Annotated in this window: 62 protein-coding genes and 1 tRNA gene (1 of these 63 only partly in view); 35 read left to right on the top strand and 28 right to left on the bottom strand. The window is 67.0% G+C overall.

What is annotated here, in order from left to right; translation table 11 throughout:
- The 6 genes from QQK43_RS03960 to QQK43_RS03935 form a co-directional block, all read right to left on the bottom strand.
- A protein-coding gene (locus tag QQK43_RS03960) for a hypothetical protein (protein WP_284306772.1) crosses the window boundary here: on the bottom strand, positions 1 to 705 show its 5' portion. 213 nt of this gene lie to the left of the window's left edge; only the first 705 of its 918 coding nucleotides appear in the window; its start codon is at positions 703 to 705; its stop codon lies beyond the left edge, outside the window.
- Positions 696 to 1,643: a universal stress protein gene (locus QQK43_RS03955; protein ID WP_284306771.1), complete on the bottom strand. Its 948-nt coding sequence runs from the start codon at positions 1,641 to 1,643 to the stop codon at positions 696 to 698. The genes QQK43_RS03960 and QQK43_RS03955 overlap by 10 nt, the downstream gene beginning before the upstream one ends.
- Before the next feature lie 16 nt (positions 1,644 to 1,659).
- On the bottom strand, positions 1,660 to 2,049 hold the full coding sequence (locus QQK43_RS03950; protein ID WP_284306770.1) for a GreA/GreB family elongation factor: 390 nt from the start codon (positions 2,047 to 2,049) through the stop codon (positions 1,660 to 1,662).
- A 93-nt stretch (positions 2,050 to 2,142) separates the two neighbouring features.
- Entirely contained in the window at positions 2,143 to 2,277 is a 135-nt protein-coding gene (locus QQK43_RS03945; protein WP_267966469.1) for a hypothetical protein, read from the bottom strand.
- A gap of 60 nt (positions 2,278 to 2,337) precedes the next feature.
- Positions 2,338 to 2,883 (bottom strand): disulfide bond formation protein B, encoded by a 546-nt coding sequence (locus tag QQK43_RS03940; RefSeq protein WP_284306769.1) that lies wholly within the window; start codon positions 2,881 to 2,883, stop codon positions 2,338 to 2,340.
- 145 nt (positions 2,884 to 3,028) lie between these two features.
- Complete coding sequence (locus tag QQK43_RS03935) at positions 3,029 to 3,805, bottom strand: ferredoxin--NADP reductase (RefSeq protein ID WP_234265863.1); 777 nt, start codon at positions 3,803 to 3,805, stop codon at positions 3,029 to 3,031.
- Positions 3,806 to 4,148: 343 nt separating this feature from the next.
- Between QQK43_RS03935 and QQK43_RS03930 the strand changes: the two genes are divergently transcribed.
- Together QQK43_RS03930 and QQK43_RS03925 are read left to right on the top strand one after the other, a co-directional pair.
- A complete protein-coding gene (locus QQK43_RS03930) occupies positions 4,149 to 4,427 on the top strand; it encodes an oxidative damage protection protein (RefSeq protein WP_284306768.1) in 279 nt (92 codons plus the stop codon).
- 13 nt (positions 4,428 to 4,440) lie between these two features.
- Positions 4,441 to 5,628 (top strand): FAD-dependent oxidoreductase, encoded by a 1,188-nt coding sequence (locus tag QQK43_RS03925; RefSeq protein ID WP_284306767.1) that lies wholly within the window; start codon positions 4,441 to 4,443, stop codon positions 5,626 to 5,628.
- Positions 5,629 to 5,659: 31 nt separating this feature from the next.
- Here the strand turns inward: QQK43_RS03925 and QQK43_RS03920 are convergent, their stop codons facing one another.
- Positions 5,660 to 6,457, bottom strand: coding sequence for a hypothetical protein (locus tag QQK43_RS03920; RefSeq protein WP_284306766.1), 798 nt, complete (start codon positions 6,455 to 6,457; stop codon positions 5,660 to 5,662).
- A 144-nt stretch (positions 6,458 to 6,601) separates the two neighbouring features.
- Between QQK43_RS03920 and QQK43_RS03915 the strand changes: the two genes are divergently transcribed.
- The 8 genes from QQK43_RS03915 (at position 6,602) to QQK43_RS03880 (ending at position 14,206) form a co-directional block, all read left to right on the top strand.
- Entirely contained in the window at positions 6,602 to 7,393 is a 792-nt protein-coding gene (locus tag QQK43_RS03915) for a sulfite exporter TauE/SafE family protein (protein ID WP_284306765.1), read from the top strand.
- A gap of 50 nt (positions 7,394 to 7,443) precedes the next feature.
- On the top strand, positions 7,444 to 9,225 hold the full coding sequence (locus tag QQK43_RS03910; protein ID WP_284306764.1) for a nitrite/sulfite reductase: 1,782 nt from the start codon (positions 7,444 to 7,446) through the stop codon (positions 9,223 to 9,225).
- Positions 9,226 to 9,250: 25 nt separating this feature from the next.
- The gene (locus tag QQK43_RS03905; RefSeq protein WP_284306763.1) at positions 9,251 to 9,649 is read left to right on the top strand and encodes a DUF934 domain-containing protein; all 399 of its coding nucleotides are present in this window, start codon (positions 9,251 to 9,253) and stop codon (positions 9,647 to 9,649) included.
- A gap of 14 nt (positions 9,650 to 9,663) precedes the next feature.
- Positions 9,664 to 10,287, top strand: a complete 624-nt coding sequence (locus QQK43_RS03900; protein ID WP_284306762.1) for a phosphoadenosine phosphosulfate reductase domain-containing protein — start codon at positions 9,664 to 9,666, stop codon at positions 10,285 to 10,287.
- A gap of 20 nt (positions 10,288 to 10,307) precedes the next feature.
- Positions 10,308 to 11,252 carry a sulfate adenylyltransferase subunit CysD gene (cysD, locus tag QQK43_RS03895; RefSeq protein WP_284306761.1) on the top strand — a complete coding sequence of 315 codons (945 nt, stop codon included), beginning with the start codon at positions 10,308 to 10,310 and terminating at the stop codon, positions 11,250 to 11,252.
- A 125-nt stretch (positions 11,253 to 11,377) separates the two neighbouring features.
- Positions 11,378 to 12,685 carry a sulfate adenylyltransferase subunit 1 gene (locus tag QQK43_RS03890; protein ID WP_284306760.1) on the top strand — a complete coding sequence of 436 codons (1,308 nt, stop codon included), beginning with the start codon at positions 11,378 to 11,380 and terminating at the stop codon, positions 12,683 to 12,685.
- A gap of 107 nt (positions 12,686 to 12,792) precedes the next feature.
- The gene (gene fdxA, locus QQK43_RS03885) at positions 12,793 to 13,122 is read left to right on the top strand and encodes a ferredoxin FdxA (RefSeq protein WP_234265873.1); all 330 of its coding nucleotides are present in this window, start codon (positions 12,793 to 12,795) and stop codon (positions 13,120 to 13,122) included.
- A 16-nt stretch (positions 13,123 to 13,138) separates the two neighbouring features.
- A complete protein-coding gene (locus QQK43_RS03880; RefSeq protein ID WP_284306759.1) occupies positions 13,139 to 14,206 on the top strand; it encodes an NAD(P)/FAD-dependent oxidoreductase in 1,068 nt (355 codons plus the stop codon).
- A gap of 16 nt (positions 14,207 to 14,222) precedes the next feature.
- On the opposite strand, the gene QQK43_RS03875 is transcribed toward QQK43_RS03880, so the two are convergent.
- From QQK43_RS03875 to QQK43_RS03850, 6 genes are all read right to left on the bottom strand, one after another.
- The gene (locus QQK43_RS03875) at positions 14,223 to 14,618 is read right to left on the bottom strand and encodes a PaaI family thioesterase (protein WP_284306758.1); all 396 of its coding nucleotides are present in this window, start codon (positions 14,616 to 14,618) and stop codon (positions 14,223 to 14,225) included.
- A 236-nt stretch (positions 14,619 to 14,854) separates the two neighbouring features.
- Positions 14,855 to 14,930, bottom strand: a tRNA-Asn gene (locus tag QQK43_RS03870).
- An 11-nt stretch (positions 14,931 to 14,941) separates the two neighbouring features.
- A complete protein-coding gene (locus tag QQK43_RS03865; RefSeq protein ID WP_284306757.1) occupies positions 14,942 to 15,631 on the bottom strand; it encodes a DsbA family protein in 690 nt (229 codons plus the stop codon).
- Positions 15,628 to 16,044: a disulfide bond formation protein B gene (locus QQK43_RS03860; protein WP_284306756.1), complete on the bottom strand. Its 417-nt coding sequence runs from the start codon at positions 16,042 to 16,044 to the stop codon at positions 15,628 to 15,630. Before QQK43_RS03860 ends, QQK43_RS03865 begins: the two co-directional genes overlap by 4 nt.
- The gene (gene lspA, locus QQK43_RS03855; protein WP_284306755.1) at positions 16,041 to 16,592 is read right to left on the bottom strand and encodes a signal peptidase II; all 552 of its coding nucleotides are present in this window, start codon (positions 16,590 to 16,592) and stop codon (positions 16,041 to 16,043) included. The genes QQK43_RS03860 and lspA overlap by 4 nt, the downstream gene beginning before the upstream one ends.
- A 108-nt stretch (positions 16,593 to 16,700) precedes the next feature.
- Positions 16,701 to 17,042 carry a hypothetical protein gene (locus QQK43_RS03850; RefSeq protein WP_284306754.1) on the bottom strand — a complete coding sequence of 114 codons (342 nt, stop codon included), beginning with the start codon at positions 17,040 to 17,042 and terminating at the stop codon, positions 16,701 to 16,703.
- Between the two features lie 109 nt (positions 17,043 to 17,151).
- On the opposite strand from QQK43_RS03850, the gene QQK43_RS03845 reads away from it, so the two are divergent.
- The 5 genes from QQK43_RS03845 (at position 17,152) to QQK43_RS03825 (ending at position 20,364) form a co-directional block, all read left to right on the top strand.
- Positions 17,152 to 17,592 (top strand): Cd(II)/Pb(II)-responsive transcriptional regulator, encoded by a 441-nt coding sequence (locus tag QQK43_RS03845; RefSeq protein ID WP_284306753.1) that lies wholly within the window; start codon positions 17,152 to 17,154, stop codon positions 17,590 to 17,592.
- Positions 17,593 to 17,594: 2 nt separating this feature from the next.
- Entirely contained in the window at positions 17,595 to 17,969 is a 375-nt protein-coding gene (locus tag QQK43_RS03840; RefSeq protein ID WP_284306752.1) for a VanZ family protein, read from the top strand.
- Entirely contained in the window at positions 17,966 to 18,736 is a 771-nt protein-coding gene (gene aat, locus QQK43_RS03835) for a leucyl/phenylalanyl-tRNA--protein transferase (RefSeq protein WP_284306751.1), read from the top strand. Before QQK43_RS03840 ends, aat begins: the two co-directional genes overlap by 4 nt.
- Positions 18,733 to 19,467: an arginyltransferase gene (locus tag QQK43_RS03830; protein WP_284306750.1), complete on the top strand. Its 735-nt coding sequence runs from the start codon at positions 18,733 to 18,735 to the stop codon at positions 19,465 to 19,467. The genes aat and QQK43_RS03830 overlap by 4 nt, the downstream gene beginning before the upstream one ends.
- 96 nt (positions 19,468 to 19,563) lie before the next feature.
- A complete protein-coding gene (locus tag QQK43_RS03825; protein ID WP_234265884.1) occupies positions 19,564 to 20,364 on the top strand; it encodes an IclR family transcriptional regulator in 801 nt (266 codons plus the stop codon).
- Positions 20,365 to 20,462: 98 nt separating this feature from the next.
- On the opposite strand, the gene QQK43_RS03820 is transcribed toward QQK43_RS03825, so the two are convergent.
- The 7 genes from QQK43_RS03820 to QQK43_RS03790 all read right to left on the bottom strand — a co-directional run bounded on the left by QQK43_RS03820 (position 20,463) and on the right by QQK43_RS03790 (position 29,740).
- Entirely contained in the window at positions 20,463 to 21,608 is a 1,146-nt protein-coding gene (locus QQK43_RS03820) for a serine hydrolase (RefSeq protein ID WP_234265885.1), read from the bottom strand.
- Between the two features lie 176 nt (positions 21,609 to 21,784).
- On the bottom strand, positions 21,785 to 23,326 hold the full coding sequence (locus tag QQK43_RS03815) for a 2-isopropylmalate synthase (RefSeq protein ID WP_234265886.1): 1,542 nt from the start codon (positions 23,324 to 23,326) through the stop codon (positions 21,785 to 21,787).
- Positions 23,327 to 23,346: 20 nt separating this feature from the next.
- Entirely contained in the window at positions 23,347 to 25,056 is a 1,710-nt protein-coding gene (leuA, locus tag QQK43_RS03810; protein ID WP_284306749.1) for a 2-isopropylmalate synthase, read from the bottom strand.
- A gap of 205 nt (positions 25,057 to 25,261) precedes the next feature.
- The gene (pssA, locus tag QQK43_RS03805) at positions 25,262 to 26,074 is read right to left on the bottom strand and encodes a CDP-diacylglycerol--serine O-phosphatidyltransferase (RefSeq protein WP_284306748.1); all 813 of its coding nucleotides are present in this window, start codon (positions 26,072 to 26,074) and stop codon (positions 25,262 to 25,264) included.
- Positions 26,075 to 26,198: 124 nt separating this feature from the next.
- The gene (ilvC, locus tag QQK43_RS03800) at positions 26,199 to 27,215 is read right to left on the bottom strand and encodes a ketol-acid reductoisomerase (protein WP_234265889.1); all 1,017 of its coding nucleotides are present in this window, start codon (positions 27,213 to 27,215) and stop codon (positions 26,199 to 26,201) included.
- Between the two features lie 144 nt (positions 27,216 to 27,359).
- Positions 27,360 to 27,851: an acetolactate synthase small subunit gene (ilvN, locus tag QQK43_RS03795; protein WP_234265890.1), complete on the bottom strand. Its 492-nt coding sequence runs from the start codon at positions 27,849 to 27,851 to the stop codon at positions 27,360 to 27,362.
- Between the two features lie 116 nt (positions 27,852 to 27,967).
- Positions 27,968 to 29,740, bottom strand: a complete 1,773-nt coding sequence (locus QQK43_RS03790; protein ID WP_234265891.1) for an acetolactate synthase 3 catalytic subunit — start codon at positions 29,738 to 29,740, stop codon at positions 27,968 to 27,970.
- 255 nt (positions 29,741 to 29,995) lie between these two features.
- On the opposite strand from QQK43_RS03790, the gene QQK43_RS03785 reads away from it, so the two are divergent.
- From QQK43_RS03785 to QQK43_RS03775, 3 genes are read left to right on the top strand one after another with little or no spacing between them, the layout of a single operon-like run.
- Positions 29,996 to 30,541: an RDD family protein gene (locus tag QQK43_RS03785; protein ID WP_234265892.1), complete on the top strand. Its 546-nt coding sequence runs from the start codon at positions 29,996 to 29,998 to the stop codon at positions 30,539 to 30,541.
- A gap of 28 nt (positions 30,542 to 30,569) precedes the next feature.
- Positions 30,570 to 30,956: a diacylglycerol kinase gene (locus QQK43_RS03780; RefSeq protein ID WP_234265893.1), complete on the top strand. Its 387-nt coding sequence runs from the start codon at positions 30,570 to 30,572 to the stop codon at positions 30,954 to 30,956.
- Positions 30,957 to 30,976: 20 nt separating this feature from the next.
- Positions 30,977 to 31,570 (top strand): LOG family protein, encoded by a 594-nt coding sequence (locus QQK43_RS03775; protein WP_234265894.1) that lies wholly within the window; start codon positions 30,977 to 30,979, stop codon positions 31,568 to 31,570.
- A 6-nt stretch (positions 31,571 to 31,576) separates the two neighbouring features.
- Here the strand turns inward: QQK43_RS03775 and QQK43_RS03770 are convergent, their stop codons facing one another.
- Together QQK43_RS03770 and QQK43_RS03765 are read right to left on the bottom strand one after the other, a co-directional pair.
- Positions 31,577 to 31,915, bottom strand: coding sequence for a P-II family nitrogen regulator (locus QQK43_RS03770; RefSeq protein ID WP_234265895.1), 339 nt, complete (start codon positions 31,913 to 31,915; stop codon positions 31,577 to 31,579).
- A 77-nt stretch (positions 31,916 to 31,992) separates the two neighbouring features.
- Positions 31,993 to 32,604, bottom strand: coding sequence for a glutathione S-transferase family protein (locus QQK43_RS03765; protein ID WP_284306867.1), 612 nt, complete (start codon positions 32,602 to 32,604; stop codon positions 31,993 to 31,995).
- 160 nt (positions 32,605 to 32,764) lie between these two features.
- Between QQK43_RS03765 and QQK43_RS03760 the strand changes: the two genes are divergently transcribed.
- Positions 32,765 to 33,211, top strand: a complete 447-nt coding sequence (locus QQK43_RS03760; protein WP_234265896.1) for an Lrp/AsnC family transcriptional regulator — start codon at positions 32,765 to 32,767, stop codon at positions 33,209 to 33,211.
- A 20-nt stretch (positions 33,212 to 33,231) separates the two neighbouring features.
- Here the strand turns inward: QQK43_RS03760 and QQK43_RS03755 are convergent, their stop codons facing one another.
- Entirely contained in the window at positions 33,232 to 33,867 is a 636-nt protein-coding gene (locus QQK43_RS03755) for a flavin reductase family protein (RefSeq protein ID WP_234265897.1), read from the bottom strand.
- A gap of 33 nt (positions 33,868 to 33,900) precedes the next feature.
- Entirely contained in the window at positions 33,901 to 35,586 is a 1,686-nt protein-coding gene (locus QQK43_RS03750; RefSeq protein WP_284306747.1) for an NAD+ synthase, read from the bottom strand.
- A gap of 144 nt (positions 35,587 to 35,730) precedes the next feature.
- On the opposite strand from QQK43_RS03750, the gene QQK43_RS03745 reads away from it, so the two are divergent.
- The 7 genes from QQK43_RS03745 (at position 35,731) to QQK43_RS03715 (ending at position 41,268) form a co-directional block, all read left to right on the top strand.
- Positions 35,731 to 37,563 carry an SLC13 family permease gene (locus QQK43_RS03745; protein ID WP_370465213.1) on the top strand — a complete coding sequence of 611 codons (1,833 nt, stop codon included), beginning with the start codon at positions 35,731 to 35,733 and terminating at the stop codon, positions 37,561 to 37,563.
- 15 nt (positions 37,564 to 37,578) lie between these two features.
- A complete protein-coding gene (locus QQK43_RS03740) occupies positions 37,579 to 38,934 on the top strand; it encodes a GNAT family N-acetyltransferase (RefSeq protein WP_284306745.1) in 1,356 nt (451 codons plus the stop codon).
- A gap of 64 nt (positions 38,935 to 38,998) precedes the next feature.
- The gene (locus tag QQK43_RS03735; protein WP_284306744.1) at positions 38,999 to 39,316 is read left to right on the top strand and encodes a hypothetical protein; all 318 of its coding nucleotides are present in this window, start codon (positions 38,999 to 39,001) and stop codon (positions 39,314 to 39,316) included.
- Positions 39,307 to 39,774, top strand: coding sequence for a polymer-forming cytoskeletal protein (locus tag QQK43_RS03730; RefSeq protein WP_234265902.1), 468 nt, complete (start codon positions 39,307 to 39,309; stop codon positions 39,772 to 39,774). Before QQK43_RS03735 ends, QQK43_RS03730 begins: the two co-directional genes overlap by 10 nt.
- Before the next feature lie 59 nt (positions 39,775 to 39,833).
- Positions 39,834 to 40,349, top strand: a complete 516-nt coding sequence (locus QQK43_RS03725; RefSeq protein WP_284306743.1) for a bactofilin family protein — start codon at positions 39,834 to 39,836, stop codon at positions 40,347 to 40,349.
- A gap of 12 nt (positions 40,350 to 40,361) precedes the next feature.
- The gene (locus tag QQK43_RS03720) at positions 40,362 to 40,862 is read left to right on the top strand and encodes a hypothetical protein (protein ID WP_284306742.1); all 501 of its coding nucleotides are present in this window, start codon (positions 40,362 to 40,364) and stop codon (positions 40,860 to 40,862) included.
- A 4-nt stretch (positions 40,863 to 40,866) separates the two neighbouring features.
- On the top strand, positions 40,867 to 41,268 hold the full coding sequence (locus tag QQK43_RS03715; RefSeq protein ID WP_234265905.1) for a bactofilin family protein: 402 nt from the start codon (positions 40,867 to 40,869) through the stop codon (positions 41,266 to 41,268).
- A 139-nt stretch (positions 41,269 to 41,407) separates the two neighbouring features.
- On the opposite strand, the gene ppa is transcribed toward QQK43_RS03715, so the two are convergent.
- Positions 41,408 to 41,950, bottom strand: coding sequence for an inorganic diphosphatase (gene ppa, locus QQK43_RS03710; protein ID WP_234265906.1), 543 nt, complete (start codon positions 41,948 to 41,950; stop codon positions 41,408 to 41,410).
- A 314-nt stretch (positions 41,951 to 42,264) separates the two neighbouring features.
- On the opposite strand from ppa, the gene QQK43_RS03705 reads away from it, so the two are divergent.
- Positions 42,265 to 44,307: a sodium-translocating pyrophosphatase gene (locus QQK43_RS03705; RefSeq protein WP_234265907.1), complete on the top strand. Its 2,043-nt coding sequence runs from the start codon at positions 42,265 to 42,267 to the stop codon at positions 44,305 to 44,307.
- A 59-nt stretch (positions 44,308 to 44,366) separates the two neighbouring features.
- Here the strand turns inward: QQK43_RS03705 and QQK43_RS03700 are convergent, their stop codons facing one another.
- Positions 44,367 to 45,230, bottom strand: a complete 864-nt coding sequence (locus QQK43_RS03700) for a DMT family transporter (protein ID WP_234265908.1) — start codon at positions 45,228 to 45,230, stop codon at positions 44,367 to 44,369.
- Positions 45,231 to 45,355: 125 nt separating this feature from the next.
- Here QQK43_RS03700 and QQK43_RS03695 point away from each other — a divergent pair, with 125 nt between their 5' ends.
- Positions 45,356 to 46,732: an aminotransferase-like domain-containing protein gene (locus tag QQK43_RS03695; RefSeq protein WP_284306741.1), complete on the top strand. Its 1,377-nt coding sequence runs from the start codon at positions 45,356 to 45,358 to the stop codon at positions 46,730 to 46,732.
- Between the two features lie 26 nt (positions 46,733 to 46,758).
- Here the strand turns inward: QQK43_RS03695 and QQK43_RS03690 are convergent, their stop codons facing one another.
- Positions 46,759 to 48,054, bottom strand: coding sequence for a DUF445 domain-containing protein (locus QQK43_RS03690; protein WP_284306740.1), 1,296 nt, complete (start codon positions 48,052 to 48,054; stop codon positions 46,759 to 46,761).
- An 80-nt stretch (positions 48,055 to 48,134) separates the two neighbouring features.
- On the opposite strand from QQK43_RS03690, the gene QQK43_RS03685 reads away from it, so the two are divergent.
- Positions 48,135 to 48,743: a class I SAM-dependent methyltransferase gene (locus QQK43_RS03685; RefSeq protein WP_234265911.1), complete on the top strand. Its 609-nt coding sequence runs from the start codon at positions 48,135 to 48,137 to the stop codon at positions 48,741 to 48,743.
- Positions 48,744 to 48,764: 21 nt separating this feature from the next.
- On the opposite strand, the gene QQK43_RS03680 is transcribed toward QQK43_RS03685, so the two are convergent.
- On the bottom strand, positions 48,765 to 49,385 hold the full coding sequence (locus QQK43_RS03680; protein WP_284306739.1) for a TetR/AcrR family transcriptional regulator: 621 nt from the start codon (positions 49,383 to 49,385) through the stop codon (positions 48,765 to 48,767).
- Between the two features lie 174 nt (positions 49,386 to 49,559).
- Between QQK43_RS03680 and QQK43_RS03675 the strand changes: the two genes are divergently transcribed.
- The 6 genes from QQK43_RS03675 to QQK43_RS03650 form a co-directional block, all read left to right on the top strand.
- Positions 49,560 to 50,387: a metal-dependent hydrolase gene (locus QQK43_RS03675; RefSeq protein WP_284306738.1), complete on the top strand. Its 828-nt coding sequence runs from the start codon at positions 49,560 to 49,562 to the stop codon at positions 50,385 to 50,387.
- Positions 50,388 to 50,523: 136 nt separating this feature from the next.
- Complete coding sequence (locus QQK43_RS03670) at positions 50,524 to 51,303, top strand: FadR/GntR family transcriptional regulator (protein WP_284306737.1); 780 nt, start codon at positions 50,524 to 50,526, stop codon at positions 51,301 to 51,303.
- Positions 51,300 to 52,316, top strand: a complete 1,017-nt coding sequence (gene denD / locus QQK43_RS03665) for a D-erythronate dehydrogenase (protein ID WP_284306736.1) — start codon at positions 51,300 to 51,302, stop codon at positions 52,314 to 52,316. The genes QQK43_RS03670 and denD overlap by 4 nt, the downstream gene beginning before the upstream one ends.
- Positions 52,317 to 52,361: 45 nt before the next feature.
- The gene (locus QQK43_RS03660) at positions 52,362 to 53,330 is read left to right on the top strand and encodes a TRAP transporter substrate-binding protein (RefSeq protein WP_234265916.1); all 969 of its coding nucleotides are present in this window, start codon (positions 52,362 to 52,364) and stop codon (positions 53,328 to 53,330) included.
- A 113-nt stretch (positions 53,331 to 53,443) separates the two neighbouring features.
- Positions 53,444 to 53,935, top strand: a complete 492-nt coding sequence (locus QQK43_RS03655; RefSeq protein WP_234265917.1) for a TRAP transporter small permease — start codon at positions 53,444 to 53,446, stop codon at positions 53,933 to 53,935.
- Between the two features lie 16 nt (positions 53,936 to 53,951).
- Positions 53,952 to 54,165 (top strand): TRAP transporter large permease subunit (locus tag QQK43_RS03650; protein WP_284306735.1); only part of this gene is annotated, 214 nt, incomplete at its 3' end.

The raw sequence follows: 54,165 nt of genomic DNA, 5'->3' as shown, positions 1-54,165 counted from the left end.
CGCACGGATGGCGCCCCCGGCCTGCAGGGCACCTCGGGCGCGGATGCCCCACCCTGCGTCCAGATGACCGGCGCAGCGGATGTCGCTGTCGCCCAGCAGCCCCTGGGCCACGCGCACGCTGCCGTGTGCCTGCAAGAGGCCCTTGACGTGCAGCGAAGCATCGGCCCGAACGTCGGCGCCGGCCAGCAGATCGTCGCCCACGCGCGCTTCCCCGGCGATGGCGAGCGGGCCTCCGCATTGCAGGTGCCAGGCGCAACGCAGCGTGCCTTCGCAAGACAATGCGCCGCCCACTTCCAGAGCCGCCTGGGTGCGGATGTCGCCACCGGTTTGCAAACGCCCCTGGCAGCGGATGGCACCCCCGGCCTTGAGGTCTTCGCCCGCGATGAGGTCACCACCGACCCGGATGCCACCGGCCACCACGATGGAGCGACCCGCGCGCAGCACGCCGTCCACCTCGACGGAGCCATCCACCTGCACCGTGCCGGCAAACACCAGGGCATCGGCCGACAGCGAACGCAGCCGCAGCACCGCATCGGTGGACCCGAACTGGTCCAGCAGCCAGAGCGCGTCACCCACACGCCCGTCGCGCACCAGCGCATCGAGCAGGGGCTGGTAATCCCCGCCTTCGGCATGGGTGCGCAACAGCCAGCGAAACCCCGAAGCGCAGGGTTGTTTGGCCTTGATGAAATCGCGAGTCAGCTCCATGACGGCTCCTTGTTCAGGGTCGGCCAGAACCGGGTGAGCCAGGGTCTGCGCCACCAGGGCGCTTCTGCGCCCGACGCCAGCGGCACCACCAGCACGTCGCAGGTGCAATCCGCCAGCAGCGCCCACCCCAACCAGCGGTTCGGCGCGAACGGGCGCCGCGACGGAGGCCGGCGGCCGAGCACCAGCAACTGCGATGCTTCGATCTCCACCGCCCTGCGGATCTGCGCCTCGGCCTGGCCGAACGGCAGCGCGTAGCGCACGCCGCGCGCAGGTTGCCCATCGGGATACGCCGCCTTTTCCAAGGCCATGACGTTCTCGACGCGCAGGCGGTTCACGTGGAAGTCGCCCAGCGCCGGGTGCTCGCGTTCGGTGCGGAGGCTCCCATGCGGGTAGGTGACCGCGTGCAGGATCGTGACCGGCGCTTGCGGCACCCACTGTTCCGTACAAGCCACCAGGTGTCGGGCGCCCGCATCGGGTGCGGTCGCGACCAGCACACGCGACACCGTTCGCGTCGGCACCGGGCCCACCAGCCAAAGCGGCGCCGAGCTGCGCAGCAAAGCCTGCTTCAGCCACCGCAGGCGCCAATGCGACCAGTCGCGCAGCAGCCAGTACCGCGCGAGAAAGACCAGGTCATACCCCTGCGTGGCCGCCGCGAAAGAAGCTGCGTCACGGATCACGCCTTCGGCCACGGTCACCGCCTGCCCGCAGAGGCGCCCCAGCCGGCGCGCACGCTGTTGAAGCCGCGCCTGCAGGTCCATCGACCGCGCGGGCCGCTGCCATAGGCACAGCGCCACCGTCAACGTGGCGCCGCGCCGCTGCGCCTGGGCCGCAGCCTGTTCAAGCACGGCTTCGGCCTCCAGCGACAGGTCCGTCAGAACCAGCACACGGCGTGGCAATGCCCCATCGGCCCCCGCGGGGTCGTTGTTCGGAAAGTCCATGCGATGCCCTCCGCGCTCAGAGGGCGTAATCGCCGGTGGCTTCGGGCTGGAACAGGATGGAGCGAACCCACACCGTCCGCGCATCCCCGCCCGGCGTCAGCCAGTGCGCAGCCTGGCCAACCCGCAGCCCGAGCAGGCTGCTGCCGAAAGGCGAGCACACCGAAATGAAACCGCGCGGCGGCTCAGCGTCCTCGGGGTAACACAGGGTGAACTTCTGGAGCTGGCCTTGCGGCCCGTCGGCCACCAGGATCTGGCTGTACATGGTCACCACATCGTCCGGGATCGACGGGGGTTCGACCACCTGGGCGTCGGCCAGCAGGTCGGCCAGACCGTCGGAAGCGAGCTGGGACAGACGGATGTGGTCAGAGCGCGTGAGCAGGCGCTCCACAGTTTTGGAGGTGGACATGGCAAATTCCCAAAAGCGCCAGCGGCGGCAAAGCCGCACGGCATCGCGCGGGTTCTGGCCCGGCGATAGAGAGTTGCGCTTGAAGGAGAAGTGCTATCGCCGGGCTTGGGAATCTGCGGCCGGCTGGCGCAGTCCGCCGCTGACCACGGTGCGAGCGCGCAGCACGAAACCCGCCGCCAGGAGGGCGGCTTCGGTGCGGGCAACCAGTGTGTGTGCGACGAAGGCCATGCGCCGACTCTAGGGGCTTTGCCGCAGCGTGTCAAACGTGCGGCCGCGGATGCTGTGGCATCAGGCGCGCTGCCGGCCGCGCAGCAGCAGGCCGATCGACACCAGCACGATGGCGCTGAAGCACAGGAAGGACCAGTTGGCGATGGTCAGCCCGAGAAAGGTCCAGTCGATGGCTGCGCAGTCGCCGCTGCCCCGGAAGATCATGGGGATGGCACGGCGCAGCGGGAACGATTCGATCATGCCGTAGAAGTCGCGGCCGCAGGCCATGATTTCCGGTGGGTTCCATTGCAGGAAGCTCTGGCGCGCGGCCACAAACGCCCCGAAGGCCGCCAGCACGCCCACGCCCACCACCCCGACGGAGCGCCCCAGGCGACCGGCAAAGGCCGAAGCGATGGCCGCAACGATGGCCACCAGAATCAGGGCATAGCGCTGCACGATACACATGGGGCAAGGCTCCAGCCCCACCACATGCTGCAGATACATGCCGAAAGCCAGCAGACCCACACAGCCCACAGCCACGAGCGCCAGCAAACGGCGGGGATGCCGGTCGAACCAATAAGCGACCGAAAAAAGGGATGCCGAAGGGGCTGCAATCGTGTCGCTCAAGGCGAACTCCTGAAAATGAAACAAGGCGCCCCGGTGGACCCGGCAAGCGCCCTGGAGTTCCTGCGCTGCTGGCGGAAACAAGGAACGGATGGAGGCTGCACCGGCAGCCGTCACCAGCGCTCCCGGATGCGTGGGCCGGCTGGCCTCAGCTGTCGGCGAACGCGCGCTCGATCACGAACTGCCCCGGGCGCGTGGTGTTGCCTTCGGCAAAACCGCGCTTCTCGCACAGGGCCTTGAGGTCGCGCAGCATTTCCGGGCTGCCGCAGATCATGACGCGGTCTTCGGCCGGGTTCAGTTCGGGCAGGCCGGTGTCCTTGGCGATCTGGCCGCTTTCGATGATGTTGGGGATGCGGCCCTGGTGCACGAAGGGTTCGCGTGTGACCGTGGGGTAGTAGATCAATTGCTGCGACACGATCTCGCCCAGGAACTCGTGCTGCTTGAGCTGGGTTTCCAGCATGTCGCGGTAGGCCAGCTCCTTGACCTCGCGCACGCCGTGCACCAGCACGACCTGCTCGAATTTTTCGTAGGTCTCGGGATCGCGCACGATCGACAGGAAGGGCGCCAGACCGGTGCCCGTGGCCAGCAGGTACAGGCGCTTGGCCGGCAGCAGGTAGTCGATCAGCAGCGTGCCGGTGGGCTTCTTGCCGACGATGATGGTGTCGCCCACCTGAATGTGTTGCAGGCGGCTGGTCAGCGGGCCGTCGGGCACCTTGATGCTCAGGAACTCCAGGTGCTCTTCGTAATTGGCGCTGGCGATGGAATAGGCACGCAGCAGCGGTTTGCCGTTCTCGCCCTTGAGGCCAATCATGGTGAAGTGGCCGTTGGAAAAACGCAGCGCGGTGTCGCGCGTGGTGGTGAAGCTGAACAGGCGGTCGGTCCAGTGGTGAACGCTGAGGACGCGCTCTTCCAGGAATGCACTCATGGTCTTGCGAGGGTTCGGGGCCGCCAACAGGAACGGCCGGGGTGGACAGAAACAGCCCGGGTGGCAAAAGATGGGGCTGCCAGGCCGCGAGAAAAGCAAAAAGTCAATCGGGGATTGTATGAAACCCGGTACCCCACCCGGTTTTGCGCCAGGTCAGAAACCGTGCGGGCAACAACCCCGCACATCGGCTCACCAACCGTTCGGCGCTAAAGTGGAGGGCTTGGCCGCCCGGCCACCGGCCCCTGACCTGCAGGGGCGGCCGATATTGCCGCATTCCCGACAAAACCAGAACGAATATTTATTCATTTCGTTCATACGGTTTCACATCTTTGGAGAACCCCACATGGCCCGCACCGTTCAATGCATCAAGCTCGGCAAGGAAGCCGAAGGCCTCGACTTCCCCCCCTACCCTGGCGAGCTGGGCAAGCGCATTTATGACAGCGTGAGCAAAGAAGCCTGGGCCAGCTGGCTGCGCCACCAGACCATGCTGCTCAACGAAAACCGCCTGAATCTGGCCGATGCCCGGGCCCGCCAGTACCTGGCGCGCCAGATGGAAAAACATTTCTTCGGCGAAGGCGCCGATGCCGCCGCGGGTTTCGTGCCGCCGCCAGCCAACGGCTGAAGCCTTCGACACCGTGTCTGCCCCGCCAGAGGCCCCGTCGCATGCGCTGATTGTCGGCGCCGGGCTGGCCGGCGCCGCCACCGCGCTGGCGCTGGTGCAGCGGGGCTGGTCCGTCACCCTGCTCGATGCCGAAAATGGCCCGGCGCAACGGGCATCGGCCCTGCCCGTGGGCATGCTCAGCCCACACGTGACCCGCGCCCCCACCCCCATGTCGCGCCTGTCGGCGTTGGGCGTGGACGACATGCGGGCCGAACTGGCGCGCAGCCTTCGCCCCGGCGCTGGCTGGCAACCGTGCGAGGTGGACAACCTGGGCCACGACCCGGGCCGCTGGCCGGCGGCCATGGTGCGCCCCGCCGCGCTGGTACAGGCCTGGCTGAACGAAGCCGCCGCCACGGGCCGGCTGTCGCTGCGCTGCGGCTGTGCAGTGGCCCGACTCCGCCACACCGAAGCCGGCTGGCAGGCGCTGGCACGAGACGGCCAGACGCTGGTCAGCGCCCCGGTGGCGGTGGCCGCCGCCGCCTGGGGCAGCCTGGCGCTGCTCGAAGCCACCGATCCCGCCTTGGCGGGCGCCCCCTTGCCCCTGCGCCCGGTGCTGGGGCAAATGAGCCTGGGGCCACTGGAAGGCCCACCGCTGGCCGAACGCCCCCAGCGCGACAACGGTGTGTTCGTGCCGCGTTATCAGGACAGCGGCCTGCCCCCGGCCTGGCCTGACACGGTGTGGGCCATGGGCTCCACCTACGAGCGCGGCATGGAAACCCGCACGCTCAGCGAGCAGGCCCATCGGCGCAATGCGGAAAGCCTGGATGCCCTGTGCCGCCCGGCGGCCACACAACTGCGCCAGGCCCTGGACGAAGGCCGCCTGCTGGGCTGGGTCGACGTGCGCTGCGCTTCGCTGGACCGCGTCCCCCTGATCGGCGCCGTGCCCGACGTGCCAGCGCTGCGCCGGCTGATGGCCGAGGCCGGCCACCGGCGCGGCCGCCTCACCGTGGACCAAGTGCCGCGCTTGCCTGGCCTCTATGTGTTTGCGGCGCTGGGCTCTCGCGGGCTCACGCTGTCGCACTGGGGCGCACAAGACCTGGCTCGCCAGATCAGCAGGGAACCCGATCCGCTGCCGCCCGATCTGCGCCGAGCCATCGACCCGGCCCGTTTTGCGTGGAAAACCGAGCGCCGCCAGCCCGTCGCCCTCACCGCCGAAGCCTGAACAGCCGCTTCTTCTGCCGTCCCTGAGGCGGCTACAGCCTGCCCAGCCACTCGCCGAGTTCGGCGACCGGCGTCGGCTTGGGCAACAGGGCATGGATGCCCACGCGCCGCGTGTCGCGCCGGACACGCCGCCGCCGCCACCAGCCGGCCAGCGGCCCGGCATGCTGGCTCAACCCCACATTGAGCGCGTGCGGATGGCGCCGGGCAAACCACTGCGCCAGCGACCAGCCATCGAAGTGGGGGTCGTCCAGATCAAACACCCCGCACACGTAGGCGTGGCGCCCCATCAGATCCAGCGCCGCCTCCGTGCTGCCGGCCTCGTCCACCTCGGTGATGTCGCGCAGCGCGAGGCGCTGGTGCAGCAATGCGCTTTCGGTCGGCGCCAACCCCACCAGCAAAGCGCGGCGCCGGGTGGGTTCGGGCACGTCCAGGGGCATCGGCGCCGAAACGTCAAGATCCAGCCCATCGAGGCCGGCCTGGCGGGCCGCGTAGACGGCATCGAGGTCGTCGAGCAGTTCCGCCCAGCGGATCGGCCGATCCAGCACGCGCCAGGCCTGCTCGGGCGCACCCGGGCCAACCCAGATCAGGCGCGGCCCCGCGGGCAAGGCGCGCGCCTGCGCCATCACCGCCTCGGCGCACGCTCCGTCGATCAGCAGCACGTCCGCCTGAGCGGTCGGGGCCGGCACGCCGGGGGCGGTCAGCGGCTCCCAGGGCGCGTAAGCCACCGCCCCGTCGCGGGAGAGCCGGAACAGGGTATTGAGCGCGTGGCGTTCCACATCGGAAAACCCGATCACGCTGACAAAGATGCACGCCGGAGGCATGGCGCGCATGTTACGGCGACTGCGATGTCCACGGCATCGACCCGACAACCAGGCCTGCCTTCAGCGGTAGTCCGCGCCCTTATTACCAAAAACACATATTCGAATGACCAAAAAATAGTTTGTCATATAAGCCTGCCTCACTACAGTGCCGGCATGCCCGAATTCGCCCTCATCCTTGCCGGTTTTGCCGTTGGCCTCATCGTGGGCCTGACGGGGGTGGGCGGTGGCTCGCTGATGACCCCGATCCTGATCTTCTTCTTCGGGGTCAAGCCCTATCTCGCGGTCGGCACCGATCTGCTGTTCGCCGCCGTCACCAAAGCCGGCGGCACGGTGAACCTGGCTCGCCAGCGCCTGGTGCCCTGGCGCGTGGTCGGGCAGCTGTGCGCGGGCAGCCTGCCTGCGGCGCTGCTTACGCTGTTCGTGCTGCACCGTGTCGGCCCCGCCAATCCGGGCGTGCAGACGGTGATGACCGCCACCCTGGGCATGGCGCTGCTGCTGACCGCCGCCGCCATGCTCTACAAAGCTTTCCGGGGCAAGCAGGTGCCACGCACCCTGGCGGCCGGTGAAGAGGCTTTGGCCTTCAAAGCCCGCCACTGGAGCCTGCCAGTGCTGTTCGGCGCCGTGATCGGCACGCTGGTCACGCTGACGTCGGTGGGCGCCGGTGCCATCGGTGTCTCGGTGCTCCTGCTGCTGTATCCGCTGCTGCCCCTGCCCCGCATCGTGGCCGCCGACATCGCCTACGCGGTGCCGCTGACCCTGGTGGCCGGCCTGGGCCACGCGAGCCTCGGCTCGGTGGACTGGCCGCTGCTGGCGCAACTGCTCGCCGGTTCGCTGCCCGGCATCTGGCTGGGCACGCGCCTGATCCGCCACACCCCCGAACGCCTGGTGCGCGCCGTGCTGTCGGCACTGCTGGCCTATGCCGGCTTCAAGCTGATGGCGCTCTGATCCGCACCACTTTCTTTTCTCCGTCACAACGACCCACGACCCGCCCCGCGATGTACCAGTACACCGATTTCGACCGACAGTTCGTCCGCCAGCGTGCGGCCCAGTTCCGCGACCAGTTGGAGCGCTTCCAGGCCGGCACCCTGGGCGGCGACGAGTTCAAGCCGCTGCGGCTGCAGAACGGCTGGTACATCCAGCGCTTCGCGCCCATGCTGCGTGTGGCCGTGCCTTATGGCGAAGTCAACAGCGCACAGCTGCGTGTGCTGGCGCGTATCGCCCGCGAGTACGACCACAAGGAAGACAACGACATTTCCCAGGCCAACGCTGCCCTGTCGGACGTGCCCTCCCTGCCCGACCGCTGCGCCCACTTCACCACGCGCCAGAACGTCCAGTACAACTGGATTCCGCTGGACCGCGCGGCCGACGTGATGGACCTGCTGGCCACCGTGAACATGCACGGCATCCAGACCAGCGGCAACTGCATCCGCAACATCACCACCGATGCCTACGCCGGCATCGCCCCCGACGAAGTGGCCGACCCACGCCCCTTCGCCGAAATCCTGCGCCAGTGGAGCACGCTGCACCCTGAATTCGCCTTCCTGCCGCGCAAGTTCAAGGTCGCCATCACCGGCGCCACCGAAGACCGTGCCGCCACGCCCTGGCACGACGTCGGCCTGCGCCTGGTGCGCAACGTGGACGGCGAACTGGGCTTTCAGGTGCGCGTGGGCGGCGGCATGGGCCGCACCCCCATCGTCGGCACCGTGATCCGCGAATTCCTGCCCTGGGCGCAGATCCTCAACTACCTCGAAGCCGTGGTGCGCGTCTACAACCGCTTCGGCCGCCGCGACAACGCTTACAAGGCGCGCATCAAGATCCTGGTCAAGGCCGAAGGCCAGACCTTCATCGACGCGGTGGAGGCCGAGTTCGTCGACATCCTCGACAAGGACGGCGCCCCCCACACCATCACCGAAGCCGAACTGGCGCGGGTGACCGGCTTCTTCGCCGAACCGCAGGCCCTGACCTGCGACCGCAAGAGCGCCGACGAGAAGATCGCGCACATCCTGCGCGTCGCGGCCGAGGACGATCTGGAATTCGGCCGCTGGCTGCAACGCAACGTGCGGGGCCACCGCAACCCGGACCTGCGCGCCGTCACGCTGTCCTTCAAGCGCGTCGGCCAGGCCGCGGGCGACGCGTCGGCCGACCAGCTCGACCGGGCCGCCGAACTGGCCGACCGCTTCTCGGCCGGCGAAGCCCGCATCACCCACGAACAGAACCTGGTGCTGCCCTGGGTGCGCTGCGACCAGTTGCCCGAGCTGTGGCGCGAAGCACGGCGCCTGGGCCTGGCACGGCCCAACATCGGCTTGCTGACCGACCTGATCGCCTGCCCGGGCGGTGACTTCTGCGATCTGGCCAACGCCCGCTCTCTGCCGATCGCGCAGGCCATCCTCAGCCGCTACCAAGACCTGGACGAGCTGCACGACCTGGGCGAGATCGACCTGCACATCAGCGGCTGCATCAACTCCTGCGGCCACCACCACAGCGGCCACATCGGCGTGCTGGGTGTCGACAAGGATGGCCAGGAGTGGTACCAGGTCACGCTCGGTGGCTCCGACGGCACGCGGCTGTCCGGCGCGGCCACGCCCGGCAAGGTCATCGGCCCCTCGTTCGCGGCCGACGAAATGCCCGACGTGATCGAAGCCCTGCTCGACACCTACCGCGCGCAACGCCAGGACGGCGAAACCTTCACCGCCACGGTGCGGCGTACCGGCCTCGACGCGTTCAAGGCCGCCGCCAATGCCGTGCGCACCCAAACCGCGCGCGCCGCCACCGCCTGAGCCAGACCCCGACCGAAGACCCCCCATGAGCGCCCCACAAGCCCCCCTCCAGCTGTTCCAGGCCGACCAGTTCGTGCCCCCTGAAGACGCCAGCCGCCGCCTGGTGCTGGCCAACGACGCCGACCCGCGCGAAGCGCGCCTCGACGGCATCGACGTGGTGGAACTGCAATTCCCCAAGTTCGCCGACGGGCGCGCCTTCAGCCAGGCCTTCCTGCTGCGCCGCCGGCTCGGTTTTGCCGGCCAGATCCGCGCCACCGGCGACGTGCTGATCGACCAGCTTGTGCAGATGCAGCGCAGCGGCTTCACCCAGGCCGTGCTGCGCGCCGACCAGAGTGCCGAGCACGGCCGCCGCCTGCTGGCGCACTACGACGGCTTCTACCAGGGCGACGCCGTCGACACCCGCCCGCACTTCGCCAACGCCTGAACGGATACCGCAGCATGAGCGCCATCGACCTCGCCGCCGTCAACGCCGACCTCGGCCGCAACGCCCCCGGACTGGTGGCCTGGGCCCTCGGCCTGGGCCAGCCGGCCATCGTCACCACCAACTTCCGCCCCTTCGAGGCGGTGATCCTGCACATGGTGAACCAGGTGCGTCCCGACGTGCCCGTGGTGTGGATGGACAACGGCTACAACACCGAAGCGACCTACCAGTTCGCCGACGCCGTCACGCGCCAGCTCGGCCTGAACCTCAAGATCTACCTGCCGCGCCGCTCGCGCGCCCACCGCGAGGCCGTGGACGGCCCGACACCGGCGCTCGACGACCCGCGCCATGCCGCCTTCACCGAAGAAGTGAAGCTGGAGCCCTTTGCCCGCGCCCTGCGCGAGACGGCGCCCAAGGTCTGGTTCACCGCCCTGCGCGCCACCGACACCGCCGTGCGCGCCCAGATGGACCCCGTGAGCATCAATCCCGACGGCCTCATCAAAGTGGCGCCGCTGCTGCACTGGTCGTCCAAGGACCTGCACGAATACTGCGTGAAGCACGGCCTGCCCAACAACTTCGATTACGTGGACCCGACCAAGGGCGAGGACAACCGCGAATGCGGCCTGCACCTGGCCCACTGACCCAAACGACGGACCCCGCCATGAACGCCCGAACCGACACCGCCGTGCTGCAAACCGCCGAACACCACCTGAGCAACACCCACCTGGACGCCCTGGAAGAAGAAACCATCTTCATCCTGCGCGAGGTGGCTGGCGCCTTCGAACGCCCCGCCCTGCTGTTTTCGGGCGGCAAGGACTCGCTGATCATGCTCAAGTGCGCCGAAAAGGCCTTTGGTGCCGGCCGCATTCCCTACCCGCTGCTGATGATCGACACCGGGCACAACTTCCCCGAAGTGACCGATTTCCGCGACCAGCGCGCCAAGGAACTGGGCGCCGAACTCATCGTGCGCAGCGTGGAAGACTCCATGAAGCGCGGCACGGTGCGCCTGTCGCACCCCGGCGAAAGCCGCAATGTGCACCAGTCGGTCACGCTGCTCGAAGCGATTGAAGAATTCCGCTTCGACGCGCTCATCGGCGGCGCCCGCCGCGACGAAGAGAAGGCCCGAGCGAAAGAGCGCATCTTCAGCCACCGCGACAGCTTTGGCCAGTGGCAGCCCAAGGCCCAGCGTCCGGAGCTGTGGACCCTGTTCAACACCCGGCTGCAACCGGGCGAACACTTCCGCGTTTTCCCGATCAGCAACTGGACCGAGCTGGACGTGTGGCAGTACATCGCGCGCGAAAACATCGGTCTGCCCAGCATTTACTACACGCACAAGCGTCCCGTGGTGGACCGCCGTGGTCTGCTCATGCCGGTGACCGAACTCACGCCGCCGCGCGAGGGCGAAACCGTGGAAGTGCGTGACGTGCGCTTCCGCACCGTGGGCGACATCACCTGCACGGCCCCCGTGGCCAGCCTGGCCGCCACACCGGACGACATCGTCATCGAAACCCTGGCCGCCGAAGTCAGCGAACGCGGCGCCACCCGCATGGACGACAAGACCTCCGACGCCTCGATGGAAAAGCGCAAGAAGGACGGGTATTTCTAGTCCACCCCCATCGCTGACTCACTGCGTGTAGCCAGCTCAGCCCCTCAAGGGGCGGCGCTGGCGGCCCGGCGAAGCCGGTCCCGCGGCGCCCCCGCTTTTAAGACACTGCTCTCGAACATAGCCTCATGAACACCGCTGTTTCTGAATCCACCTCCGTCGACACCCGCGCCGCCTTGCGTCTCATCACCTGCGGCTCGGTCGATGATGGCAAGAGCACCCTGATCGGGCGCCTGCTGGTCGACAGCAAGGCCGTGCTGCAGGATCACCTGGCCGGCGTGCAGCGCCAGGGCGAGACCGATCTGGCCCTGCTGACCGACGGCCTCTCGGCCGAGCGCGAGCAGGGCATCACCATCGACGTGGCCTACCGCTACTTCAGCACCGAAACGCGCAAATTCATCATCGGCGACGCGCCGGGCCACGAGCAGTACACCCGCAACATGGTCACCGCCGCCAGCAGCGCCGATGCGGCCGTGGTGCTGGTCGACGCCACCAAGCTGCCCTGGCAGGACGCCGGCCTGGCACTGCTACCGCAGACCCGCCGCCACAGCCTGCTGCTCAAGCTGCTGCGTGTGCCCTCGGTGGTGTTTGCCATCAACAAGCTCGACGCCGTGGCCGACAGCGCCCTGGCCTACCGCCACATCGCCGACGCGCTGGCCACCTTCGCCCGCGACGCCGGCATCGCTGTGGCCGCCACCGTGCCGGTCTCGGCGCTCAAGGGCTGGAACGTGGTCGACGCGGCGGCCGACGCCGGCTGGTGCGGCTACCAGGGGCCGACGCTGCTCGACTTCCTGGAGCACCTGCCCGTCACCCGGCCCGACACCGGCCTCCCGTTCAGCCTCCCGGTGCAGTGGGTGGAAAAATTCAGCAGCTCGGCCGACACGAGCCAGGGCCGGCGGATCTTCTGGGGCCGCGTGGCCACCGGCGGCGCCCAGCCCGGCCAGGCGGTGCGCGTGCTGCCCGGCAACCAGACCGCGGTGATCGCCCAGGTGCTCGACCATGTGCGCCAGCCGGGCGATGTGGCGGCCAGCCACAGCGCCGGCATCGTGCTCGACCGCGAAGTCGACGTCTCGCGCGGCGACTGGCTGCTGGCGGACGCCTCCGGCGACGGCAGTCTGCCCGAAGCCAGCCGGCAGTTGCGCGCCACCGTCGCCTGGCTGGACGACGAGCCCCTGGTGCCGGGCCGCGTGTACTGGGCGCTGCACGGCCACCGCTGGGTCAAGGCCAAGGTGCAGCGCATCGTGCACAAGCTGGACATCCACACCCTGGCAGAGCAGGACGCCACACAGCTGGAGCCCAACGCCATCGGCCACATCGAGCTGGCGCTGCAGGAGGCCCTGGTGACCCTGCCCTACAACCAGTCGCGCGCCCTGGGCGCTCTGGTGCTGGTCGACACCGCCAGCCACAAGACCGCCGGCGCCCTGATGGTGCTCTGAGCCCCGCTCCCGCTTAACTTGGATCAAGACAAGGCCTTTGCAGAAGGCCTACCCTCGCTCCGGCCTAAAATCCACGGTTTCCCCGAAATCAGCACGTCCCCAGCACCATGACCCACGTTGTCACCGAAGCCTGCATCCGCTGCAAATACACCGACTGTGTCGATGTCTGCCCGGTGGATTGCTTCCGCGAAGGCCCGAACTTCCTGACGATCGACCCCGACGAATGCATCGACTGCGCCGTCTGCATCCCGGAATGCCCGGTCAGCGCCATCTACGCCGAGGAAGATCTGCCCAAGGATCAGGTGCACATGACCGAGCTCAACGCCGAGCTGGCCAAACTGCCCAACTGGAAGAGCATCACCAAGCGCAAAGACCCGCTGCCCGACCACGAGGCGTGGAAGGACCGCACCGGCAAGCTCTCCGAGCTGATCCGCTGAGCGCACTGCCGCGCCGATGAACGCCGCGGGCGCCGCCGCAACCGACCCGATCGAGACCGATGCCGTCATCATCGGCGCCGGCCCGGTGGGCCTGTTCCAGGCTTTCCAGCTCGGCCTGCTCGAAATCGCCTGCCACATCGTCGACGCCCTGCCCCAGCCCGGCGGCCAGCCCGTCGCGCTGTACCCGGACAAACCCATCTACGACATCCCGGCCGTGCCGGTATGTACCGGTGGGTCACTGACCGAGGGGCTGCTGCTGCAGCTCAAGCCTTTCACCCCCCGCTTTCATCTGGGCCAGACGGTCCGCCAGGTCGAACCGCAGGCCGATGGTCGCTGGCTCGTCGCCACGAACAGAGGCACCCGCTTCCTGACCCCCACGGTGTTCATCGCTGCGGGGGTGGGCGCGTTCGAGCCGCGACCGCTCAAAGTTGACGGCATGGACCGCTTTGAGGGCACGCAACTGCTCTACCACCCGGCCACGCTGCCGGTGGTGACCGGTCAGCACGTGCTGGTCGCCGGGGACAGCGACGAGGCCCTGGCGGCCGCCTTGACACTGAGCACCGGCGGCCAGGCCGCCAGCGTGTCGCTCATGCACCGGCGCGACGTCTTCCAGGCCGAACCCGAGCGCGTGCAGGCCATGCGCGACGCCTGTCAGGCGGGCCGTCTGCACCTGGTCATCGGCCAGCCGGCAGGCATCGGCACCGAAGGCGACCGGCTCACGACCCTGCAGGTGCTGGAGCCCAACGGCTCGCAGACCCCACTGCCGGTCGACCGCATCCTCGCCTTCCTGGGTCTGTCGCCGCGACTGGGGCCGATCGCCGAGTGGGGCCTGGCACTGGAGCGCAAACAGGTCGTCGTGGACACGGCCACCTTGGCGACCAGCGCGCCCGGCATTTTTGCCGTGGGCGATGTCGTCACCTACCCGGGCAAGAAAAAGCTCATCGTCTCCGGCTTCCACGAATGCGTCATGGCCGCATACGGAGCCGTGCCCCTGGTGTTCCCGGGCAAGCCGGTGCATCTTGAATACACCACCTCCAGCTCCCGCCTGCACCAGTTGCTGGGCGTCGCCGCGCGCGGGGCCTGAATCCGGCCGACCAGCCTCAGTCGCCAGTCGATGGCGTTGCTGACACCTGCTGATAGCGCGACGCCGTGGCGAGCACAGCTGCAGTCATCCGGGAAACACAGACCAGGCGCCCTGCTTCGTCATGGATGTGCACTTCCCAGATTTGGCTGGTGCGACCGATGTGCAAGGGTCTCGCGGTGCCGTAGACCCAGCCGCGCTGAGCCGCACGCACGTGGTTGGCATTGATCTCCTGCCCCACACAATGAAAGCGCTGCGGGTCCACGGTACAGGCTGCTCCCCAGGACGCCAAGGTTTCAGCCAGCACCACAGACATGCCACCATGCAACACCCCGGCCGGCTGCCGGGTACGCCCATCCACCGGCAGGCGCCCTTTGAGGTAGTCGGGACCAACCTCCACCACTTCGACACCCACATGCTCATTCGCGGTGCCCCGGCCCCGCGCATTGAGCGCGACCGGATCGGGTGGGGTGAACCAGATGGAAGCCGGTGCTGGTGCCGGCGTGGAAGAAGGGGCTGAAGTCGATGTCATATCGGGACAAGATAACAACAGAGCGGGCGCCCCTCCAGCCATACCGCGACACCAGCAAGAAAAAAGCCCTCGGCTTTCTCAAACCAAGGGCTTTTCAATTTTGCTTGTCAGCAATGTTCTGGCTCCCCGACCTGGACTCGAACCAGGGACCTGCGGATTAACAGTCCGTCGCTCTACCGACTGAGCTATCAGGGAACAGATCACGATTATAGCGACATTTTTTTGCCTTTTTCAAGCCCAGTCCGATTCTTTGCAACTTCTTCCGCCACGAGCGCCGTCAAGGGGTCTGCACCGAAGGTCGACAACGGACGTCCGTTCACAAAAAAGGTGGGCGTCTTGTTGACACCCAGAGTGGTGAGGTCGGCGATGTCCTGCTGCAGGATGGCAGTCACCGCCTCACTGCCTGCATCGGCCCGCACCCGCGCCATGTCCAGCAGACCGGTCTGGGCAGCGGCTTCAAACGCCAGCTCCACATTGGGCTGCCCATGATCGGCCCACAGGGGCTGCGCGGCCAGCACCGCCTCCAAGACCGGCCAGTACCGGCCCTGTCGTTTCGCGGCTTCGAGCAGGCGCACCACCTGATCCGAACCCTGATGCAAAGGGGCGTAGCGAATCACCAGGCGCACGTCATCGGGATAGCGTTGCAGGAGCTCTTTGACCAGTGGATAAAACGCGCGGCAGGTTTCGCAGGCCGGGTCGAAAAATTCCACGATGGTCACCGGTGCGTTCTGCGGCCCGAGCACAGGTGCATGCATGCGCACCAGCCGCTCCGTCTCCTGAGCCACCTTGTCGGCCTGGGCCTGTTGTGTCTGGCGCTGATAGACCTGGGTGCCAAGCGCGAAGGCCAGCAGCACCAGAGCCACCAGGCCCAGCACAATGAGTTTGCGAGTGTTCATGGTGAGGTCTTTTTCAAATAGAGGGCCAGCGAGCCCAGAATGACGAGGAAAGCGGCCAGAGACAGCCAGGGGATGGGAACCCCTCCGAGAATCAGAAGGCGCTGGTCGGCACAGGAGGCACCGGCACCGCACGGTACCCAGGCTTTGGGCACGATGCCGGCGAGCAGCAGGGTGTGATAGATCGCCGCGAGCGTGCCCCCTGCTGCAAGCGGCAGGGCATAGACGGCACCGCGGCGATCACCGGCGTAACAGGCCATGGGCAATACGATGGCCAGGGGAAACATGAAGATGCGCTGGTACCAGCACAACGAACACGGGGTCATGCCCATGACCTCCCCCAGAAACAAGGCGCCCGCCGTGGCGCATACCGCCATCGCGCACGCTGCCAGCAACCACAGCCAGGGTGCCTTCATGAGCGGTCTCCGGAAACGGGTGACACGGGTGCGTGGTCACGCAACCGTGTCGCCGGGCGCCATGCCAAGATCACCCAGACCATGGCCGCGCAGACGATGAACACATCGGCCAGGTTGAATCCCGGCCAATGCCAGCCTTGGACATGAAAGTCGAGGAAGTCGACCACTGCGCCGGTCTGCACCCGGTCCACCAGGTTGCCAAGGCCACCAGCAACGACCAGCGCCCCGAGCTTGCGCTCCATCGGTGAAGTGGATGCCGCCAGACTCACCAGGGTGACCGGCACGATCACTGCCACGCTCACCACGATCAGGAACAGCCGCTGCCAGCCGCCCGCATCGGCGAGAAACGAAAACGCAGCCCCCTCATTCAAGGTGTGCACGAGATTGAAAAAGGGCGTGACTTCGACCACACCGTAAAGCGGGATCCAGTCTGCAAAAAACGCCTTGCTGATCTGGTCCAGTCCCGCCAGCGCGGCGACCACCAGACACCAACGGGCGCGCGATGGCCGCCGCCACCAAGCCAAAAGAGCCATTGAAAACCCTGCCATCCATCGGTTCGTTTCAGCAACCCAGGAAGGGTTGCACCGTGTGCGGGCACCCGCGTGCACACCGCACCGCTTTTGCAGCGACACCACGCCGCAGCCGTGGCTCTCTGCTCAGATGGTCAGCAACCAGTCGGGCCTCTCGGGCCGCCTGGCGGGTGCGCCAGACAAGCAGATGCCCTCGAACATGGGCACCCGATGGCGAGCGTCGGGGACGCCGAGTCTGAACGGCTCGGCCCACAGGCTTTGGCAGCAATGCGCGTGACAGCCTGTTTCGCAAGCCTGCGCGGCCATATCGGACGGGAGGCTGGCAACCAGGTGCACGACCGCGTCGGCATCGAGCACTGTCGAATGCTCAAGCGTGGTCGACTGGGGCTCCAGCGCGCCAAGCCCGGCGCCCAGCACCCAGGCCAGCCAGCAGCCAGCCAGCAGCCAGCGAGCAGGAGCGCGCAGCAACGGGCAAGGAAGGGCAAGGGTCGCAACAGCAGCACCGCAAAAATGGTCGGGAAGACGCCCATTGGAAACCTTGGAGCGGCTACAGTGTCAAACCTGTCGAGGTACTGACATGCAGATCAAACAACTGGCCGCCGCCACGGGCGTGGACGTGGAGACCATCCGCTACTACGAAAAGCAGGGCTTGCTGCCGGCACCCGCGCGGCGCGACAACGGCTACCGCGAATACGAAGCGCACCACCTGGAGCGGCTGTCGTTCGTGCGCCATTGCCGGGCTCTCGACATGCCGTTGGCCGAGATTGCCCGCCTGCTGGGCTTTGTGGACGACCCCGGTGGCCACTGCGACGGGGTCGACGACCTCATCGGGGAACAACTGGCCCGCGTGCGCGCCCGGCTCCAGAGCATGCACGCCCTGGAAAAGCAGTTGCTGAGGCTGCAGTCCCGCTGCGATGGCCGCCATCCCGATGGCAATTGCGGCATTCTGGACGAACTGGTGGCTGCCGCGCACGGCGAAGCCTGTGCCTGCCATGGCTCAGCCCCACTCTCAACCTGAGCATGCGCCCTACTGCCTCCTGGTTTCATCCCCGTACGCCCCTGTGGCAACTGGCCTTCTGGCTGGCGACGGGCACCGTGTTCGCGTTGTCCGTCACCCCGGTCGACCAGTTGCCGCCGCAATGGTTCGACTGGTGGGACAAAGCCCAACACGCGCTGGGCTTTGCCATCCTCAGCGTTCTGGGCCTGCTGGCCTACCCTTCCCGAGCCTCCCGCCTGACGGTGGGACTGCTGGCGTTCGGTGTGCTGATCGAATGCGCTCAGGCGGCCACGGGCTGGCGCCATGGCGACGTTCTGGACTGGATCGCCGACGCCGTCGGGGTTGTCGCGGTGATGGGTGCCTACCGATACGGGCCACGCCCTGCCTTGCCTGCATGACCCGGCTGCAGGACATTCATCCACTGCCCTGGCTGGAACCGGGCGAGGCATTTCCACCGGTGGAAGAAGCCTGGGGGCCTACGGAGCCAGCCCCCGGCCTGTTGGCCGCCGGTGGTGTGCTGGACGTACCGACCCTGGTGGGCGCGTATTCGCGGGGCATCTTCCCCTGGTACAGCGCCGGTCAGCCCATCCTCTGGTGGAGTACCGACCCGCGCATGGTGCTGGATCCGGCGCGGTTTCGTCTGCACCGCTCCCTGCGCAAAACGCTCAGCAGCCTGTTGCGTGACGCGCGACTGGAAATCCGCTTCGATCACGATTTCGAACGGGTCATCCGCAATTGCGCACACACGCCCCGCCGTGGGCAGGACGGCACCTGGATTCTTCCGGCCATGGTCCAGGCATACAGCGAGCTGCACCAGGCAGGCTCGGCCCACAGCGTGGAAGCCTGGATCGACGGAGATCTGGCTGGCGGGCTCTATTGCATCAACCTGGGCGCCATGGTGTACGGCGAATCCATGTTCAGCCGGCGCAACGACGCGTCAAAGCTTGCCCTCGCCGCCCTGGTGGCTTTCGCACGCCACCACCACCTGCCCCTCATCGACTGCCAGCAGGAAACCCCGCATCTCGCCTCCATGGGGGCGGCCACCATGCCGCGCGCCGAATTCTGCCGCCACCTGCGTCAGGCACTGCAACATCCGTCCCCCGCCTGGCGGTTCGACCCCGTATACTGGAATCACCTTTTTACCGACACCGACCCGCAGGCGTGACGCACCCCAAGGAACTTCCGCTCCAGGCGCTGCAGTTCTATGCGACTGCGCCCTACCCCTGCAGTTACCTGCCCGGCCACCAGGCCCGCTCGCAGGTGGCGACCCCCAGTCACCTCATTCACAACGACGCCTACTCGGACCTGGTGAGCCATGGCTTCCGCCGCAGCGGCATGTTCACCTACCGGCCCTATTGCGACGGCTGCCATGCCTGTGTGCCGCTGCGCATCCCTGTGGCCCGTTTTGAACCCAACCGGACCCAGCGGCGTTGCCTGCGACAGCATGCCGCCTTGCAGACCCGGGTGCTCAAGTTGTGTTTCGTCCCCGAACACTACCAGCTCTACCTGCGCTACCAGAACAGCCGCCATGCCGGCGGTGGCATGGACCACGACAGCATCGATCAGTACACCCAGTTCCTGCTGCAAAGCCGGGTGAATTCGCGGCTGGTGGAGTTCTACAAGCCGGGCCCCGCCGGCGAGCCTCCCCGGCTCAAGATGGTGTCCATCGTCGATGTGCTCAACCAGGGCATTTCGGCCGTCTACACCTTCTACGAGCCCGATGACAAAGCCAGCTACGGCACCTACAGCGTGCTCTGGCAGATCGAACAGGCCCGCTCGCTCAAACTGCCCCACGTCTACCTGGGCTACTGGATCGGACAAAGCGACAAGATGCGCTACAAGGAGCGCTTTCAACCCCATGAGCTGCTGATCGACGGCCACTGGGTTCAAGGGTGAAACACATACACCGTTTCCGCCAGCCACGCCCTCGCGACAGGAAACGGCATTTCATTAGGTAAAATAGAGTAAACGCCTGTTCAGGCCTGCTCTGTCATGACCAAACGATCCGATACCCTGCCTTCCACGCCCACCGTCCAGGTCATCGAACGCATGTTCCACCTGCTGGAAGTGCTGGCCTCGCGCGAAGAGCCTGTGTCGCTCAAGGAAATCAGCGAAAAGACGGGTCTGCACCCCTCCACTGCCCATCGCATCCTCAACGATCTCACCATTGGCCGTTTCGTCGACAGGCCTGAAGCAGGCAGCTACCGCCTGGGAATGCGTCTGCTCGAATTGGGCAACCTCGTGAAGGCCCGGCTGAATGTCCGCGACGCGGCGCTGCTCCCGATGCGCGAACTGCACCGTCAGATCCAGCAGCCGGTGAACCTCAGTGTGCGCCAGGGCGACGAAATCGTTTATGTGGAGCGGGCCTACAGCGAACGTTCAGGCATGCAGGTGGTGCGCGCCATCGGCGGCCGTGCGCCCCTGCACCTGACCTCCACCGGCAAGCTGTTCCTGGCGGCCGAAGAGTCCACGCGCGTTCGGGCCTATGCCACGCGCACCGGCCTCGCGGGCAACACCCGCAACAGCATCACCCAGTTGCCGCTGCTGGAACGCGAGTTGCAACAGTGCCGGCAGGCGGGTCTGGCCCGCGACAACGAGGAGCTGGAGCTGGGCGTGCGCTGCATGGCGGCAGGCATCTACGACGATCAGAACAAGCTGGTCGCCGGACTGTCGATCTCGGCACCGGCCGACCGCATCGATGAAGGCTGGGTGCCCAAATTGCGAGCCACCGCCCATGAAATTTCTGCCGCGCTGGGCTGCCCGGTGGACCTGCCTCAGCACAGCCTGCGGTGATCGCCCACGGTCTTGCCCCATGAGCCGACCATAAAAAATAGCCTCCTGCGGAGGCTATTTTTTATGGTCGGCGGCGGGTCATGCCGTATCACACCACCTCACCCCTGCGGCCGGACAGCATGCAGTTGCAGGTTGCCCTGAGCCTCCACCCAGCGGCGCACGCGCTCGGCGTCCTGCACCCTGGCCAGCGTGCCCGCAGCATCGAGAAACACCATGATGAGCTGACGCCCGGCAATCTTGGCCTGCATGACCAGGCAGCGTCCTGCCTCGGAGATGTAGCCCGTCTTCTGCAAGCCGATATCCCATTCAGGGCTGCGGATCAGGCGGTTGGAATTGTTGTACTGCAGCGTGCGACTGCCCAGATCGACCAGATGGCTTGGCGACGTGGACAAATCGCGCAGCAGGGGCCGTTGATAGGCCACGGACACGAGAATCGCCAGATCGCGGGCACTGGACTGGTTCTGGCTGAGCAGCCCGGTGGGTTCGACGTAACGGGTGTCGAACATACCCAATTCCCGTGCCTTGGCATTCATCTGCCGCACAAACTGCTGCAGCCCGCCCGGATAGGTCCGCCCCAGAGCATGCGCTGCCCGGTTTTCGCTGGACATCAGGGCCAGGTGCAGCAACTCGCCGCGCGTGAGCGTGGAACCCACCGTCAGCCGCGAACTGCTGCCCTTGTAGACATCCACATCTTCCGACGTGATCGTGACCTGCTCATCCATCGGCAGGTTGGCCTCGGCAATCACCAGGCCTGTCATCAGCTTGGTCAGCGACGCAATCGGCAACACCGCCGCATCGTTCTTGCTGAACAGCACTTCGTTGGTGTCCTGATCGATCACCAGGGCCACGCTGGAATTGAGGTCCAGCGGATCGTCACTGCCCCGCAGGCCCAAACGCTGCCCCACCGACGACCGGGGTTCGGCCGCGACGCGTACCATGCTCGAAGCTGCCACTGCCGTCGTCACGGCCTGCTTGCGGCCATTTTTGGCCAGCGTGACTTTTTTGCGCGAAGACCTGGATGCGACACGGTCGTCACGTGATCGCTTTTTCGCGACCGCAGTCTTGCCTTTGGACGACTTGGCTACAGCGGTGCTTTTCCGGGTGTCTTTCTTCTTGGCAGTGGCGACCGGCTTCTTCGCTTTGGTTGCCGCCTCACCCACCACCGGCGCTGAAAGCGCCAACGCGAGCATCAGGCCCGCGCCGATTCCCAAGACCCGACGAATCCGTGCGATGCGAAAAAACATACCCCACTCCAACCAACCAAAAATGCGCTGAAGTGGAGTATAGACACACCGGAAAAAATCAGCAATATCAAAAACTTGTATGGATTTCTTCATTAGCCACCGGAACAAGTGCTACTTTTGGTTTCGAAGCGCGTCCTGGCGATGGAAATCGTTGCAAGTTCTTGATTTAAAAGGCCCTACCCTTGCGCGGCGACGCGCTCGGCTTTGCTCTGCAGCTTGTTGAGCGCGCTCAGGTAAGCCTTGGCGGACGCCACCACGATGTCCGGGTCGGCCCCCACGCCGTTGACCACCCGACCGCTGTGCTGCAGGCGCACGGTCACCTCGCCCTGGCTTTCGGTCGAGCCACTGGTGATGGCATTGACCGAATACAGCACCAACTCGGCCCCACTCTGGACATGGCTTTCGATCGCCTTGAGCGATGCATCGACGGGTCCGTTGCCATCCGCTTCGCCACGCAGTTCCTGCCCCCCATCGGTGAAGACCACGACCGCATGCGGTCGCTCGCCGGTTTCGCTGTGTTGGGCCAGCGAAACCAGGCCGTACTGCTCCCGCTCAGCGGTGACGCTCTCGTCGCTGCACAAAGCCAGGATGTCCTCGTCGAAGATCTCGGCCTTGCGGTCGGCCAGCTCCTTGAACTTGGCGAACGCGGTGTTGATCTCGCTTTCCGACTCCATCTCGATGCCCAGATCCTGCAGGCGCTGCTTGAAGGCATTGCGGCCGCTGAGCTTGCCCAGCACGATTTTGTTGGCACTCCAGCCCACGTCCTCGGCGCGCATGATCTCGTAGGTGTCACGTGCCTTGAGCACGCCATCCTGGTGGATGCCCGAAGCGTGCGCGAAGGCGTTCGCGCCGACCACAGCCTTGTTCGGCTGCACCACGAAGCCCGTTGTCTGGCTGACCATGCGGCTGGCGGGCACGATCTGCGACGTGTCAATGCCCACGTCGAGGTTGAAGTAGTCTCGGCGGGTCTTGATGGCCATCACCACCTCTTCCAGCGAGCAGTTGCCGGCGCGTTCGCCCAGGCCGTTGATGGTGCATTCCACCTGGCGTGCGCCGCCAATCTTCACGCCGGCCAGCGAATTGGCCACCGCCATGCCCAGGTCGTTGTGGCAATGCACCGACCAGATGGCCTTGTCGGAATTGGGGATGCGCTCGCGCAGCGTCTGGATGAAGTTGCCGTACAACTCGGGAATCGCATAACCCACGGTGTCCGGAATGTTCAGTGTGGTCGCGCCTTCGTTGATCACGGCTTCGAGCACGCGGCAGAGGAAGTCCACATCGCTGCGGTAGCCGTCTTCCGGACTGAACTCGATGTCGTCCACGAGGTTGCGGGCAAAACGCACCGACTGCTTGGCCTGCTCGAACACCTGGTCGGGCGTCATGCGCAGCTTCTTCTCCATGTGCAACGGGCTGGTCGCAATGAAGGTGTGGATGCGCGCACGCTGGGCGCCCTTGAGCGCCTCGGCAGCCCGCGCGATGTCGCGGTCATTGGCCCGCGCCAGCGAGCACACGGTCGAATCCTTGATGGTGTTGGCAATCGCCTGCACGCAGTCGAAGTCACCGTTCGAGCTGGCCGCAAAGCCGGCCTCGATCACATCCACCTTCAGCCGTTCGAGCTGGCGGGCGATGCGCAGCTTCTCGTCCTTGGTCATGGACGCGCCGGGCGACTGCTCGCCATCGCGCAAGGTGGTGTCGAAAATGATCAGCTTGTCGGTCATCGGGTCTCTCCTTATGGGTATCAGGCCGCCACGGCGACCGGCTCGGGTTGGGATTGTGCCTGCTCCGGTGAACGGTCCGCCACACGCGCCAGGCCGGAAACCACCGCAGCCAGCGCGGCGGCCGTGGTGTCGGCATCGACACCCACGCCAAACAACGTGCGGGAGTCGTCCACCCGCATCTCGACATAGGCCACCGAGCGGGCATCGGCACCGGCGCCCATGGCGTGCTGGTGGTAATCGACCACGCGAATGGCATGGCCACAGACCTCGCCCAGGGCGCGGCTGAATGCATCGATCGGCCCGGTCCCTCGCCCTCGAATGGCGTGCGCTTCACCGCGCCAGCGCAGCTCGCCGTGCAGCACCGTCACGGCGTCAATGCCACTGCCCTGCACTTCCTGGACCCGATGCTGGAGGCCGTCTTCCGTGTCAAGGCGGTATTCGTCGCGGAATATTTGCCAGAGATCGGACGCGCTGAGCTCCTTGCCCTGCACATCCATCACCCGCTGCACGATCTGGCTGAACTCGATCTGCAGGCGCCGTGGCAAAGCCAACCCGTATTCGCTTTCGAGCAGGTAGGCCATGCCACCCTTGCCCGACTGGCTGTTCACCCGGATCACAGCTTCGTAGCTGCGACCCAAATCCTTCGGATCGATGGGCAGGTACGGAATCTCCCAGATGTCGCCAGCCTCGTGAGCGGCGAACGCCTTCCGGATGGCATCCTGGTGGGAGCCTGAGAAGGAGGTGTAGACCAGATCACCCACGTAAGGATGGCGCGGGTGCACAGGGAGCTGGTTGCAGTGTTCAACCGTGGCACGGATCTCGTCGATGTTCGAGAAATCCAGTCCGGGCGAAACACCTTGCGTATAGAGATTGAGCGCGACGTTGACGATATCGAGGTTGCCGGTGCGCTCGCCGTTGCCGAACAGGCAACCTTCCACGCGGTGCGCGCCAGCCATGAGCGCCAGTTCGGCTGCGGCCGTGCCGGTGCCACGGTCGTTGTGCGGGTGCACCGAGAGCACCACGCCCGGCCGCTGACCGAAACGGCGGCTCATCCATTCAATCTGGTCTGCGAACACATTGGGGGTGGCGTTCTCCACCGTGGTCGGCAGATTGAGGATGATGGGACGTCCCTCGCCCCAGGCGGCGATCGCGGTTTCGCAAGCCTGGGCCGACACCTCCAACTCCGTCAGGCTGAAAGTCTCGGGCGAGTATTGCAGCGTCCACACGGTCTGAGGCGCGGCGTCGGTCAGGCGCCGCACCTGGGTCACGCTGCGCGCCACCAGTTCCATCACCTGCGGCACCGTCATGCCGAACACCACCTCGCGCCATGCCGGTGCCACCGCGTTGTACACGTGCACGATGGCGCGCGGTGCCCCGCGCAGGGCTTCGATGGTGCGCGCGATCAGTTCCTCGCGCGCCGGTGTCATGACCTGGATGGTCACGTCATCGGGAATGCGCTTCTCGTCGATCAGCTTGCGCAGGAAGTCGTATTCGATCTGCGAAGCGGCCGGAAACCCGACCTCGATCTGTTTGAAGCCGATGGACAGCAGCAGCTCGAACATGCGCAGCTTGCGCGCCGCGTCCATCGGCTCCACCAGCGCCTGGTTGCCGTCACGCAGATCGGTGGACAGCCAGATCGGCGCCTCGGTCAGCACGGCATCCGGCCAGGTGCGGTCCTGGAGACCGATGGGGGCGAAGGGACGGTATTTGGTGGCAGGCTGCTTGAGCATGGTGCGGGTCTTCCAAGGGGGAGGAAAAGCGACCAGCAACCTGCATGCAAAAAAGAAAACGGCCCGTTGCTGGAGGCATACGGGCCGATCTGGTAGAGAAAAACTGACGTGTGCTACCTTGCCTGCCCGTGGGACAACAGTAGTAGAGCTAGCGACAGATTTTGCATAGCGATCAATGTAGCACAGATTGCGCGCGATGGTGCACTCAGTCGTGCAGCCCACGCTCGTCCGGTTCGTCGGTCGAGGTGCTGATGACGCTGGTGGGGCGGCCCTTGGCCTTGCGCCAGCCATAGACGGCGTAACCGGAAAGGCCATAAAAGATGAACAGGCCAAACAGCACGGTGGGAGGATGGATGTTGATCACCGCAATGCCCAGGGCCACCAGCACGATGGCAGCAAACGGCACGCTTTTCTTGATGCTCAGGTCCTTGAAACTGTAGAACGGCACGTTGGTCACCATGGTCAGGCCCGCCAACAGCGTCAGGCAGAACATGATCCAGGTAACTTCGTTGGCCGGCACCTCGGTGTCGGTCATCAGCCAGATGAAACCAGCCACCAGCGCTGCAGCAGCTGGCGATGGCAGTCCCTGAAACCAGCGCTTGTCCACGACACCGGTGTTGACGTTGAAGCGTGCCAGCCGCAAAGCCGCGCAGGCGCAGTAGACAAAGGCTGCGATCCAGCCCCAGCGCCCCAGATCGCGCAGGGTCCACTCGTAGGCGATGAGGGCGGGCGCGGCGCCGAAAGACACCATGTCGGCCAGCGAATCCATCTGTTCGCCAAAGGCGCTCTGCGTGTGCGTCATGCGCGCCACACGGCCGTCCAGGCTGTCGAGCACCATGGCCACAAAGATGCCGGTGGTCGCGAGATCGTAGCGCCCGTTCATGGCCATGACCACCGCATAGAAGCCGCCGAACAGCGCTGCCAGCGTGATCATGTTGGGCAGCATGTAGATGCCCTTTTTGGGTCGACGGGGAGCGTCGGCCACAGAGTCGTGTTGAGGATCGGTTCCGTCGTGCATGAAGTTCTCGCCGCCTGCGTGACAGGCATGGGCCCGCACGCGCAGCTCGCCAGTGTAAGCCACCGGACAGGCCCGAAAATGACCAAGGCCACCGAAGTGGCCTTGGCTCAGGGTATCGCCGGGATCAGTTGCGGGTCTGGTCGACCAGCTTGTTCTTGGCGATCCAGGGCATCATCGCACGCAGCTGGGCACCCACCACTTCAATGCTGTGATCAGCGGTGTTGCGGCGGCGAGCGGTCATGCTCGGGTAGTTCAGGCGACCTTCCTGGATGAACATCTTGGCATAGTCACCGTTCTGGATGCGCTTGAGGGCGTTGCGCATGGCCACGCGAGACTGGTCGTTGATCACTTCGGGGCCGGTCACGTACTCACCGAACTCCGCGTTGTTGGAGATCGAGTAGTTCATGTTGGCAATGCCACCTTCGTAGATCAGGTCCACGATGAGCTTGAGCTCGTGCAGGCACTCGAAGTAGGCCATTTCGGGCGCGTAGCCAGCTTCGGTCAGGGTTTCGTAGCCCATCTTGATCAATTCGACGGCACCGCCACACAGCACGGCCTGCTCGCCGAACAGGTCGGTCTCGGTCTCTTCCTTGAAGTTGGTCTCGATGATGCCGGCCTTGCCACCGCCGTTGGCCATGGCGTAGCTCAGCGCCAGGTCACGGGCCTTGCCGGACTTGTCCTGGTGAACCGCCACCAGGTGGGGCACGCCGCCGCCCTGAGCGTAGGTGGAGCGCACGGTGTGGCCGGGGGCCTTGGGGGCGACCATCCACACGTCCAGGTCGGCGCGGGGCACGACCTGGTTGTAGTGCACGTTGAAGCCGTGGGCAAAGGCCAGCGAGGCGCCCTGTTTGATGTTCGGCTCGACGTTGTTTTTGTACACCTCGGCGATCTGCTCATCGGGCAGCAGGATCATGACGACGTCAGCAGCCTTCACCGCGTCGTTCACTTCGAGCACGTTCAGGCCGGCCTTGCCGACCTTGTCCCAGGAGGCGCCGCCCTTGCGCAGGCCGACCACGACCTTCACGCCGCTGTCGTTCAGGTTCTGGGCGTGGGCGTGGCCTTGTGAGCCGTAGCCGATGATGGCGACCGTCTTGCCCTTGATCAGGCTGAGGTCACAGTCTTTGTCGTAGAAAACTTTCATGAGGTTGCTCCGGTTGAAATCTTGAAAAAAACCAGCAATGGTAACGAGAGTGGCGCCAGCTTCCCAGCGCCACCGGCCGACCGAGCCCCGTTGCAGGCACCGCCTCGCCAGCGAAAGCGATGCAGCTGCGCCCGGAGAACTGGGTCAGACGCGCAACACGCGCTCGCCCCGGCCAATGCCGCAGGCGCCGGTGCGCACGGTTTCGAGAATCGCGCTGCGGTCGATCGCTTCCAGGAACGCGTCGTTCTTTCCCTGATCGCCCGTCAGTTCGATGGTGTAGCTCTTCTCGGTCACGTCGATGATGCGACCGCGGAAGATGTCGGCCATGCGCTTCATCTCCTCGCGCTCCTTGCCGACGGCGCGTACCTTCACCAGCATGAGCTCGCGCTCGGTGTAGGCCCCTTCGGTCAGGTCAACCACCTTGACGACTTCGATCAGGCGGTTCAGGTGCTTGGTGATCTGCTCAATGACGTCGTCCGACCCCGTGGTCTGGATGGTCATGCGCGAAAGCGACGGATCCTCCGTCGGTGCCACGGTCAGCGACTCGATGTTGTAGCCACGGGCCGAGAACAGGCCCACCACGCGGGAGAGAGCGCCTGCCTCGTTTTCGAGCAGGACAGCGATGATGTGTTTCATGTGCGATTCCTCTTTTCTGCGCCCTCCCCCGTGGCCGGTAAGCCGCGGGCTTGGCGACAAATAGATTCGTCTGAAGGGAACCGCCGGCACCGATCACGGTACCGGCGGCGGGGACATTACAGGTCTTCGGCGCCCAGCAGCATCTCGGTGATACCTTTGCCGGCCTGGACCATCGGGAACACGTTCTCGGTGGGGTCGGTGCGGAAGTCCATGAACACGGTGCGGTCCTTGAGTTTGCGGGCCTCGCGCAGCGCACCCTCCACGTCCTGGGGCCGCTCGATCAGCATGCCGACGTGGCCATAGGCCTCGGCCAGCTTCACGAAATTGGGCAGCGCATCCATGTAGCTGTGGCTGTAGCGGCCGGAGTACTCGATCTCCTGCCACTGGCGCACCATGCCCAGGTAGCGGTTGTTCAGCGACAGGATCTTGATCGGCGTGTTGTACTGCAGGCAGGTCGACAGCTCCTGGATGCACATCTGCACCGAGCCTTCACCCGTGACGCAGTAGACCTCGCTCTCGGGCTTGGCCAGCTTGATGCCCATGGCGTAGGGAATACCGACCCCCATGGTGCCCAGACCACCGGAATTGATCCAGCGACGCGGCTGGTTGAAGCGGTAGTACTGCGCGGCCCACATCTGGTGCTGGCCGACGTCGGACGTGATGTAGGCATCAGCGTCCTGGGTCATGTTCCACAGCGTCTCGATGACGAACTGCGGCTTGATGACTTCGGTGTTGCCCCGGTCGTACTTGAGGCAGTCGCGCGAGCGCCAGCCTTCAATGGACTCCCACCAGGCCGACAAGGCCTTCTCGTCGGGCTTGTGGCTGCTCTCGCGCACCATGCTGATCAGTTCCGTCAGCACGTCCTTGACGTCACCCACGATGGGCACGTCCACCTTCACGCGCTTGGAGATGCTCGACGGGTCGATGTCGATGTGGATGATCTTGCGGTCCACCGAAGCGAAGTGCTTGGGGTTGCCGATCACGCGGTCGTCGAATCGGGCACCCACGGCCAGCAACACATCGCAGTTCTGCATCGCGTTGTTGGCTTCCAGCGTGCCGTGCATGCCCAACATGCCCAGGAACTTGCGGTCGGTGGCCGGATAGGCGCCCAGGCCCATCAGCGTGTTGGTGACCGGATAGCCCAGCATGTCCACCAGCGTGCGCAACTCGTTGACCGCGTTGCCCAGCAAAACGCCGCCACCGGTGTAAATGTAGGGACGCTTGGCCGACAGCAACAGTTGCAGCGCCTTGCGGATCTGGCCGCCATGGCCTTTGCGCACCGGGTTGTAGGAGCGCATCTCCACCGACTCGGGATAGCCCGTGTAAGCGGTCTTGTTGAAGGACACGTCCTTCGGAATGTCCACCACCACCGGGCCGGGGCGGCCGCTGCGGGCAATGTGGAAGGCCTTCTTCATCACCTCGGCCATCTGACGCACATCCTTGACCAGGAAGTTGTGCTTGACGATAGGCCGCGTGATGCCGACGGTGTCGCACTCCTGGAAAGCGTCCAGGCCAATGGCCGCCGTGGGCACCTGGCCGGCGATGATCACCATCGGAATGGAGTCCATGTAGGCGGTAGCGATGCCGGTCACGGCATTCGTCAGGCCCGGGCCCGAAGTCACCAGGGCCACACCGACATCGCCCGTGGCGCGGGCATAACCGTCGGCGGCGTGCACGGCCGCCTGTTCATGGCGCACCAGCACATGCTGCATGGTGTCCTGCTTGTACAGGGCGTCGTAAATGTGAAGCACCGCACCGCCCGGATAACCCCAGATGTACTGGACGTTTTCGGCTTGCAGGGTCTTGACGAGGATTTCGGCTCCGCGCAGTTCCTGGGCGGGCGCACCGGCTGCGGCTGCAGAAGCCAGCTCGGCCTTGGAGATTTCCATGATCAACCTTTCGAGAATTTCTCTGACGAAAAACCTTGGGTGCCCCTTCACCCACTCTTGTGAAGCGGTGTCGGGACTTGAGGCCAAAGGACATGAGCGGACACATACCCCGCCGGACCTTGACCCGTTTGCTCTTTTTTATGTGCAACGCGCATTATCTCATCAGTGCCAGCCCATGAAGCATCACCGATCACCAGGCCGTCGCCGGAACGCCACGGCACGGTGCGACAATGCCGGGTTTCGCCACCCCGAACCATGACAGAGCCCGTCTCCTCCACCCAGCCGGACCTCACCGCCCCGCCCCTCATGCGGCGCATGGCATGCTGGATGTACGAAGGCACGCTGATGTTTGGCGTTGTGTTCATCGCGGGTTACCTGTTCTCCGCGCTGACCCAGACTCGCCACGCGCTGGACAATCGGCACATGCAGCAGGCTTTCCTGTTCGTCGTGTTCGGGATCTATTTCGTCTGGTTCTGGTCCCGCGGGCAGACGCTGGCGATGAAAACCTGGCACATCCGGCTCGTCGACCACCGCGGGCGCCCCGTCTCCCAGGCGCGTGCGCTGGTGCGCTACGCGCTGGCATGGCTGTGGTTTCTGCCGCCGCTGGCGGTCGGAGGACTGTGGTCGCTGTCCGGCGGTGAGCTGACGGTCGTCATGCTGGGCTGGATCACCATCTGGGCCCTGCTCTCGCGCTTCCACAGGGAAAGGCAGTTTGTCCACGATGCACTCGCCGGCACCCGCCTGATCCATCACAAGCCCCCTGAACCCGCGGGCGCCCGGCGACGCTGGTGGACGCCCTGATGACCATGGCTCCAGGCCTGAACCACCCGTGAACGACACTCCCGTCAACCCCCAGAAACAGCGCCGCGGCTTCAGCCGCCTGCGCCACGCCTTCGGTTACTCCCTGGCCGGCCTGCAAGCTGGCTGGCAGGAAACCGCTTTCCGCCAGGAGGCGCTCGCCGCCCTGGCCCTGGTGCCTGCGGCCTTCTGGCTTGGCACCACCTGGGTGGAGGTCGCGCTGCTGGCCGGCTCCGTGGTGATGGTGATGGTGGTGGAACTGCTGAACACCGGCGTGGAAAGCGCCATTGACCGCATCGGCCCCGAATGGCACGACCTGTCCAAACGCGCCAAAGACATGGGCAGCGCGGCGGTGCTGCTGAGCCTCCTGGTCTGCGGCGGCATCTGGGCGGCCGCCCTCTGGCACTGTTTTCTCTGATCTGACACTCCCTGCACGCCATGACAGCCACCGCACCCGCTTTTTCCCTCTGCGTCTACTGCGGCTCGCGCCCCGGCGCACAGCCCGCCTATGCCGAAACCGCCCGTGCCGTGGGTCGCTGGATCGGCGAACACGGCGGACAACTGGTCTACGGCGGTGGACGCAACGGCCTCATGGGCGAGGTGGCCCGCGCCACACTGGAAGCCGGCGGCCGGGTGGTGGGCATCATCCCGCAGGCCCTGGTCGACAAGGAAATGGCCAACCACGACTGCACCGAACTGCATGTGGTCGAGACCATGCACGAGCGCAAGCGCCTGATGGCCGAACACGCCAATGCCTTCCTGGCGCTGCCTGGGGGCATCGGCACGTTCGAGGAATTTTTTGAGGTCTGGACCTGGCGCCAACTGGGCTACCACGACAAGCCCATCGGCCTGCTCAACCAGGGCGGCTACTACGACGGCCTGGTGAACTTCATGCAGACCGGCGTCGACCAGCAGTTTATGGGTCCATGGCAGATGGAGCTGGTGCGCATCGACGCAGACTGGCAGCGTCTGCTGCCGGAACTGGTGCAGGCCGGGGGCGTGACGCCCGCCGACCGGCTGGAACAGATCTGAGGCCGCTCAGACCGCGGCTTCGTCCTCTTCACCGGTGCGAATGCGCACCACACGCTCGACCTGGGTGACAAAAATCTTGCCGTCACCGATCTTGCCGGTGCGTGCGGCACGCACGATGGCGTCGACGCAGCGGTCGACATCGGCTTCGTTGACGACCACTTCGACCTTCACCTTGGGCAGGAAGTCGACCACGTATTCGGCGCCGCGGTAGAGCTCGGTATGGCCTTTCTGGCGCCCGAAACCCTTGACTTCCACCACCGTCAGGCCGGTCACACCCTGCTCGGCCAGCGCTTCGCGGACCTCTTCGAGCTTGAACGGTTTGATGACGGCGGTGATCTGCTTCATGCGGGTGTCTCCGGGGAACGGTGGGAACAAAAAAACTTCCTTAAAACTGTATCACGCTCGCCCCGCATGGCGCGCGTTCAGTCGTGGGGAACGGCCCGAAAAGCGGGCATGGCCTCCAGCGCATCGGCCAAGGCCTGCGTGCGGGGGTACATCGCCGGATCCAGCGCACCTGGCAGCAGTTGCCGGGTGAAGCGCCAGGCCACCGCCAGGCTCAGAGCAGCCTGCCCCACGTCCGCCGCTGCCCCATGCGGCAACGGTGCTTCGGCCAACGCCTGTTCCAGGCTGCGCCAGGCCGCCGCCAGTTGCCCCTGCACGCGTTCGAGCCACGGAACGTACAAGCGCTCGGGTGGCCGCAGGTCGCGCTCGTACACCCATTGCACCGCTTTCTCGCAAGCCACCAGCGCCAGCCCCACGAGGCGGCGTTCGCGCAAGCGGGCGGCGGCCTCGGTGGGCAACAGTTCGCGCCCGGCGCGCTCCTCCAAGTACGCGATGATCAGCGTCGAATCCAGCAACACCTGACCGTCCTCGCACACCAGGGCCGGCACTTTGATGACGGGGTTGATACGCGACATGGCCTCGGCGTCGCGAAAGACCGACAAGGGCCGGTGCTGGTAGGGCAGTTCCAGCAATTGCAACGCCACCGCCACGCGGCGGACGTAAGGGGAATCGAGCATGCCGACGAGCTGCAGGGACATGGTGGGGTTTCCTGAGGAAGATGAGCGGCGGCCGCACCGTGCGGGACCGCATGGCCTACGATAGGCCTTCCCCGCCCCTACGCCCATGGCGACTCATCGAAAAATGGCCCGCTCGGGCGATGATCCATCGGCACCGAATGCCCCTCTCCAGCCCATGGAACTTGACCGCAAAGACCTTCTGATCCTGCGCGCCCTTCAGCAGGACGCCCGCCAGAGCCTGGCTGCCATCGGCAAACAGGTCGGCCTCTCGCAGCCCGCCATGAGCGAGCGCGTGCGCAAGCTGGAGGATGCCGGCGTCATCGAAGGCTACAGCGCCCGCGTCAACCTGCGCGCCATCGGCATCGGGCTGATCGCCATCATCCGCATCCAGACCGATCACCGCGGCATCCGCCCCTATATCGCGCTCTTCGAGCGCATGCCCGAGGTGCTGCAGGCCGACCGCGTGACGGGCGAAGACTGTTTCGTCGTGCGCTGCGCGATCGCGGCCCCGGGCGATCTGGAGCGTGTGGTCGATGCGCTGGCCGTCCACGGCGCCGTCACCACCTCACTGGTGCTCTCCGGCCCCGTTCACAAGCACGTGACCGTTCCGGCCCCGCGCTGACGCGGTCCGCGCAGGCAAGCTCAGATTTCGTCGATGGGCGTGTGGTGGGAGGTCGCCTCCGCCGGCGTCTCCATGGCAAAGCGGTCGCGCGTGCGGGTATAGAAGCTGGCACCAAACCGGCCCACGGGGAAGTAGTCCTGCAGGCGCACGCGCCAGGTCTCGGTGTCGACGAGGCCTTCGCGAGCATGCAGGTGCACCACCCGGCCGATGAAGATGTGCCGGCTCTGATTTTCGAGGGTTTCGTGCAGCACACACTCGAAAGCCACCGGGGCCTCGGTGATGCGCGGTGGACGCACCTGCGCGCTGCGGCAGGCGTGCAGGCCGACCAGGTCCAGCTCGCTCTGCGAACGCGGCAGCGTGGCACCGCACCGGTGCATGGCTTCGGCAATGGGTTCGTCCGCGATGTGCACGACGAACTCTCGTTCGGCCCGGATGTTGGCGGCCGTGTCCTTGAGCGCGTCGCCGGCCAGGCGGTTGATGCTGAGCATCAGAAGGGGTGGATCTTCTCCCAGCATGTTGAACATGCTGAACGGGGCGGCGTTGACCACGCCGCCTGGGCTGAGCGTGGTCACCAGCGCGATCGGCCGCGGCACGATCAGGCTGGCCATCAGCTTGTAGCGCTGGTAGGCCGTGAGCTGGCTGAAGTCGATGTCCACGCGTCTACACCGGTTGAAGGGCCATGGGGCCGTTCAGCTGCGGTACTTGCTGGTGATGGGGTAGCGCCAGTCCTTGCCGAAGCTGCGGTGCGTGACGCGGATGCCCACGGGCGCCTGGCGGCGCTTGTATTCGTTGATGCGGATCAGCCGCACCACCTTGTCGACATCGGCTTGCGCGTATCCCTCGGCCACGATGCTGGCCGGGCTGGCGTCGTTTTCCATGTAGCGCTCGATGATGGCGTCGAGCACGGCGTATTCGGGCAGACTGTCCTGGTCGGTCTGGTCCGGGCGCAGCTCGGCGCTGGGTGGCCGGGTGATGATGCGATCGGGGATCGGATCGGCACCGGTGCCGAAGGGGTCGTGCGCATTGCGCCAGCGCGCCAGCTTGAACACCTGGGTCTTGACCACGTCCTTGATGACGGCAAAACCGCCGGCCATGTCGCCGTAGAGCGTGCAGTAGCCGGTGGCCATCTCGCTCTTGTTGCCCGTGGTCAGCACGATGGCGCCGAACTTGTTGGACAGCGCCATCAGCAAGGTGCCGCGAATGCGCGCCTGGATGTTCTCTTCGGTCGTGTCTTCCGCGCGGCCTTCGAACAGTGGCCCGAGCGAGGCCTTGAAGGCTTCGAACTCGGGCGCGATGGAGACCTCGTCATACCGCACGCCCAGGCGGGCCGCCATGTCGCGCGCATCGATCCAGGAGATGTCGGCCGTGTACGGCGAGGGCATCATCACCGCGCGCACCTTGTCCTTGCCCAGCGCGTCGACCGCGATGGCCAGCACCAGGGCCGAATCGATACCGCCCGACAGCCCCAGGATCGCCCCCGGGAACCCGTTCTTGCCGATGTAGTCGCGCACGCCCAGCACGAGCGCGTGCCAGAGATCGGCTTCCGGGCTGTGGGCACGGTCGGTGCCGGCCTCGATGGCCCAGCCTGACCCCTGCCGTGTGAAGGCAGCGTCAAACAAAGCCTCTTCAAAGCTGATGGCGCGGCCGGCCAGCGCACCATCGGCCGCCAGCACGAAACTGCGGCCTTCGAACACGATCTCGTCCTGCCCACCCACCAGGTGCGCATAGATCAGCGGCAGGCCGGTGACCTGGGCGCGCTGGCGCATGGTGGCTTCGCGTTCGCCGCCCTTGCCGGCGTGGAAGGGCGAGGCGTTGATCACGGCCAGGATGTCGGCGCCAGCCGCTTTCGCATCGGCAGCGGGCGTGTCGAACCAGGCGTCCTCGCAGATCAGCAGGCCCACGCGCACCGGCTGGCCGTCGTCGCCCGGCACGGCGAACACGCAGGGCTCGTTGCCCGGCAGGAAGTAGCGGCGCTCGTCGAACACCTGGTAGTTCGGCAGCTCGCGTTTGGCGTACCGCGCCACCACCTGCCCGGCGCACAGCACCGTGGCGGCGTTGTGCAGGCCGGCGACCGAGACGCTGCGTTCGCGCTTGCCCGGGGCCACGCGGCTCGGGTGCCCCACCACGATATGCAGCCCCGCCAGGTCGGCGGCGCCCTCGGCCACCGCCTGCAGCGCGGCATCGCAGGCGTCGATGAACGCCGGGCGCAGAAACAGGTCTTCGGCCGCATAGCCGCACAGCGCCAGTTCGGGCGTGAGCAGCAGGCGCACGCCGTCGGCGTGGGCCTGGCGGGCGGCATCGATGATGCGGCGGGCGTTGCCCGGCAGGTCGCCCACCACGAAGTTGAGCTGGGCAATACGGACGGCGAGCGACATCTCTGGGGACCTGGGGAAAAGAACGGAGGAGGCGAAAAACGATGGCCGATTATCGGCGAGCCCTCCCCGGCCGGCACTGCCCGCACAATCGACCCTGGCCCGTCCGTTGACTTCCCCGGCAGCCTGCTGCCCGCCCCATCCTGCATGAACGCCGAAACCCTCTGGGTCTTTGCCCTGCTGGCCACCTGCGTGGCCTGCTTCATCGCCAACCGGCCCCGCATGGACATGGTCGCCCTCAGCGCCCTGGTCGCGCTGGTGCTCGGCGGCACGCTCGAGGTGGGCGAAGCACTGGCCGGCTTCAGCGATCCCAACGTGATCCTGATCGCGGCCTTTTTCGTCATCGGCGAAGGCCTGGTGCGCACGGGCGTGGCTTTCCGGGTCGGGGACTGGCTGATCCGGCGCGCGGGCCCGAGCGAAACCCGCCTGCTGGTGCTGCTGATGCTCTCGGTGGCGCTGCTGGGCTCGGTGATGAGCTCCACCGGCGTGGTGGCCCTGTTCATCCCGGTGGTGATCAGCGTGGCCGGTCGCATCGGCGCTGCGCCCGGCCGGCTGATGATGCCGCTGGCCTTTGCCGCGCTCATCAGCGGCATGCTGACCCTGGTGGGCACGCCGCCCAATCTGGTGGTCAACAGCGAACTCGCGCGCGCCGGCCACGCGGAGTTCGGCTTTTTCGACTTCACCCCGGCCGGCCTTGTGGTGCTGGTGCTGGGACTGGGGTACATGCTGCTGGCGCGGCGCTGGCTGGCCCGGCGCACGCCCGCCGAACCGGCCCACCAGCGCCGCCGCCGGCGCGTGCGCGAACTGATCCACGACTACGAACTGCGCGACCGTGCGCGCCGGCTGCGGGTGACCGCCGACTCGCCCGTGATCGGCCACACCCTGGGTGAGTTGCAGTTGCGTGCCCGCTATGGCGCCAATGTGATCGCCATCGAACGCGAACGCCCGCTCGGGCCGGTGATGCTCACCACCTCGGCCAACCGCGACATCCTGGCCGGAGACACCCTGCTGGTGGACTTCACCCACGAACACGCCGACCTGCCCCGCTTCCTGGAAGACACCCGTCTGCAGGACCGTTCGATCAAGAGCGACTACCTCACCGACCTGTCGCGCGAGATCGGCCTGGCCGAGGTCACGGTGCCGCCGGGCTCGGCGCTGATCGGCAAAACCATCCTGCAACTGCGCATGCGCTCGCAGCGCGGCCTGAACGTGATCGGCCTGCGGCGCAACGGCGAATCGCTCGCCGACCGCCTGCTGCAGGAAAAGCTGCGCCTGGGCGACACCCTGCTCGTGGCCGGCACCTGGAAAGGCATTCGCCTGCTGCACACCCAGGCGCACGACTTCCTGGTGCTGACCCTGCCGGCCGAACTCGACGAAGCCGCCCCCGCGGCCAACCGCGCGCCGCTGGCGCTGCTGGCCCTGACCGTCACGGTCGGGCTGATGATCTCGGGCCTCGTGCCCAACGTGATGGCCGCGCTGGTCGGCTGCCTGCTCATGGGCGCCTTCGGCTGCCTGACGGCCGACAGCGCCTACCGCAGCCTGCACTGGCAGAGCCTGATCCTCATCGTCGGCATGCTGCCGTTCGCCATCGCGCTGCAAAAGACCGGCGGCATCGACGCCGTGGTCTCGGCCCTGCTGGGGCTGACCGGCCACGGCGCCCCCCGCACCGTGATGGCGCTGCTGTTCGTGCTCACGGCGCTGGTGGGGCTGTTCATCTCCAACACCGCCACCGCCGTGCTCATGGCGCCGGTGGCCCTGGGCCTGGCCCAACAGCTCGGCGTCGCGCCGCACGCGTTCGCCATGACCGTGGCGCTGGCGGCATCGGCCGCGTTCATGACCCCGGTGTCCTCGCCGGTGAACACCCTGGTCATCGGCCCGGGGCACTACCGCTTCATGGACTTCGTGCGCATCGGCGTGCCATTCACCCTGCTGGTGCTGGGGGTCTGCGTGCTGGTGCTGCCCGTGCTGTTTCCTTTCTAGTCAGGATGCGTGGCCATGCCACCCGACAACGCCTACACCCCTCCCTACGACCTGCGCGTGTTCGACCACCCCGGCGCGCTGGACGCCACCGCCTGGGACGCCCTGCTCGCGCAGCAGCCCGACCCGAGCCCGTTCCTGCGGCACGCCTACCTCGCAGCCCTGCACGACAGCGGCAGCGCCGTCCCTGCCCGGGGCTGGACGCCCGCCTTCGTGACGCTGTGGCAAGGCAATGTGCTGCACGCGGCCTGCCCGCTCTACCTCAAGAGCCACTCCTATGGCGAATACGTGTTCGACTGGGCCTGGGCCAACGCCTATGAACAGCATGGTCTGCGCTACTACCCCAAAGCGCTGGTCGCGGTGCCGTTCACGCCGGTGCCCGGCGCCCGGCTGCTGGCACGCGACGAGACCGCCCGCGCCGCGCTGGTGCAGGCACTCGTCGCGTACGCCGAACAGGAAAAGCTCTCGTCGCTGCACTTGCTGTTCCTGTCGCCAACGGACGCCACTGCCTGCGAGACCGCCGGACTGATGCTGAGGCACAACGTGCAATTCCACTGGAAGAACAGGGCCCCCACGCTCCACCGCGAGTGCGGGTCGCTGCCCCCCGAGGGGGCCGATCCTGCTGGGGGCGTCCCGGCGCCGGATCGTCAGGCCCCGTCGTCCGTCATTCCCGCGAACGCGGGAATCCAGCCGATGGGAGCGCCTCCGGAAAACCGTCTTGCCGCCCCGGTGGCGAACCAGGGGCCCCGCTACGCCCATTTCGAACACTTCCTGGCCCACCTGCAGCAGGACAAGCGCAAGAAGATCCGTCAGGAACGCCGCAAGGTGGCCGACGCCGGGGTGCGCTTCCGCCATGCGCAGGGCCCGGCGATCAGCGAAGCGGACTGGGACTTCTTCTACCGCTGCTACGAGCGCACCTACCTCGAGCACGGCAACCCGCCCTACCTCAGCCGCGACTTTTTTGCGCGCATGGCGCGCACCATGCCCGACAACTGGCTGCTGTTCACCGCCGAGCGCGAAGGCCTGCCCATCGCCACCAGCCTGATTGGCATCGACCCCGCGCAGCGCGTGGCCTACGGCCGCTATTGGGGAGCGCTGGAGCGGGTCGACTGCCTGCACTTCGAGGCCTGCTACTACCAGCCACTGGCCTGGTGCATTGAACACGGCTACCTGCGCTTCGAAGGTGGCGCCCAGGGCGAACACAAGATGGCCCGCGCGCTGTTGCCTGTGTCCACCACCAGTGCCCACTGGCTCGCGCACCCGGCCTTTGCCGACGCGGTCGACCGTTTCCTGGAACGCGAGCGGGCCGGCGTGGCCGAATACCTCGACCATCTGCAGACCCGGCAACCCCTGCGCCCCGCGACAGGACCGTGAAAATCCTCGCACCCCGCCTCCCAACGCTGCAATGATTAGTAACACTTTAGGTACACTCCCGCGCATGGACGACACCGACGCCTTTTTCACCCAGACCGTCGTGGGCCCGGCCCAGACGGTGCTGATGGGAAGGCGGCTGGGGCCCAGAGAGGCCGCAGCCCAGGGGCTGCAACTGGACCTGACCACCGGCCAGAGCACGCTCTCCCGGCTCTGGCAGGATTGGGGCGTGCTCAGCCACGAGGGTGATGCGCCCGGGCAACCTCGCCGGCGCCCCGGCACCCTGCGCCTCCGGCTCGAACGCCATGCGCTGTGGATCGGTGCCGCCGGCCTGCTCGCACTGATCGGCGCTGCCGCAGCCTGGGGAGCCTTGCTGTGGAACTGAAACACCCGCAGGACATCCTGACCATCGACCCCGTGGCCATGAATGTGGTCAACCGTGTGGCCGCCGGCAGCCGGCTCGAGGGTGAACTGCAGTTCGACGGCGGCCTGCTGGTGCAGGGCGAGGTCGCCGGCCATGTGCATGTCAACGGCCGGCTCATCATCTGGAACGGCGGCGTGGTGCGCGGTCGGGTGCGCGTCAATGGCGACGTCTACCTCTTCGGTCGCCTGGGTGAACCGGGTGCCTCGCCCCACGACACCAGCCTGGAGTGCCTGGGCCAGGCCTTCGTCTCCAAGACCGGCATTTCCACCGGCACCCTCATGGCCCGGCGCCTGCAGCTTTACGAAGGCGCCGACTTGCAGGGCCCGTTCAAGACCCTCAAACTCGGGGACAACCTGCCTGTGCTGCAGGAAGTCCATGGCCGGACGCCACCGGCCGGTTCCCGACGAGAGGCTCCATGAAAGCGCGACGCTATCTCCACCCGTCCCGACATCTTGATGAAGAGGAAGCACCGGTCTCCATGAACTACTCCGACGACATCCCCGGCGCCCCGGTGCCCGCCGAAGACGGCAGCGCCGCCCCCGATGCCTTGCAGGTCGACGTCGGGCGTGCCATGCCGCCCGCCCAGCCGGACCAGTTGCCTGTGCTGGCGCCCACGGTCCACGCCGCCCCGGCCGAGTCCCAGGAAACCGCGCCCAGTGGCCGGTCCATGCTGGCCGAAGGCCTGCACTTCGTGGGCAATGCCCTGCTCACGGGCCCCTGCAGCATTGCCGGCGAAGTGGACGGCAACCTGACGCAAGCACCCGGCACGAGCGTCGCCGTGATCGTGACCGAAACGGGCCGGGTCAAAGGCGACATCACGGCCCACAAAATCTCCGTGATGGGGCGCACCGAGGGTGTGCTCGACTCCGGACCCGGTGAAGTGGCCCTGCACGACACCGCCAGCGTGCACGGTCTGGTGCGCTACGGCCGGATTCAGGTCAACGGCGCCGACCTGAATGCCACGCTGGAGCGTGTGCCGGTCGCGAGGAACTGACCCGTCTGACTCATGCGGTGGAAGTGGCTCTCCCGCGCAACCCCCATCCCCGCCGTTGCGGCCCTCGTGCCCGACGCCGAGGTGCTGCGGCGCTCGGCATTGGCCGCCAGTTGGCGGCGCGACCGCTGGGTGGGCCGCCGACGCCTCTGGTGGCGCTGGATGCTCTGGGCACTGCCCCGCTACGTCGCCCCCCTGGTGGCCGCGCTGCTGCTGATCGGCTGGCTGGTCTGGCTGTGGGCCGGTCGCCCGTCGCTGCCCACTGGCCAGGCGGCCTTGGCCACCACCGTTCCGTTGCGAGCAAACACGCCCCACCGGCCGCCCCGGATCTTCGTGACCGACAGGCCTGCGGACGGCGAGACCGAACTGCCGGCGCAGGACCGGACCGCCCTGCCGCTGCGGCTGGACGGCGGCCAGACACCCGCGGTGGCGACACCGGCCAGCGTCACTGGCGACTCGCCCCCGATCACCCCTACACTCAAACCCGAAAACTGGTTGCACAGCAAGGAGCCCTGATTCCATGAGCCAAAACCCTGCCTCCACCCGCCTCGTTCCGGCCGAGCGGCTGTCCGCCATCACCAGCCTGATCGCCGAGGGTGCCGTCTTCGACGGCAACTTCCACACCACCCGCGACCAGGGCATCAAGGTGGACGGCCAGCTCAAGGGCAACATCACCTTCGAAAACGGCGGCACGCTGCACGTGGGCGCCACGGGCGTGGTGGAGAACACCCGGCTCGAAGCCGACTACGTGTTCATCGAAGGCAAGGTGATCGGCACCGTGATCGCGCGCAAGGCGCTCGAAATCACCGGCTCGGCCACGCTCATCGGCGACGCCAGCTACGACGAACTCATCGACATGCACCCACGCGCCCGCGTGCGCGGCAAGATCGAATACCGCGGCGACATCGACGCGGAGATCTGAAAAACGCCCGGGAGGCATCGCCGCGCGAGCTGTAAACGCCGCCCCCCGTCATTACCGCGAATGCGGAAATCGACAAGGCACCAAAAAGCCTGCCGGACTCACGCCACGGCAGGCTTTTTTCCGGTGAGTGCGAAGCGGCTCAGGCCTTGTTGGCATCCTTTTCGTAGGCCGCGATGCCGTCCAGGATTTCCTGGTGGGCAGCTTCCTTGCCGTCCCAGCCCGTCACCTTGACCCACTTGCCAGGGTCCAGATCCTTGTAGTGCTCGAAGAAGTGCTCAATGGACTTCAGGCGCACCGGGTTCAGGTCTTCCAGCTTCTGCCATTGCGAGTACAGCGGCAGGATCTTTTCGGTCGGCACGGCCAGCACCTTGCCGTCGACGCCGCCTTCGTCTTCCATCTTCAGGATGCCCAGCGCGCGGCACGGCACGACCACACCCGGGGGCAGCGGCACGGGGGTGATCACCAGCACGTCCACCGGATCGCCATCGCCCGCGATGGTCTTGGGCACGTACCCGTAGTTGGTCGGGTAGTGCATGGCGGTGTTCATGAAACGGTCGACAAAAATGCAGCCGGAGGCCTTGTCGACTTCGTACTTGATCGGGTCGCCGTTCATCGAGATTTCGATGATGACGTTGAACGCTTCGGGCACCTTGCTGCCAGGGGTGACGTGATCGAGAGACATGGATGATTCTGTGGGTTGGGGAAAGGGTGATCGGCAGCGGCGAGCTGTGCGGAGCGCACAGCGCAGACCGGTGTGACGCGCCGCAGCAAGGGCTGCAGACGGTCGGGATTAACCCTGATTTTACTGATTCCAGACTGACTTCCTGATCCACATCAGTTCGCACACCCGCCGATTCCCGCTACATTGCGGCGGTTGGCCAATCGCCCTGCCCCGCGTCCAGCGGGCGCTGCGGACGCGAGGAAGCAACGCAATCGGGGGCCTCCCTCACCGCGTTGCCCCCTCCCTGTCAGACGCGAAACGAGCAGGAGAAAACGATGGTTGGACAATCTGCGCTGATCTTTGCGCTGGTGTGCGGGCTGATCGCCGTGGCATACGGCTTCTGGTCCCGAAGCTGGATCCTTTCCCAGGACGCGGGCAATCCCCGCATGCAGGAAATCGCCGGGGCCATTCAGGCCGGCGCTGCGGCCTACCTCGCCAAACAGTACACCACCATCGGCATCGTCGGCGTGGTGCTGGCCGTGCTGATCGGGGTGTTCCTCGACGCCGCCACGGCCATCGGCTTCGTGCTGGGCGCCGTGCTCTCGGGCGCCTGCGGCTTCATCGGCATGAACATCTCGGTGCGCGCCAACGTGCGCACCGCGCAAGCCGCCACCCGGGGCATCGGCCCGGCGCTCGATGTGGCCTTCCGCGGTGGCGCCATCACCGGCATGCTGGTGGTGGGCCTGGGCCTGCTGGGCGTGACCGGTTTCTACTGGTTCCTCGGCGGTGCCGCGGCGGACGCCAAGGCGCTGAACCCGCTGATCGGCTTCGCCTTTGGCTCCTCGCTGATTTCCATCTTCGCGCGGCTCGGGGGTGGCATCTTCACCAAGGGCGCCGATGTGGGTGCCGACCTGGTCGGCAAGGTCGAGGCCGGCATCCCCGAGGACGACCCGCGCAACCCGGCCGTGATCGCCGACAACGTGGGCGACAACGTGGGCGACTGCGCCGGCATGGCGGCCGACCTGTTCGAGACCTACGCGGTCACGCTGATCGCCACCATGGTGCTCGGCGCGCTGATGGTGGCCGCCGCACCCGCGCAGGCCGCGCTGTACCCACTGGTGCTGGGCGGCGTGTCCATCATCGCGTCCATCATCGGCTGCTTCTTCGTCAAGGCCAGCCCGGGCATGAAGAACGTGATGCCCGCGCTCTACAAGGGCCTGGCCATCGCGGGCGTGCTGTCGCTGATCGCGTTCTACTTCGTGACCACGGCTGTCATCCCCGACAACGCGATCGCCGAATCGGGCAGCCAGATGCGCCTGTTCGGGGCCACCGTCGTGGGCCTGGTGCTGACCGCCGCGCTGGTCTGGATCACCGAGTTCTACACCGGCACCCAGTACGCGCCGGTGCGCCACATCGCACAGGCGTCCACCACGGGCCACGGCACCAACATCATCGCGGGCCTGGGCGTGTCCATGCGTTCCACGGCCTGGCCGGTGCTGTTTGTCTGCGTGGCCATCATCGTGGCCTATGCACTGGCCGGCCTGTACGGCATCGCGGTCGCCGCCACTTCCATGCTCAGCATGGCCGGCATCGTGGTCGCGCTGGACGCCTACGGCCCCATCACCGACAACGCCGGCGGCATCGCCGAGATGGCCGAACTGCCCAGCAGCGTGCGCGACATCACCGACCCGCTGGACGCCGTGGGCAACACCACCAAGGCCGTGACCAAGGGCTATGCCATCGGCTCGGCCGGTCTGGCCTCGCTGGTGCTGTTTGCCGACTACACCCACAAGCTGGAAACCTACGGCCAGCACGTGCGTTTCGACCTGAGCGACCCGATGGTGATCATCGGCCTGTTCATCGGCGGCCTGATCCCTTACCTCTTCGGCGCCATGGCGATGGAAGCCGTGGGCCGCGCGGCCGGCGCGGTGGTGGTGGAAGTGCGCCGCCAGTTCAAGGAGATCCCCGGCATCATGGAAGGGACGGCCAAGCCCGAATACGGCAAGGCCGTGGGCATGCTGACCGGTGCCGCGATCAAGGAAATGATCATCCCCAGCCTGCTGCCGGTGGTGGTGCCCATTCTGGTGGGCGTGTTCCTCGGGCCCAAGGCGCTCGGCGGCCTGCTCATGGGCACCATCGTGACCGGACTGTTCGTGGCGATTTCCATGTGCACCGGTGGTGGCGCCTGGGACAACGCCAAGAAGTACATCGAAGACGGCCACCACGGCGGCAAGGGCTCCGAAGCCCACAAGGCCGCCGTGACCGGTGACACCGTGGGCGACCCCTACAAGGACACCGCCGGCCCGGCCGTGAACCCGCTGATCAAGATCATCAACATCGTCGCGCTGCTGATCGTGCCGTTGCTGCCCCTGGGGTGACGCGACGGCTCCCTACCCTGCCCGCCCGTTCCGGCGGGCTTTTTCAGGGATCGTGCCAATCACTGCCAGCGCCGTGCGCCGGCCACGCACAGCACCGCACCCAGCGTAGCCGCCAGCATCGAGACGTTCACCGTTTCCTGCAGCAGCAGGGCCGCCAGCGCCAGACCGAAAAACGGCTGCAGCAGTTGCAACTGCCCCACTGCGGCGATGCCGCCCTGGGCCAGCCCGCGGTACCAGAACACGAAGCCGATGAGCATGCTGAACAGCGACACGTAGGCCAGCCCCGCCCACGCCGGCCAGCCCACCGCGCCGAACGAGGCGGGCCAGCTCAGCCAGACCAGCGGCAGCATCACCGGCAGGGCCAGCACCAGTGCCCAGCAGATGACCTGCCAGCCACCCAGCGTGCGCGACAGGCGCGCCCCTTCGGCGTACCCGAGGCCGCACACGGCAATGGCCGCCAGCATCCACAGGCTGCCCTGCCACGGCAGGGCGCCACCGCTCCAGGCGGCATGGCCGGCGACGCAGGCGCTGCCCGCGAGCGAAAACGCCCAGAACGCCGGCCGGGGCCGCTCGCCCCCGCGCAGCACCCCGAACAGCGCGGTGCACAGGGGCAACAGGCCCACGAACACGATCGACTGGGCCGACGACAGGTGCTGCAAGGCCAGCGCGGTACACAGCGGGAACCCGACCACCACACCCAGGGCCACCACCGCCAGCGACGGCCACTGGCGGGCCGCCGGCACGGGCTGGCGCCCTGCCCCGAGCAGCAGCGCCGCCAGTGCCGCGGCCAGCACCGCCCGCGCAGCGGTGAGAAACAGCGGGGCCAGGTCCATCACCGCCAGCCGCGTGGCCGGCAGGGAGCCGGCAAAGATCAGCACGCCGATGAAGCCATTGACCCAGGCCGCCGTGTTCGGTTTGTCCATCCATCGCTCCGGAAAAAATGCATGGCGAGTACAGCACGCCAGCCACCAGGGCGCCATGCACAGATCCATACAATTCAAAGAAACCGTACTGGTCACATATCCGGTACAGCCACCCGGAGTCGCCCATGACCCGCACCCGCATCGACACCGTGATGGACACGGTGCGCCGCCAGATCGCCAGCCGCACCTGGGTCCCCGGTACGCGGCTACCGTCGGTGCGCGCCCAGGCCCGCACCCTGGGCTGTTCGGTGTCCACCGTGGTCGAAGCCTACGAACGGCTGGCGGCCGACAACGTGATCACCGCGCGCCCCGGCGCCGGGTTCTACGTCTGCGGCCCGGCCGCGCCGCTGGCGCTGGCCGAACTGGGCCCGCCGGTGGACCGCGAGATCGATCCGCTGTGGGTCTCGCGCCAGTCGCTGGAAGCCGGCGACGGCCTGCTCAAGCCCGGCTGCGGCTGGCTGCCGGCCGACTGGATGTACGAAGACGGCATGCGCCGCGCCCTGCGCAGCGTGGCCCGCGCAGACGCCGCCGTGCTGGCCGACTACGCCACGCCGCAGGGGCTGCCGGCCATGCGCCAGTGGCTGGCGCGGCGCCTGGGCGGGCTCGACATCGAAGCCCCGCCCGAACAAATTCTGCTGACCGAATCGGGTACCCAGGCGGTGGACCTGATCGGCCGCTTCCTGCTGGAACCCGGCGACACCGTGCTGGTGGACGACCCGTGTTACTTCAACTTCCACGCCCTGCTGCGCGCACACCGGGTGCAGGTGGTGGGCGTTCCCTACACGCCGCGCGGCCCCGACGTGGCGGCTTTCGAAGCCGCCCTGCAGGCGCACCGGCCGCGTCTCTACCTCACCAACGCCGGCCTGCACAACCCCACGGGCGCGGCGCTGTCCTCCGTCACCGCGCACCGGCTGCTGCAACTGGCCGAACGCGCGGGCCTGGTGATCGTGGAAGACGACATCTTTGCCGACTTCGAGACCCAGCCCGCCCCCCGGCTGGCCGCTTTCGACGGGCTGGCGCGGGTGATCTCCATCGGCAGCTTTTCCAAGACGGTTTCGGCCTCGCTGCGCTGCGGCTACATCGCGGCCCGGCCCGACTGGATCGCAGGCCTGACCGACCTGAAGATCGCCACCAGCTTCGGCGGCGGCCACCTGGCGACAGCGGTGCTGCACAGCGCGCTCACCGGCAGCGGCTACCGCCGGCACTTGGACAGCGTGCGCCTGCGCCTGGCCCAGGCCATGGCGCAGACCATCACCCGCCTGCGCCCGCTGGGCATCGAACCGTGGACGGTACCGACGGCCGGCCTGTTCCTCTGGTGCCGCCTGCCCGGCGGCCACGACGCCGCCGACGTCGCCCGCGCCTGCCTGCGCGACGGCGTGGTGCTGGCGCCGGGCAACGCCTTCAGCCTGACGCAGGGGGCCAGCGCCTTCCTGCGCTTCAACGTCGCGCAGTCGGCCGATGAACGCCTCTTTGAAAGCCTGCGCCGGGCCCTGGCGCGCTGAAAGCGTGGGTCTGCACGCGGCCTCGATCAGCGCGCCGCCAACCAGGTGGCGGTGTGCAGGGCCAGGCCGATCACGCCACCCACCAACGTGCCGTTCAGGCGCACGAACTGCAGGTCGCGCCCCACGCCGAGCTCGATCTGCTGGACCAGGCTGCGCTCGTCCCAGGCCTTGACGGTGCTGGCGATGTGCCCCGCCACGCTGTCGCGCAGGCGTTCGGCCAGTTGCGTCGCGCTGGCCATGACGTGGGCGTTGATCGCCGCGATCAGGTGTTCATCCTGCGCCAGCCGCTGGCCCAGCGCGTCCAGCACCCCACCCAGTTGCGCCAGCAGCACGGAATCCTCGCGCTGCAGGTCGGTTTCAAGGTGCAGGCGCAGGTCCGTGAGCAGGCTGTCGAGATAGCTGCGCACCGACGGGCTGTGCACCAGGCCATCCTTGAAGGCGCCGATGCGCTCGGAGAAAGTCGGGTCGCTGCGCAGCCGCTCCACCAGCGCCTGCACCTGGGCATCCAGGCTGCGGCGCACCTCGTGATCGGGCTGCGACAGCGCGCGCTCGGTTTCCTGGATCAGTTCGAGCACCACCTTTTCCGCCAGCCCGCCGCCCCACTGATCGACCCGGCTGGAGACCTTGTCCAGCAGCGACACCGCGGTCGGCCACTGCTTGCGCGCAAAGCCGGCGATGCGCTGGGCCAGCAGTTCGCGCACGTCGGGTTGGTCGAGATAGCGGCGCAGGGACTCGAGTGCGCTGTCCAGCAAGACCTGGTGGCGCCCTTCGTGGGTGAGCACGGCCAGCACGTTGGCGGCCGTGGGCGCCGCGTCCCAGCGGCGGGCGCGTTCCAGCAGAAATGCGCTCAGGCCCTGGCGCACCGCCGGTTCGTCGAGAAACTTGAGCGCCTGCAAGGCCACCGGCCGCACCGATCCCAGCGCGGCCGCCACGTTGCCCGGCTCGCGCAGCCACTGGCCGAGGCGTTCGCCCGGGTTGAACACGGCCAGCTTCTGCAGCAGCATCTCGGTGGACAGAAAGCTGTCGCGCACGAACACCGCCAGGTTGTCGGCGATGCGCGGCTTGTTGGCAGGAATCAGCGCGGTGTGCGGAATCGGCAGGCCCAGCGGACGGCGGAACAGCGCCGTCACCGCGAACCAGTCGGCCAGCCCGCCCACCACCGCCGCTTCGCAAAATGCCTTGAGCCAACTCCAGCCGCCCTGCGCCCCCAGGGCCAGGCTCAGCGACAGGCCCGCCGCGGCGGCCAGCAGCGACGCCAGGGCCACCCGCTTCATGCGCCGGAGCTCGATGGCACGGGGATCGGTGGGGTCGGAAACGCTCATAGGAGAGGAGAGGCCTGCCGGCAACGGGGCGTTTTGCAGTATATCTAGGGGCCTTTCCTGCACCAGCACACCGGAACCGCGTGAATTCAGCCCCCGCCAGCACCTTCGACGAAGCCTATTACCAGCGCTATTACTACGACCAGAAAACGCGGGTCGTCGATCCCGCCCACACCGCGCGGCTGGGCGACTTCGTGGGCAGCTACCTGCACTACCTGCGGGTGCCCGTGCAGCGCGTGCTCGACATCGGCTGCGGCATCGGCCTGTGGCGCGACAGCGTGAAGCGTCACTTTCCCGCCGCCCGCTACCAGGGCGTGGAATACAGCGAGCACCTGTGCGAGCGCCACGGCTGGGAACGCGGGTCGGTCACCGACTACCGCGCCGACGCCGCGTTCGACCTCGTGATCTGCCAGGGTGTGCTGCCCTACCTGGACCGCCCCGACCTCGAGCGTGCCCTGGCCAACCTCGGCACCCTGTGCCAGGGCGCGCTCTATCTGGAGGCCGTGACGCGCGAGGACTACGAACGCGAAATCCTCGACGAGGAGCGCACCGACCCGCGCCTGTACCGCCACCGCGCCGCGCTCTACCGCCGCGGGCTGGCGCCGCACTTTCGCGAAATGGGCGGTGGCGTGTGGCTGAGCCGGCGGCTGGACGTGCCGCTGTTCGCGCTGGAAAGCGCCAGCACCGACTGAACGCGCCCGCCGCGCGGCCACTCAGCCCGTGCGCGCCAGCGCCCGGACGATGGCCGCCGCGGCCGGGGTCAGTTCGGCCAACTGAGCCTCCTGGTGGCGTTCGATGGCCTGGAGCACCAGTTCATGGATCGCCCCCACCGCCGCCATCGCCATCGCCGGCGACAGGCCCGCGTCGCCGGCGCCGTGGCTCTCCCCGGCCACAGCCGCCGCCTGCACGCGCGCCAGGATCAGGTCGGCCAACTGCTGCATCACCTCGCGCCGCACGGACAGGCCTTCGGGCCCCAGGTGGTGCACCTCCACGAACAGGGCGCGCAGCAGCCGCGGACCGGCCGCGAGGTGGGCGAAATACGCCCCCAGCGTGTGTTCGACCTGCGCCTGCCAGGGTTGGCCGGACACCGACGCTTCCTGCAAAGTGCGCACCGCCGAGGCGCTTGCCGCCCGGTACAGCGACAGAAAGCAGTCTTCCTTGCCGGCGAAGTGTTCGTAGAAGGTGCGTTTGGAGACACCGGCTTCGCGCACGATGTCGGCGATGGTGGTGTTCGCCAGGCCCTTGTCGGCGGCCATGACGGCCATGGCCTGCAGGAGCCGGCTGCGGTGTTCGGTCAGTCCGGGGGCCACGGAAAGGGCTTCGATGCTGTTCATGGCCGCGCATCTTAGGGGCCCCAGCCTTTGCCTGCCTGACAAGACTGTCAGGCCTGACAGGGCGCCCCATCAGCGACCACCCGCCCCGGGTGTCCCCGCTTGACAAGGCCCCACAGGCGCCCGAGCATACGGCACAGGTACCTATCGGTACCAACCTTCCCATCTCCTCTGCCCATGACCGAACTCATTGTCCGCCGCCTGCTGATCGACCTTGCGCAGCCCGTCCCGCGTCACTGGTGCGGCGGAGATCCGTTTCTCACCGCGTGGTTCAACGCGCTGTCGATGAGCTTCCCGGTGGGCGAACAGTTCTTCATCGATTCGGTGCGCAACGGCCTCGCCGCCCTGCCGGCCGACGCGCGCGCAGTCTGGGAACCGGAGGTGCGCGGCTTTGTGGGTCAGGAAGCCACGCACCGGCACATCCACGCGCTGTTCAACGCCCAGATCGCGCGACATGGCCTCGTCAACGACTGGGAGCCGCGCGCCCGCGAGCGTCTGCGCCTGGTGGAAGGCGCCGATCCGCGTCACGGTCTGGCCATCACCGCCGCGAACGAGCATTTCACCGCCCTGTTTGCCGAATGGCTGCTCGCCCACCCGGCATGGCTGGACCACAGTGAACCGCGGCTCCAGACCCTGTGGTTGTGGCACAGCGCGGAAGAAGCCGAACACAAGTGCACCGCGTTTGACCTCTACCGCGCGCTGGGAGGCGACCTGGCCTGGCGCCGCCGCTGGATGCGGCGCGTGACCCTGATCTTCCTGAGCGACACCGCCCGGCAGACCGTGGCCAACCTGCGCCGCGACGGCACCCTGTGGCGCTGGTCCACCTGGCGCAGCGCGGCGCGCCTGCTGTTCGGCCGCCACGGTCTGCTGCGCACGGGGCTGGGCGCCTGGGCGCGCTATTTCCGGGCCGATTTCCATCCTGCTCAGGACACCAGCGAACGCTCGGCCCGCTGGCTCGCCGACAACCGCGCGCTCTACCGCCCGGTCGGTCCGGCAGCGGGCTGACAACGAGGCCCCAGCCCGGGTTCCGCTCCGGCCCCGGAGCGGAACCCGGGGGAAACCCGGACAGGGAAACCCCGCTGGGTCAAAAGCGGTCTGATTTATACGATGACCATATGAGTCATCTCCCTGGCCGCACCCCATGAACGGCAACAGTGTGGTCGAACCCCTGCAGGTGCCTGAGCGCCTCACGGACAAGCTGGCGGCGCTGCTGATGCAACGCATCGAAGCGGGCGAACTGGCGCCCGATCAGCGCCTGCCGACCGAACAGAAGCTGTCGGAGCAGTTCGGCGTCTCGCGCACCGTGGTGCGCGAAGCCGTGAGCCGGCTCAAATCCATCGGCATGCTCACCTCCCGGCAAGGGGCCGGCGTCTTCGTCGCCCCGCGCCACCAGGCTCGCGCCCTGGCTTTTGACCCCAGCGTGCTGTGGTCGATGGAGTCGGTGTTGCAGGTCGTCGAAGTGCGGCGGGGCCTCGAAGCCGAGGTCGCCGCGCTGGCGGCCGAGCGCATCACCCCCGAAAAAGCCCGCGCCATCGCGGCAGCGCTCGCCCACCTGGAAGCCTGCCCACCGCAGGGCCCCGACGGCGTGGAAGCCGACCTGCAGTTCCACCGCAGCATCGCCCGCGCCACCGACAACCCGCACTACGAACGGCTGCTGGGCTTTCTGGAGCAATACCAGCGCGACGCCATGCGCGTGACCCGCACCAACGAAGCCCTGGACGAAACCTACCTGAGCCAGGTGCAGGCCGAACACCGCGCCATCGCCGAAGCGGTGATGCGCGGTGACGCAGCCACCGCGCGCCGCAGCGCGATGCACCACATGGCCAACGCCGCCGACCGCCTCGAAAACGCCGCGCCCCCCATCCGGCGCGCCCTCGACGCGCTGCTGTCTCCCCCGCCCCCCACAACGACGAGCGAATGAACATCCTGATCACCGGTGGCACCGGCTTTCTGGGCAGCCGCCTCGCGCAGGCGCTGCTGGCGCGTGGCCATTTCCAGGGCCAGCCGCTCAAGCGGCTGATGCTGGCCGACCTGTTCCCGCCACGTGATGACCGGCTCACCCGCGATCCGCGTGTGGACTGCCTCACCGGCGACCTGCAGGCCAACCTGCCCGCGCTGTTCGCCCAGCCCTGGGATGCGGTGTTTCACCTGGCCTCGGCCGTGTCCGCCGAGTGCGAGGCCGATTTCGACCTCGGCCTGCGCGCCAACCTCGACACCACGCGCAGCCTGCTCGACGCCTGCCGCGCCAGCGCCACCGCGCCCGTGTTCTTCTTCGCCAGCTCGGTCGCGGTGTTCGGCAACGACCCCGGCCTGCCCTTGCCAGCCGTGGTGCGCGACGACACCCTGCCCACCCCGCAATCGAGCTACGGCATCCACAAGTTGATCTGCGAACAGCTCGTGGCGGACTACACCCGCAAAGGCTTCATCGACGGCCGCGCGGCGCGGCTGATGACGGTGTCGGTGCGGCCGGGCCGGCCCAATGGCGCGGCCTCGGGGTTCCTCTCGGGCCTGTTGCGCGAACCCCTGGCCGGCCTGCCCAGCCACAACCCGGTGCCGCTGGACACCCCGGTCGCGCTGTCCTCGCCGGCCAACACCGTGGCCGGCATCCTGGCCGTGGCCGAGGCGCCGCGCGACGCGCTGGGTGGCCGCACCGCCATCAACCTGCCAGCCCTGAGCGTGCGCGTGGGCGACATGATCGACGCCCTCGGCGCACTGGCCGGCCCCGAAGCCGTGGCCCTCATCAGCCACCAGCCCGACGCGGCCATCGCCCGCATCGTGGCCGGCTGGCCCGCGCGCTTCGAGAGTCCGCGCGCGGCGGCGCTGGGACTGCGCGCCGACCCCGATTTCGCTGCCGTGCTGCGGCAGTATGTCAACGACCATCCGGACGCGGTCACCCTGCCCGCCGCCCGGCGGCGGCTGGGTCTGCCCGGCTGAGGTGATCCGTTCCTGTTCCCGTTCCACCACCCAAGGAGACATTGCATGAAAAACATCCTTCAACCCCTGGCCCTCGCGGCCCTGCTCGCCGCTTCGGGCGCCCAGGCCCAGACCGTGCTGAAGATCGGCTACGCCACGTCGCAGACCTCCCACTACGGTGTGGGCTCCACCGTGTTCTGCGACGAGATCGACAAAGGCACGCAAGGCCGCTACAAGTGCCAGCAGTTCCCCAACTCGGCGCTGGGCGGTGAGCGCGAGCAGATCGAAGCCGTGCAGCTCGGCACGCAGGACCTGGTGAACACCTCCACCGGCCCGCTGGGCAACTTTGTGCCCGAGGTGAAGATCGTCGACATCCCCTTCCTGTTCCGCGACTACGACCACGCCCGCAAGGTGATGGACGGTCCCATCGGCCAGGACCTGCAGAAGAAGATGGAAGCCAAGGGCCTGATCAACCTGGCCTGGACGGAAAACGGCTTCCGCCACATGACCAACAGCAAGCGCGCGATCGTGCAGGCCAACGACGCCAACGGGCTGAAGATGCGCACCATGGAAAACAAGGTGCACATGGACGGCTACAAGACGTTCGGCATCCTGCCCACGCCCATGCCCTTCCCCGAGCTGTTCACCGCGTTGCAGCAAGGCACCGTGGACGGCCAGGAGAACCCCATTCCCGTGATCCTGTCGTCCAAGTTCTCGCAGGTCCAGAAGCACCTGTCGCTGACCGGCCACGTGTACTCGCCAGCCGCGCTGATCCTCTCGCCCGCCGTGTGGAACAAGCTCTCGGCCGACGACAAGAAGGTCTTCATGGAAGCCGGCAAGAAGGCCGCTGCGGCCCAGCGCAAGAAGGTCAACGACGACGAGAACAACGGCATCGCCCAACTGGAAAAGGATGGCATGCAGGTGGTCAAGCAGGTCAATGGCGAGAGCTTCCGCAAGGCGGTGGCGCCCGCCTACGCCGGTTATGCCAAGGAATTCGGGGCCGACAAGATCGCCGCCATCCAGGCGGTGAAGTAAGCCCACCCCGGTGACGGCCCGCGCTGCGGTTCGTCACCCCCCAAGAGGGCGGAACCTGCGGGCCGGCTCCGTGGTTCCCCCGACTTGGGGCCTTGTTATCGAAAAGCGTTTTCATGAAAACCTTCATCCTGCGTCTGGACCGCCTGCTCACGGGCCTGTGCCTGAACGTGGCCTGCCTGCTGCTGGCGGTCATTTCCTGTCTGGGCCTGTGGCAGGTGGCGAGCCGCTTCGTGTTCTCGCAGCCCTCCACCTGGACCGAGGAATCCATGCGGCGGCTGCTGATCTGGATGGTGCTGCTGGGGGTGGTGGCGGCGCTGCGCATCGGGGCCATGGTCTCGGTGGACCTGATGCTGCGCCTCTCGCGCGGCTGGTGGCGCACCACGGTCGAGTCCGTCATCACCACCGTCACCCTGGCCTTCCTGGCCGTCGTCGTCTGGTTCGGCATCGACCTGGCCTGGCGCGTGCGCTTCCAGACCTTTGCCTCCATGGAGCTGTCCATGGCCTGGGCCTACGCCGCGCTGCCCGTGGGCGCGCTGCTGGCCATGGTGGCGGTGATCGCCCACCACATCGACCCCCGCAACGAAGAACTGGCCAACGCCTCGTAACCCCGGGCCCTCCACCATGCCACTGACCCTGCTCGTCACGATGCTGCTGGGCTTTGCCTTCAGCATCTCCATCGCCATCGCCATCGGCGGCTCGGCCATCCTGGGCCTGGCCCTGTTCGATGGCGACAAGCTCATCCTCGTGCCCAAGGAGATGTTCACCGCCATCGACAAGTTTCCGCTGGCGGCCATCCCTTTCTTCATCCTCGCGGGCAATCTCATGGAGACCGGGG

Source organism: Hydrogenophaga electricum (genome assembly GCF_030160815.1).
Lineage (GTDB): Bacteria > Pseudomonadota > Gammaproteobacteria > Burkholderiales > Burkholderiaceae_C > Hydrogenophaga > Hydrogenophaga electricum.
This window is presented reverse-complemented; position numbering and strand designations above follow the sequence as displayed.

Excerpts from the sequence above, each read along its gene's own strand:
- QQK43_RS03955 (WP_284306771.1), bottom strand. The coding sequence starts at position 1,643 with ATGGACTTTCCGAACAACGACCCCGCGGGGGCCGATGGGGCATTGCCA.
- QQK43_RS03950 (WP_284306770.1), bottom strand. The coding sequence starts at position 2,049 with ATGTCCACCTCCAAAACTGTGGAGCGCCTGCTCACGCGCTCTGACCAC.
- QQK43_RS03945 (WP_267966469.1), bottom strand. The coding sequence starts at position 2,277 with ATGGCCTTCGTCGCACACACACTGGTTGCCCGCACCGAAGCCGCCCTC.
- QQK43_RS03935 (WP_234265863.1), bottom strand. The coding sequence starts at position 3,805 with ATGAGTGCATTCCTGGAAGAGCGCGTCCTCAGCGTTCACCACTGGACC.
- QQK43_RS03930 (WP_284306768.1), top strand. The coding sequence starts at position 4,149 with ATGGCCCGCACCGTTCAATGCATCAAGCTCGGCAAGGAAGCCGAAGGC.
- QQK43_RS03920 (WP_284306766.1), bottom strand. The coding sequence starts at position 6,457 with ATGCGCGCCATGCCTCCGGCGTGCATCTTTGTCAGCGTGATCGGGTTT.
- QQK43_RS03915 (WP_284306765.1), top strand. The coding sequence starts at position 6,602 with ATGCCCGAATTCGCCCTCATCCTTGCCGGTTTTGCCGTTGGCCTCATC.
- QQK43_RS03910 (WP_284306764.1), top strand. The coding sequence starts at position 7,444 with ATGTACCAGTACACCGATTTCGACCGACAGTTCGTCCGCCAGCGTGCG.
- QQK43_RS03905 (WP_284306763.1), top strand. The coding sequence starts at position 9,251 with ATGAGCGCCCCACAAGCCCCCCTCCAGCTGTTCCAGGCCGACCAGTTC.
- QQK43_RS03900 (WP_284306762.1), top strand. The coding sequence starts at position 9,664 with ATGAGCGCCATCGACCTCGCCGCCGTCAACGCCGACCTCGGCCGCAAC.
- cysD (WP_284306761.1), top strand. The coding sequence starts at position 10,308 with ATGAACGCCCGAACCGACACCGCCGTGCTGCAAACCGCCGAACACCAC.
- QQK43_RS03890 (WP_284306760.1), top strand. The coding sequence starts at position 11,378 with ATGAACACCGCTGTTTCTGAATCCACCTCCGTCGACACCCGCGCCGCC.
- fdxA (WP_234265873.1), top strand. The coding sequence starts at position 12,793 with ATGACCCACGTTGTCACCGAAGCCTGCATCCGCTGCAAATACACCGAC.
- QQK43_RS03880 (WP_284306759.1), top strand. The coding sequence starts at position 13,139 with ATGAACGCCGCGGGCGCCGCCGCAACCGACCCGATCGAGACCGATGCC.
- QQK43_RS03865 (WP_284306757.1), bottom strand. The coding sequence starts at position 15,631 with ATGAACACTCGCAAACTCATTGTGCTGGGCCTGGTGGCTCTGGTGCTG.
- QQK43_RS03860 (WP_284306756.1), bottom strand. The coding sequence starts at position 16,044 with ATGAAGGCACCCTGGCTGTGGTTGCTGGCAGCGTGCGCGATGGCGGTA.
- lspA (WP_284306755.1), bottom strand. The coding sequence starts at position 16,592 with ATGGCAGGGTTTTCAATGGCTCTTTTGGCTTGGTGGCGGCGGCCATCG.
- QQK43_RS03845 (WP_284306753.1), top strand. The coding sequence starts at position 17,152 with ATGCAGATCAAACAACTGGCCGCCGCCACGGGCGTGGACGTGGAGACC.
- QQK43_RS03840 (WP_284306752.1), top strand. The coding sequence starts at position 17,595 with ATGCGCCCTACTGCCTCCTGGTTTCATCCCCGTACGCCCCTGTGGCAA.
- aat (WP_284306751.1), top strand. The coding sequence starts at position 17,966 with ATGACCCGGCTGCAGGACATTCATCCACTGCCCTGGCTGGAACCGGGC.
- QQK43_RS03825 (WP_234265884.1), top strand. The coding sequence starts at position 19,564 with ATGACCAAACGATCCGATACCCTGCCTTCCACGCCCACCGTCCAGGTC.
- QQK43_RS03820 (WP_234265885.1), bottom strand. The coding sequence starts at position 21,608 with ATGTTTTTTCGCATCGCACGGATTCGTCGGGTCTTGGGAATCGGCGCG.
- QQK43_RS03815 (WP_234265886.1), bottom strand. The coding sequence starts at position 23,326 with ATGACCGACAAGCTGATCATTTTCGACACCACCTTGCGCGATGGCGAG.
- leuA (WP_284306749.1), bottom strand. The coding sequence starts at position 25,056 with ATGCTCAAGCAGCCTGCCACCAAATACCGTCCCTTCGCCCCCATCGGT.
- pssA (WP_284306748.1), bottom strand. The coding sequence starts at position 26,074 with ATGCACGACGGAACCGATCCTCAACACGACTCTGTGGCCGACGCTCCC.
- ilvC (WP_234265889.1), bottom strand. The coding sequence starts at position 27,215 with ATGAAAGTTTTCTACGACAAAGACTGTGACCTCAGCCTGATCAAGGGC.
- ilvN (WP_234265890.1), bottom strand. The coding sequence starts at position 27,851 with ATGAAACACATCATCGCTGTCCTGCTCGAAAACGAGGCAGGCGCTCTC.
- QQK43_RS03790 (WP_234265891.1), bottom strand. The coding sequence starts at position 29,740 with ATGGAAATCTCCAAGGCCGAGCTGGCTTCTGCAGCCGCAGCCGGTGCG.
- QQK43_RS03785 (WP_234265892.1), top strand. The coding sequence starts at position 29,996 with ATGACAGAGCCCGTCTCCTCCACCCAGCCGGACCTCACCGCCCCGCCC.
- QQK43_RS03775 (WP_234265894.1), top strand. The coding sequence starts at position 30,977 with ATGACAGCCACCGCACCCGCTTTTTCCCTCTGCGTCTACTGCGGCTCG.
- QQK43_RS03770 (WP_234265895.1), bottom strand. The coding sequence starts at position 31,915 with ATGAAGCAGATCACCGCCGTCATCAAACCGTTCAAGCTCGAAGAGGTC.
- QQK43_RS03760 (WP_234265896.1), top strand. The coding sequence starts at position 32,765 with ATGGAACTTGACCGCAAAGACCTTCTGATCCTGCGCGCCCTTCAGCAG.
- QQK43_RS03750 (WP_284306747.1), bottom strand. The coding sequence starts at position 35,586 with ATGTCGCTCGCCGTCCGTATTGCCCAGCTCAACTTCGTGGTGGGCGAC.
- QQK43_RS03745 (WP_370465213.1), top strand. The coding sequence starts at position 35,731 with ATGAACGCCGAAACCCTCTGGGTCTTTGCCCTGCTGGCCACCTGCGTG.
- QQK43_RS03740 (WP_284306745.1), top strand. The coding sequence starts at position 37,579 with ATGCCACCCGACAACGCCTACACCCCTCCCTACGACCTGCGCGTGTTC.
- QQK43_RS03735 (WP_284306744.1), top strand. The coding sequence starts at position 38,999 with ATGGACGACACCGACGCCTTTTTCACCCAGACCGTCGTGGGCCCGGCC.
- QQK43_RS03725 (WP_284306743.1), top strand. The coding sequence starts at position 39,834 with ATGAACTACTCCGACGACATCCCCGGCGCCCCGGTGCCCGCCGAAGAC.
- QQK43_RS03720 (WP_284306742.1), top strand. The coding sequence starts at position 40,362 with ATGCGGTGGAAGTGGCTCTCCCGCGCAACCCCCATCCCCGCCGTTGCG.
- QQK43_RS03715 (WP_234265905.1), top strand. The coding sequence starts at position 40,867 with ATGAGCCAAAACCCTGCCTCCACCCGCCTCGTTCCGGCCGAGCGGCTG.
- ppa (WP_234265906.1), bottom strand. The coding sequence starts at position 41,950 with ATGTCTCTCGATCACGTCACCCCTGGCAGCAAGGTGCCCGAAGCGTTC.
- QQK43_RS03705 (WP_234265907.1), top strand. The coding sequence starts at position 42,265 with ATGGTTGGACAATCTGCGCTGATCTTTGCGCTGGTGTGCGGGCTGATC.
- QQK43_RS03700 (WP_234265908.1), bottom strand. The coding sequence starts at position 45,230 with ATGGACAAACCGAACACGGCGGCCTGGGTCAATGGCTTCATCGGCGTG.
- QQK43_RS03695 (WP_284306741.1), top strand. The coding sequence starts at position 45,356 with ATGACCCGCACCCGCATCGACACCGTGATGGACACGGTGCGCCGCCAG.
- QQK43_RS03690 (WP_284306740.1), bottom strand. The coding sequence starts at position 48,054 with ATGAGCGTTTCCGACCCCACCGATCCCCGTGCCATCGAGCTCCGGCGC.
- QQK43_RS03680 (WP_284306739.1), bottom strand. The coding sequence starts at position 49,385 with ATGAACAGCATCGAAGCCCTTTCCGTGGCCCCCGGACTGACCGAACAC.
- QQK43_RS03675 (WP_284306738.1), top strand. The coding sequence starts at position 49,560 with ATGACCGAACTCATTGTCCGCCGCCTGCTGATCGACCTTGCGCAGCCC.
- QQK43_RS03670 (WP_284306737.1), top strand. The coding sequence starts at position 50,524 with ATGAACGGCAACAGTGTGGTCGAACCCCTGCAGGTGCCTGAGCGCCTC.
- denD (WP_284306736.1), top strand. The coding sequence starts at position 51,300 with ATGAACATCCTGATCACCGGTGGCACCGGCTTTCTGGGCAGCCGCCTC.
- QQK43_RS03660 (WP_234265916.1), top strand. The coding sequence starts at position 52,362 with ATGAAAAACATCCTTCAACCCCTGGCCCTCGCGGCCCTGCTCGCCGCT.
- QQK43_RS03655 (WP_234265917.1), top strand. The coding sequence starts at position 53,444 with ATGAAAACCTTCATCCTGCGTCTGGACCGCCTGCTCACGGGCCTGTGC.